The sequence below is a fragment of the Pseudomonas sp. NFACC16-2 genome (assembly GCF_900119205.1).
GTDB lineage: Bacteria > Pseudomonadota > Gammaproteobacteria > Pseudomonadales > Pseudomonadaceae > Aquipseudomonas > Aquipseudomonas fluorescens_Q.
On the sequence record NZ_FPIX01000013.1, the window covers coordinates 1 to 57,139 of the forward strand.

55 protein-coding genes (1 of these 55 cut by a window edge) are annotated in these 57,139 nt (G+C 60.2%); 30 read left to right on the forward strand and 25 right to left on the reverse strand.

Features of this window, described 5'->3' with window-relative positions:
* Positions 1–337: IS4 family transposase (locus BT116_RS13210; protein WP_305883631.1), on the forward strand; the 337-nt coding region annotated here is incomplete at its 5' end.
* Positions 338–429: 92 nt separating this feature from the next.
* Here the strand turns inward: BT116_RS13210 and cyoE are convergent.
* The 7 genes from cyoE to hmpA all read right to left on the reverse strand — a co-directional run bounded on the left by cyoE (position 430) and on the right by hmpA (position 8,051).
* Positions 430–1,317: a heme o synthase gene (gene cyoE / locus BT116_RS13215; RefSeq protein WP_003178131.1), complete on the reverse strand. Its 888-nt coding sequence runs from the start codon at positions 1,315–1,317 to the stop codon at positions 430–432.
* 11 nt (positions 1,318–1,328) lie between these two features.
* On the reverse strand, positions 1,329–1,664 hold the full coding sequence (gene cyoD, locus BT116_RS13220; protein WP_014340102.1) for a cytochrome o ubiquinol oxidase subunit IV: 336 nt from the start codon (positions 1,662–1,664) through the stop codon (positions 1,329–1,331).
* The gene (locus tag BT116_RS13225) at positions 1,665–2,291 is read right to left on the reverse strand and encodes a cytochrome o ubiquinol oxidase subunit III (RefSeq protein ID WP_003205395.1); all 627 of its coding nucleotides are present in this window, start codon (positions 2,289–2,291) and stop codon (positions 1,665–1,667) included. It abuts the gene before it with no gap.
* 3 nt (positions 2,292–2,294) lie between these two features.
* Positions 2,295–4,325, reverse strand: coding sequence for a cytochrome o ubiquinol oxidase subunit I (cyoB, locus tag BT116_RS13230; RefSeq protein WP_057451772.1), 2,031 nt, complete (start codon positions 4,323–4,325; stop codon positions 2,295–2,297).
* Between the two features lie 3 nt (positions 4,326–4,328).
* Positions 4,329–5,276 (reverse strand): ubiquinol oxidase subunit II, encoded by a 948-nt coding sequence (gene cyoA / locus BT116_RS13235; protein WP_003205397.1) that lies wholly within the window; start codon positions 5,274–5,276, stop codon positions 4,329–4,331.
* Positions 5,277–6,050: 774 nt separating this feature from the next.
* A complete protein-coding gene (locus tag BT116_RS13245) occupies positions 6,051–6,560 on the reverse strand; it encodes a disulfide bond formation protein B (RefSeq protein WP_033062546.1) in 510 nt (169 codons plus the stop codon).
* 309 nt (positions 6,561–6,869) lie between these two features.
* On the reverse strand, positions 6,870–8,051 hold the full coding sequence (gene hmpA, locus BT116_RS13250; RefSeq protein ID WP_072344302.1) for an NO-inducible flavohemoprotein: 1,182 nt from the start codon (positions 8,049–8,051) through the stop codon (positions 6,870–6,872).
* A gap of 152 nt (positions 8,052–8,203) precedes the next feature.
* Between hmpA and norR the strand changes: the two genes are divergently transcribed.
* The 5 genes from norR to BT116_RS13275 all read left to right on the forward strand — a co-directional run bounded on the left by norR (position 8,204) and on the right by BT116_RS13275 (position 13,351).
* Positions 8,204–9,760 carry a nitric oxide reductase transcriptional regulator NorR gene (gene norR, locus BT116_RS13255; protein ID WP_072344306.1) on the forward strand — a complete coding sequence of 519 codons (1,557 nt, stop codon included), beginning with the start codon at positions 8,204–8,206 and terminating at the stop codon, positions 9,758–9,760.
* A gap of 344 nt (positions 9,761–10,104) precedes the next feature.
* On the forward strand, positions 10,105–11,007 hold the full coding sequence (locus BT116_RS13260) for a chemotaxis protein CheV (protein ID WP_072344308.1): 903 nt from the start codon (positions 10,105–10,107) through the stop codon (positions 11,005–11,007).
* A 101-nt stretch (positions 11,008–11,108) separates the two neighbouring features.
* Complete coding sequence (locus BT116_RS13265; RefSeq protein WP_072344311.1) at positions 11,109–11,435, forward strand: hypothetical protein; 327 nt, start codon at positions 11,109–11,111, stop codon at positions 11,433–11,435.
* 79 nt (positions 11,436–11,514) lie between these two features.
* The gene (locus BT116_RS13270) at positions 11,515–12,264 is read left to right on the forward strand and encodes a YkgJ family cysteine cluster protein (RefSeq protein WP_072344313.1); all 750 of its coding nucleotides are present in this window, start codon (positions 11,515–11,517) and stop codon (positions 12,262–12,264) included.
* Positions 12,265–12,379: 115 nt separating this feature from the next.
* Positions 12,380–13,351: a 2-hydroxyacid dehydrogenase gene (locus tag BT116_RS13275; RefSeq protein WP_072344316.1), complete on the forward strand. Its 972-nt coding sequence runs from the start codon at positions 12,380–12,382 to the stop codon at positions 13,349–13,351.
* A gap of 204 nt (positions 13,352–13,555) precedes the next feature.
* Here BT116_RS13275 and BT116_RS13280 read toward each other — a convergent pair whose 3' ends face one another.
* Positions 13,556–14,458, reverse strand: coding sequence for a DMT family transporter (locus BT116_RS13280; protein ID WP_072344318.1), 903 nt, complete (start codon positions 14,456–14,458; stop codon positions 13,556–13,558).
* Positions 14,459–14,594: 136 nt separating this feature from the next.
* On the opposite strand from BT116_RS13280, the gene BT116_RS13285 reads away from it, so the two are divergent.
* Entirely contained in the window at positions 14,595–15,470 is an 876-nt protein-coding gene (locus tag BT116_RS13285) for a helix-turn-helix domain-containing protein (protein WP_072344320.1), read from the forward strand.
* 136 nt (positions 15,471–15,606) lie between these two features.
* Here the strand turns inward: BT116_RS13285 and BT116_RS13290 are convergent, their stop codons facing one another.
* On the reverse strand, positions 15,607–16,017 hold the full coding sequence (locus BT116_RS13290; protein ID WP_072344323.1) for an HPF/RaiA family ribosome-associated protein: 411 nt from the start codon (positions 16,015–16,017) through the stop codon (positions 15,607–15,609).
* Positions 16,018–16,525: 508 nt separating this feature from the next.
* Between BT116_RS13290 and BT116_RS13295 the strand changes: the two genes are divergently transcribed.
* Positions 16,526–16,843 carry a DUF3509 domain-containing protein gene (locus tag BT116_RS13295; RefSeq protein WP_072344325.1) on the forward strand — a complete coding sequence of 106 codons (318 nt, stop codon included), beginning with the start codon at positions 16,526–16,528 and terminating at the stop codon, positions 16,841–16,843.
* On the opposite strand, the gene BT116_RS13300 is transcribed toward BT116_RS13295, so the two are convergent.
* Positions 16,840–17,340 (reverse strand): phosphate-starvation-inducible protein PsiE, encoded by a 501-nt coding sequence (locus BT116_RS13300; protein ID WP_072344327.1) that lies wholly within the window; start codon positions 17,338–17,340, stop codon positions 16,840–16,842. The genes BT116_RS13295 and BT116_RS13300 overlap by 4 nt on opposite strands.
* Before the next feature lie 307 nt (positions 17,341–17,647).
* Between BT116_RS13300 and BT116_RS13305 the strand changes: the two genes are divergently transcribed.
* Positions 17,648–17,908 carry a YebG family protein gene (locus tag BT116_RS13305; protein WP_063324447.1) on the forward strand — a complete coding sequence of 87 codons (261 nt, stop codon included), beginning with the start codon at positions 17,648–17,650 and terminating at the stop codon, positions 17,906–17,908.
* A gap of 74 nt (positions 17,909–17,982) precedes the next feature.
* Here the strand turns inward: BT116_RS13305 and BT116_RS13310 are convergent, their stop codons facing one another.
* Entirely contained in the window at positions 17,983–19,374 is a 1,392-nt protein-coding gene (locus BT116_RS13310) for an aminotransferase-like domain-containing protein (RefSeq protein WP_058543599.1), read from the reverse strand.
* A 342-nt stretch (positions 19,375–19,716) separates the two neighbouring features.
* On the opposite strand from BT116_RS13310, the gene BT116_RS13315 reads away from it, so the two are divergent.
* The 5 genes from BT116_RS13315 to glyA all read left to right on the forward strand — a co-directional run bounded on the left by BT116_RS13315 (position 19,717) and on the right by glyA (position 25,150).
* Positions 19,717–20,922, forward strand: coding sequence for a benzoate/H(+) symporter BenE family transporter (locus BT116_RS13315; protein ID WP_072344330.1), 1,206 nt, complete (start codon positions 19,717–19,719; stop codon positions 20,920–20,922).
* On the forward strand, positions 20,919–22,091 hold the full coding sequence (locus BT116_RS13320; RefSeq protein ID WP_072344332.1) for an NAD(P)/FAD-dependent oxidoreductase: 1,173 nt from the start codon (positions 20,919–20,921) through the stop codon (positions 22,089–22,091). The genes BT116_RS13315 and BT116_RS13320 overlap by 4 nt, the downstream gene beginning before the upstream one ends.
* A 30-nt stretch (positions 22,092–22,121) precedes the next feature.
* Positions 22,122–22,553 carry a Rid family detoxifying hydrolase gene (locus tag BT116_RS13325; RefSeq protein WP_083569140.1) on the forward strand — a complete coding sequence of 144 codons (432 nt, stop codon included), beginning with the start codon at positions 22,122–22,124 and terminating at the stop codon, positions 22,551–22,553.
* A 93-nt stretch (positions 22,554–22,646) separates the two neighbouring features.
* Positions 22,647–23,900: a threonine synthase gene (thrC, locus tag BT116_RS13330; protein WP_072344335.1), complete on the forward strand. Its 1,254-nt coding sequence runs from the start codon at positions 22,647–22,649 to the stop codon at positions 23,898–23,900.
* 11 nt (positions 23,901–23,911) lie between these two features.
* Positions 23,912–25,150 (forward strand): serine hydroxymethyltransferase, encoded by a 1,239-nt coding sequence (glyA, locus tag BT116_RS13335; protein WP_072344336.1) that lies wholly within the window; start codon positions 23,912–23,914, stop codon positions 25,148–25,150.
* A 260-nt stretch (positions 25,151–25,410) separates the two neighbouring features.
* Here the strand turns inward: glyA and BT116_RS13340 are convergent, their stop codons facing one another.
* Positions 25,411–26,430, reverse strand: coding sequence for a Glu/Leu/Phe/Val dehydrogenase family protein (locus BT116_RS13340; protein ID WP_018604214.1), 1,020 nt, complete (start codon positions 26,428–26,430; stop codon positions 25,411–25,413).
* Between the two features lie 187 nt (positions 26,431–26,617).
* Between BT116_RS13340 and BT116_RS13345 the strand changes: the two genes are divergently transcribed.
* Positions 26,618–27,421 (forward strand): SirB1 family protein, encoded by an 804-nt coding sequence (locus BT116_RS13345; protein WP_063324442.1) that lies wholly within the window; start codon positions 26,618–26,620, stop codon positions 27,419–27,421.
* 162 nt (positions 27,422–27,583) lie between these two features.
* Here BT116_RS13345 and maiA read toward each other — a convergent pair whose 3' ends face one another.
* From maiA to hmgA, 3 genes are read right to left on the reverse strand one after another with little or no spacing between them, the layout of a single operon-like run.
* On the reverse strand, positions 27,584–28,219 hold the full coding sequence (gene maiA, locus BT116_RS13350) for a maleylacetoacetate isomerase (RefSeq protein WP_063324441.1): 636 nt from the start codon (positions 28,217–28,219) through the stop codon (positions 27,584–27,586).
* 10 nt (positions 28,220–28,229) lie between these two features.
* Positions 28,230–29,534: a fumarylacetoacetase gene (fahA, locus tag BT116_RS13355; RefSeq protein ID WP_072344339.1), complete on the reverse strand. Its 1,305-nt coding sequence runs from the start codon at positions 29,532–29,534 to the stop codon at positions 28,230–28,232.
* Positions 29,535–29,537: 3 nt separating this feature from the next.
* Positions 29,538–30,842: a homogentisate 1,2-dioxygenase gene (gene hmgA, locus BT116_RS13360; RefSeq protein WP_072344341.1), complete on the reverse strand. Its 1,305-nt coding sequence runs from the start codon at positions 30,840–30,842 to the stop codon at positions 29,538–29,540.
* Positions 30,843–30,993: 151 nt separating this feature from the next.
* On the opposite strand from hmgA, the gene BT116_RS13365 reads away from it, so the two are divergent.
* A complete protein-coding gene (locus BT116_RS13365) occupies positions 30,994–31,815 on the forward strand; it encodes an IclR family transcriptional regulator (RefSeq protein WP_072344344.1) in 822 nt (273 codons plus the stop codon).
* On the opposite strand, the gene BT116_RS13370 is transcribed toward BT116_RS13365, so the two are convergent.
* The 4 genes from BT116_RS13370 to BT116_RS13385 form a co-directional block, all read right to left on the reverse strand.
* A complete protein-coding gene (locus BT116_RS13370) occupies positions 31,780–32,481 on the reverse strand; it encodes a hypothetical protein (protein ID WP_072344345.1) in 702 nt (233 codons plus the stop codon). The two genes, BT116_RS13365 and BT116_RS13370, sit on opposite strands and share 36 nt — an antisense overlap.
* Positions 32,482–32,612: 131 nt before the next feature.
* A complete protein-coding gene (locus BT116_RS13375) occupies positions 32,613–35,165 on the reverse strand; it encodes a helix-turn-helix transcriptional regulator (RefSeq protein ID WP_072344347.1) in 2,553 nt (850 codons plus the stop codon).
* A 302-nt stretch (positions 35,166–35,467) separates the two neighbouring features.
* Entirely contained in the window at positions 35,468–36,835 is a 1,368-nt protein-coding gene (locus BT116_RS13380; RefSeq protein WP_072344351.1) for a DUF1329 domain-containing protein, read from the reverse strand.
* Between the two features lie 22 nt (positions 36,836–36,857).
* A complete protein-coding gene (locus BT116_RS13385) occupies positions 36,858–38,651 on the reverse strand; it encodes a DUF1302 domain-containing protein (protein ID WP_072344353.1) in 1,794 nt (597 codons plus the stop codon).
* Between the two features lie 630 nt (positions 38,652–39,281).
* Between BT116_RS13385 and BT116_RS13390 the strand changes: the two genes are divergently transcribed.
* The 3 genes from BT116_RS13390 (at position 39,282) to BT116_RS13400 (ending at position 43,402) form a co-directional block, all read left to right on the forward strand.
* Positions 39,282–42,023, forward strand: coding sequence for an S-type pyocin domain-containing protein (locus tag BT116_RS13390; RefSeq protein ID WP_072344356.1), 2,742 nt, complete (start codon positions 39,282–39,284; stop codon positions 42,021–42,023).
* Entirely contained in the window at positions 42,020–42,271 is a 252-nt protein-coding gene (locus tag BT116_RS13395) for a bacteriocin immunity protein (protein ID WP_092156413.1), read from the forward strand. The genes BT116_RS13390 and BT116_RS13395 overlap by 4 nt, the downstream gene beginning before the upstream one ends.
* A 363-nt stretch (positions 42,272–42,634) precedes the next feature.
* Positions 42,635–43,402, forward strand: coding sequence for an N-acetylmuramoyl-L-alanine amidase (locus BT116_RS13400; RefSeq protein WP_072344358.1), 768 nt, complete (start codon positions 42,635–42,637; stop codon positions 43,400–43,402).
* A 42-nt stretch (positions 43,403–43,444) separates the two neighbouring features.
* On the opposite strand, the gene BT116_RS13405 is transcribed toward BT116_RS13400, so the two are convergent.
* From BT116_RS13405 to BT116_RS13420, 4 genes are all read right to left on the reverse strand, one after another.
* Entirely contained in the window at positions 43,445–44,356 is a 912-nt protein-coding gene (locus BT116_RS13405; RefSeq protein WP_072344360.1) for an SDR family oxidoreductase, read from the reverse strand.
* A gap of 194 nt (positions 44,357–44,550) precedes the next feature.
* The gene (locus tag BT116_RS13410; RefSeq protein ID WP_072344362.1) at positions 44,551–45,453 is read right to left on the reverse strand and encodes an alpha/beta fold hydrolase; all 903 of its coding nucleotides are present in this window, start codon (positions 45,451–45,453) and stop codon (positions 44,551–44,553) included.
* Complete coding sequence (locus tag BT116_RS13415) at positions 45,453–46,235, reverse strand: class II aldolase/adducin family protein (protein ID WP_072344364.1); 783 nt, start codon at positions 46,233–46,235, stop codon at positions 45,453–45,455. Before BT116_RS13415 ends, BT116_RS13410 begins: the two co-directional genes overlap by 1 nt.
* Before the next feature lie 136 nt (positions 46,236–46,371).
* The gene (locus BT116_RS13420) at positions 46,372–46,827 is read right to left on the reverse strand and encodes a flavodoxin (protein ID WP_072344366.1); all 456 of its coding nucleotides are present in this window, start codon (positions 46,825–46,827) and stop codon (positions 46,372–46,374) included.
* A gap of 153 nt (positions 46,828–46,980) precedes the next feature.
* Here BT116_RS13420 and BT116_RS13425 point away from each other — a divergent pair, with 153 nt between their 5' ends.
* Both BT116_RS13425 and BT116_RS13430 read left to right on the forward strand, forming a co-directional pair.
* Positions 46,981–47,454 (forward strand): PAS domain-containing protein, encoded by a 474-nt coding sequence (locus BT116_RS13425; protein WP_072344369.1) that lies wholly within the window; start codon positions 46,981–46,983, stop codon positions 47,452–47,454.
* A gap of 54 nt (positions 47,455–47,508) precedes the next feature.
* Positions 47,509–48,114 carry a hypothetical protein gene (locus BT116_RS13430; protein WP_072344372.1) on the forward strand — a complete coding sequence of 202 codons (606 nt, stop codon included), beginning with the start codon at positions 47,509–47,511 and terminating at the stop codon, positions 48,112–48,114.
* A 143-nt stretch (positions 48,115–48,257) separates the two neighbouring features.
* On the opposite strand, the gene BT116_RS13435 is transcribed toward BT116_RS13430, so the two are convergent.
* On the reverse strand, positions 48,258–49,217 hold the full coding sequence (locus tag BT116_RS13435) for a MerR family transcriptional regulator (protein WP_072344375.1): 960 nt from the start codon (positions 49,215–49,217) through the stop codon (positions 48,258–48,260).
* 220 nt (positions 49,218–49,437) lie between these two features.
* Between BT116_RS13435 and BT116_RS13440 the strand changes: the two genes are divergently transcribed.
* The 7 genes from BT116_RS13440 to BT116_RS13470 all read left to right on the forward strand — a co-directional run bounded on the left by BT116_RS13440 (position 49,438) and on the right by BT116_RS13470 (position 54,076).
* Complete coding sequence (locus BT116_RS13440; RefSeq protein ID WP_072344378.1) at positions 49,438–50,007, forward strand: antibiotic biosynthesis monooxygenase; 570 nt, start codon at positions 49,438–49,440, stop codon at positions 50,005–50,007.
* A 115-nt stretch (positions 50,008–50,122) separates the two neighbouring features.
* Positions 50,123–50,833 (forward strand): dihydromonapterin reductase, encoded by a 711-nt coding sequence (gene folM, locus BT116_RS13445; RefSeq protein WP_072344381.1) that lies wholly within the window; start codon positions 50,123–50,125, stop codon positions 50,831–50,833.
* A gap of 20 nt (positions 50,834–50,853) precedes the next feature.
* Positions 50,854–51,414, forward strand: a complete 561-nt coding sequence (folE, locus tag BT116_RS13450; protein ID WP_014340148.1) for a GTP cyclohydrolase I FolE — start codon at positions 50,854–50,856, stop codon at positions 51,412–51,414.
* Complete coding sequence (gene folX / locus BT116_RS13455) at positions 51,415–51,795, forward strand: dihydroneopterin triphosphate 2'-epimerase (protein ID WP_063324422.1); 381 nt, start codon at positions 51,415–51,417, stop codon at positions 51,793–51,795.
* 99 nt (positions 51,796–51,894) lie between these two features.
* Positions 51,895–52,191, forward strand: coding sequence for a DUF1244 domain-containing protein (locus tag BT116_RS13460; protein WP_063324421.1), 297 nt, complete (start codon positions 51,895–51,897; stop codon positions 52,189–52,191).
* Positions 52,184–52,522 (forward strand): HopJ type III effector protein, encoded by a 339-nt coding sequence (locus tag BT116_RS13465; protein ID WP_072344384.1) that lies wholly within the window; start codon positions 52,184–52,186, stop codon positions 52,520–52,522. Before BT116_RS13460 ends, BT116_RS13465 begins: the two co-directional genes overlap by 8 nt.
* 303 nt (positions 52,523–52,825) lie before the next feature.
* Positions 52,826–54,076, forward strand: a complete 1,251-nt coding sequence (locus BT116_RS13470) for a 2-aminoadipate transaminase (RefSeq protein ID WP_072344387.1) — start codon at positions 52,826–52,828, stop codon at positions 54,074–54,076.
* Between the two features lie 175 nt (positions 54,077–54,251).
* On the opposite strand, the gene trxB is transcribed toward BT116_RS13470, so the two are convergent.
* A complete protein-coding gene (gene trxB, locus BT116_RS13475; protein ID WP_030139882.1) occupies positions 54,252–55,214 on the reverse strand; it encodes a thioredoxin-disulfide reductase in 963 nt (320 codons plus the stop codon).
* 310 nt (positions 55,215–55,524) lie between these two features.
* Between trxB and cysZ the strand changes: the two genes are divergently transcribed.
* Together cysZ and BT116_RS13485 are read left to right on the forward strand one after the other, a co-directional pair.
* Positions 55,525–56,280, forward strand: coding sequence for a sulfate transporter CysZ (cysZ, locus tag BT116_RS13480; RefSeq protein ID WP_063324418.1), 756 nt, complete (start codon positions 55,525–55,527; stop codon positions 56,278–56,280).
* A gap of 40 nt (positions 56,281–56,320) precedes the next feature.
* Positions 56,321–57,139, forward strand: the 5' portion of a protein-coding gene (locus tag BT116_RS13485; protein WP_072344390.1) for a glycosyltransferase family 4 protein. 381 nt of this gene lie beyond the right edge of the window; the window shows 819 of its 1,200 coding nt (coding positions 1–819); the start codon lies at positions 56,321–56,323; the stop codon falls past the right edge of the window.

A 57,139-nucleotide genomic window follows, 5' to 3' on the forward strand; every position in this document is an offset into this window, starting at 1 on the left:
GTTACCCTGCATTGGTTTGTACTTGATTACCACATGGCGCGTGCTTTACGGCCTGATGCTGGGACGTGCTTGTCCGGATTTAAGCTGCGAGATGGTGTTTGAGGCTTCGGAATGGAAAGCGGCCTATGTTGTGGTCAAACGGTGCCAACCGCCCTCTGTACCACCTTCTTTGGGCGAGATGGTTTTACTGGTCACAAGCCTGGGAGGCTACTTAGGGCGCAAAAATGACGGGCCTCCTGGCCCTAAGGCCATGTGGATAGGGATGCAACGAATACGCGAGTTTGTTATCGCGTTAGAAGCCCAGCGTGCGCTCATCGAGAGTTGTGTAGAACGATGAGCGCAGAGCGTGGGAACGATCCTCCAGGCAACGCCCATGAAAAAGCCCCGCGCTTCTCTCGAAGGCGGGGCTTTTCGTGCAGCTTCTGAAGCTTAAGGCGCGTACGTCAGCAGCAGCTCACTCGGCACTTTGAAGTCCAGGGACATCATGACGCTCAGGGCGGTGATGGTGAAGATCGAGAACACGAACAGCTTGCGTGCCCAGACCGTGTCATCCACCGCCTTGTAGCCGGTCCAGGCCATGTACAGCCAGTACATGCCCATGGCGGCGGCGACGGCGAGGTAGCTCATGCCGGCGTAACCGCTGAAAGTCAGCATCAAGGTCGCCACGAGGAAGGCCAGGATGTAGAGCAGGATGTGCTTCTTGGCCACGCGGATGCCGCGCTTGACCGGCAACACCGGAATCGAGGCCGCCAGGTAGTCGTTGAAGCGGAAGATCGCGATGGCGTAGGAATGCGGCATCTGCCATAGGCTGAACATCACCAGCAGCGTCAGCGCCGCCATGTCGAAGCTGTTGCTCACCGCGACGTAGCCGATCACCGGCGGCATCGCCCCCGACAGGCTGCCCACCAGCGTGCCGTGCACCGACTTGCGCTTGAGGTACAGGCTGTAGAGGCCGACGTAGATGACAAAACCGATCACCGCGAACAACGCCGCCAACGGATTGGCCACCCAGTACAACAGCGCCACACCGGCCACGCCCAGCACCGTGGCGAATGCCAGGGCCAGTTGCACCGGGATCAGGCCCTGGACCAGCGCGCGGTTCTTGGTGCGCTCCATCTTGATGTCGATGTCGCGGTCGATGCAGTTGTTGAACACGCAACCGGACGCCACCACCAGGGAAGTGCCGATCATCGCCGCCAGGAAGATGGCCAGATCGACATGCCCTTTCGAGGCCAGGAAAAACCCGCCTGCCACAGAAAGCACGTTACCGAAAATGATCCCCGGCTTGGTGATTTGGATAAAGTGCTTCAGGGACATCCGGACTTTCCTCAGTGCGCCATCATGTTGGTGTGGATGCTGAACATGATCCACAACGACAGGCCAACCAGCAGGACAATCACGATCGCGGCAAAGACAAATGCGACCACGTTGTTACGTTGGGCGGCGGAGCGGTCCAGGTGCAGGAAGTACACCAGATGCACCAATACCTGGACCACGGCGAAGATCAGGATGATCCACAGGGTCAGGCTCTTGGGCAGCGACGGGTACATCACCAGGCCGAACGGAATGACGGTCAGGATCACCGACAGGATGAAACCGATGGCGTAGGACTTGACGCTGCCGTGGCCGGCGTCGTGACCATCATGGGAATGTGCGTTAGCCATTTACAGGGTCCCCATCAGATAAACAACGGTGAATACGCAGATCCACACCACGTCCAGGAAGTGCCAGAACAGGCTCAGGCAGCTCAGGCGCGTCTTGTTGGTGGCGGTCAGGCCGTTTTTCTGGACCTGGTACATCATGATCGCCATCCAGATCAGGCCGCTGGTCACGTGCAGGCCGTGGGTGCCGACCAGGGTGAAGAACCCGGACAGGAAACCGCTGCGGTTAGGGCCGTAGCCCTCGGAGATCAACATGTGGAACTCGTTGATCTCCATGCCGATGAAGCCGGCACCGAACAGGAAGGTCATGGCCAGCCAGCCCAGTACCTGGGTTTTCTTGCCCTTGAACAACGCCAGCATGGCGAAGCCGTAGGTGATCGAGCTGAACAGCAGCAGCGCGGTTTCGCCCAGTACGTACGGCAGTTCGAAGATGTCGTGGCCCGATGGGCCACCGGCGACGTTGTTAACCAGCACCGCGTACGCTGCGAAGATCGACGCAAACAGAATGCAGTCGGTCATCAGGTAGAGCCAGAAACCGAATACGGTCATCTCGCCCGAGTCGTGGTGATGGTCATCGTGCCCATGGTCATGACCATGGGCGTGTCCAACAGTGGTCACTAAGTTCGACATGGTTTAAGCCTGTTCCAACGAGGTTTCAACACGGGTGGCGGTGGCTGGGACTTTCCCGGCCGCTACCAGACGTTTGTGCTGCTCGGCTTCGATGCGCTCGATGACATCCACCGGCACCATGTAGCCCTGATCGTCACGGGCAGCATGGATAGCGAAATACACCACGGTGCCGACCAGGCTGGCGATGGCCAGCCACCAGATGTGCCAGATCATCGCGAAACCGAACACGGTCAGCAGCGCGCCCATGACCACACCGGTAGCCGTGTTGTTGGGCATGTGGATCGGCTCGTACTTGGCCGGGACCGGGTACGCGGTGCCGTTTTCCTTGGCTTCGGTGAACGGGTCGATGACGTCTGCTTTTGGCAGCACGGCGAAGTTGTAGAACGGCGGTGGCGAAGAGGTCGACCATTCCAGGGTATGGGCATTCCACGGGTCGCCGTGTTCGCACATGTTCTCTGGCTTGTTGCGATCGCGCACGCTGACATACAACTGGATCAGCTGGCAGGCGATACCAACAGCGATCATCACCGCACCGAACATGGCGACGTACAGGTACGGCACCCACTCAGGGTTGGTGGTGGTGTTCAGGCGACGGGTCATGCCCATGAAGCCCAGTACATAGAGCGGCATGAACGCGACGAAGAAGCCGGTGATCCAGAACCAGAACGCTGCCTTGCCCCAGCCTTCGTGCAGCTTGAAACCGAACGCTTTCGGGAAGTAGAAGGCGAAGCCGGCGATATAACCGAACACCGCACCGCCGATGATCACGTTGTGGAAGTGCGCGATCACGAACAGGCTGTTGTGCAGCACGAAGTCAGCACCCGGGATGGCCAGCAATACGCCGGTCATGCCGCCGATGGCGAAGGTCACCATGAAGCCCAGGGTCCACATCACGTGGCTGGTGAAACGCAGACGACCCTGATAGATGGTGAACAGCCAGTTGAACAGCTTCACCCCCGTCGGGATCGAAATCAGCATCGTCGCCAGGCCGAAGAAGGCGTTGACGCTGGCCCCCGAACCCATGGTGAAGAAGTGGTGCAGCCAGACCATGAAGCCCAGTACCGAGATCGCGCCGCTGGCGTAGATCATCGAGTGGTGGCCGAACAGTTTCTTGCCGGAGAAGGTCGAGATGACTTCGGAGAAAATCCCGAACGCCGGCAGGATCAGGATGTACACCTCAGGGTGACCCCAGGCCCAGAACAGGTTGACGTACATCATCGGATTGCCACCAAGCTCATTGGTGAAAATGTGGAAATCCATGTAGCGGTCAAGCGTCAGCAAAGCCAGGGTAGCGGTGAGGATCGGGAAGGAAGCGACGATCAGCACGTTGGCCCAGGTGCAGGTCCAGGTGAAGATCGGCATGTCCATCAGCTTCATGCCCGGGGTACGCATTTTCACCACGGTGGCCAGGAAGTTGACCCCCGTCAGCGTCGTCCCCAACCCGGACAGCTGTAGCGCCCAGATGTAGTAATCCATCCCCACGCCCGGGCTGTATTGCAGGCCCGACAGCGGCGGATAGGCCACCCAACCGGTCTTGGCGAACTCACCAACGCCCAGGGACAGGTTGATCAGCACCACGCCGGATACCAGCAGCCAGAAGCTCAAGGAGTTCAGGAACGGGAAGGCCACGTCACGGGCGCCGATCTGCAGTGGCACTGCAAGGTTCATCAGGCCGGTGAAGAAGGGCATCGCCATGAAGATGATCATGATCACACCGTGGGCGGTGAAGATCTGGTCATAGTGTTCAGGCGGCAGGTAGCCAGGCGAACCCTCGGTGGCCATGGCCAGCTGGGTACGCATCATGATGGCGTCGGCAAAACCACGCAGCAGCATGACCATGGCGACGATGATGTACATCACGCCGATTTTCTTGTGGTCGACCGAAGTCAGCCACTCGGTCCACAGGTAGGTCCACTTCTTGAAATAAGTGATGCCTGCAAACAATGCCAGACCACCGAGCGCGATGATGGCGAGGGTCACCATGACAATCGGCTCGTGGAACGGGATCGCTTCCCAACTTAATTTACCAAACATCGTTTACTCCTCTGCCCCGGCAGCTGAATGCGAGCTCATGTCCATCCCTTCCATGTTGTGAGCCACTTCCTTCTCGTTCTTCTCGTGGTGCATCGGCTTGCCCGGATTCATCCCTTCATACTTGTCGATGATGGTCTGGAACAGGTTCGGCGTGACCGACGAGTAGAGTTCGACTGGGTTGTTCTGGCTCGGCTTGGAAAGGGCTTCGTATTCAGCTTTTTCAAGCTGTTTAGGTGCCTTCTTCACATCGTTGACCCAGGCGTCGAAATCTTCCTGGGTCGTGGCGATTGCTTTGAACTTCATGCCGGTAAAGCCCGCGCCGCTGTAGTTGGCGGAGATACCGTCGAGTTCGGCGTTCTGGTTGGCGATCAAGTGCAGCTTGGTCTGCATGCCCGCCATCGCGTAGATCTGGCCGCCCAGGCCCGGGATGAAGAACGAGTTCATCACGGTGTCGGAAGTGACCTTGAAATTGATCGGCGTGTGGGCCGGGAACACGATCTTGTTGACCGTGGCGATGCCTTGTTCCGGGTAGATGAACAGCCACTTCCAGTCCATGGAGACCACTTCAATGGTGATCGGCTTGACGTCGGAATCCAGCGGACGATACGGGTCCAGGGCGTGGGTCGACTTGTAGGTGACGTAACCCAGGGCAATGATGATCAGTACCGGAATGGTCCACACCGCCACTTCGATCTTGGTCGAATGCGACCACTTCGGCGTGTAGGTGGCATTGGTATTGGTTGCGCGGTACTTCCAGGCAAACAGGAAGGTCATGACGATGACCGGCACAACGACCAGCAACATCAGCAGCGTAGCGGTGATGATCAGGTTTCGTTCATCCAGGCCGACCTGGCCCTTGGGATCGAGCAAGGTCATGTTGCAGCCTCCCAGCAGCAACGTGCCGAGCAGCGGCAACAAGCCTAGTAATCGGGGGTACCTGTTTTTACTCATCTCACGACCTCTAAAGCAGCTTGCGCAATGCAGTTGGGTTTTGATCGCCAACACTTCACCCTGCCAAGGGTTGGCATTTCTTGGATTGAATAAGGGCTGCCCATCGAACGTCAGCGGCTGTTCGACACATCCTGGGCCAGCAGTGAGTTCTTATTCGTTGGTCAAAAGGCCTAGTTCAAGCCCAATTCCATTTGGTGCGGGTAGTTGGAGGCACCGACACCTGGGGTCGCATGGGGCGCTGGCGCCCTTCGACCACTCTCATGCTCAAGCCTGAGCCGGGTCGGAAAATCGGTGCGGGCGATTGTAGTGAGGTGACGCGCTGTAGACCATGTCTCATCCCGAAATAATTTTTATCCGATCCGGCAACAATCTCTTGCCGATATTGCAACGGGCCAGCATGTTATCGAAATTAATTCTCAACAAGAACCCCAAAAAACGTAGGTCTACTACGCCCGATTTAGACAGCTCGAGAGGGTCTTCAAGAGGTTTTTTGCCCGGCAAGCGCCCAGTTTTCGGGGCCTACGGTGCCTGACGCGCCGCTGTTAAAAATGCCTGCTGCAGGCGATACGCCAGTTGCGAAACCAGACATTTTTTTGTTACAGGAAAGCGTGCTTTATCTCCCTCGCAAAGGCTGAGCGCCGCAAGATATGTGACAACGTGTCGCACATTGCCGCAGGTCATTCTTGCCTCGGATCAAGGACGCTCCGGCTTGAGCGTGAAACGTAAAACGCCCCGGCTCTCCAGGAGAGAACCGGGGCGTTTCATCGAAGCGTTTCAGCGAAGCGGCTTGCGATTACGTGACACCAGCAACGGCACCAGCACCACCGTCAACACGAAGGCCACCAATGCCCACTGTGCCAGGGACAGCCCCAGGATCGGTGGGTAGGGGGTGGAGCAAAAGCCGTCGACCTGGAACCCCAACGGAAAGATCTTCGCCAACGGCAGGTCATCGACAATCGGTTGCAACACGTCGATGCCGCAACTGACCGCCGGGAAGAACTGGGTGTACACGTGATGCCCTGCCACACCGGCACCGGCCAGGGCGCTGAGCACCACCAGGCCTTCGAAGATCGTCAGGCTGCGGCGGGTGCGCATGGCGGCACCGATGAAGGCGAAGATGGCGATCAGCAACAGCGCATAGCGTTGCAAGATACACAGCGGGCACGGCGCCTCACCGAGGGCTACCTGCATATACAGCGCACCGCCAATCAGCGCCAGGCAGATCAGCCCCAGCAGCACCAGATAGCGCCGCTCACGGCCTAAGCGCATCATTTCCTCACTCATTGCGTTTCCCTTTGTCTGCATGGATCGACGCGCGGCACGGCAACATTCCGGCGCGCGGTCGGATGCCCGAAGTCTACACGCAGACCATGACAGTGAACGAGCAGCGGGCGTCGACATTGAAGGGGAATAGACCGCAAGAAGGTTAAGTGCGGATTAATTCTGGCAGTTGGACAAGGATGGACCTGCCGTCGCCATCGCGAGCAGGCTTGCTCGCGAAAGCGATGGGTCAGCTTGCATCAATGTTGGATGTGCCGCCGTCTTCACGAGCAAGCCCGCTCGCACAAGGGATCTGTGGCGGGCGTGGAGACCTTATTCCAGCGCTGCCGCCGGGCCGAAGAATTCGTAACGGCTCTGCTGCTCCGGCACGCCCAAGGCCTTGAGGTGACGCTTGATGGCGCCCATGAAGCCCTTCGGCCCGAGGAAATAAGCGTCCACGTCACGTTGCTGCGGCAGCCATTGCGCCAGTTGCTCCTGGCTCAGCAGCCCCACCTTGTCGGCCGCCGGGCTCAAGCCGTCGTCTTCGTCGTAGCAGTAGAAGCGCTTGAGCTGCGGATGCCGCTTGGCCAGGTCGTCGATCCAGTCGCGGAAGGCATGGGCACGGCCGTTGCGCGCGCAATGAATGAAATGCACCGGCCGCTCGGTTTGCAGCGCCGCCTGCAACATGGCCAGGGTCGGGGTGATGCCGACGCCGCCACTGATCAGTACCAGCGGTTTGTCGCTGGCAGTCAGGTAGAAATCCCCGGACGGCGGGAACAACTGGATGCGGCTGCCGACGTCGAAATGATGATGCAGGTGGCTGGACACCCGCCCGCCCGGCTCGCGCTTGACGCTGATACGGTATTGACCATTGTCCGCCAGGGCTGACAATGAGTAGTTGCGGCGTACTTCCTCGCCATCGAGCATGAGCTTCATGCCGATGTACTGGCCCGGCTCGGCCACCAGGATCGGGCCCTTGTCCGCCGGTTCAAAGTAAAACGAAGTGATCTCCGAGCTTTCCTGCACCTTGGCCGTCAGGATGAATTCACGCTCGCCACGCCAGCCGCCCGGCGCCTCGGCCTTCTTGTCGTACATGCCAGCTTCGGCGCCGATCAAGATATCGGCCAACTGGTTGTAGGCTGCGCCCCACGCCGCAATCACTTCGGGTGTGGCGATCTCCGCGCCCAGCACTTCGGCGATTGCTCGCAGCAGGCACGAACCGACAATCGGGTAATGTTCCGGCAGGATCTGCAGGGCAACGTGCTTGTTGACGATCTTCGCCACCAGGTCGCCCAATTGATCGAGTTGGTCAATGTGCCGCGCATACATCAACACCCCGTTGGCCAAGGCCCGCGGTTGATCGCCACTGGCCTGGTGAGCCTGGTTGAACAACGGGCGTACCTGCGGGTATTCGGACAGCATCATGCGATAGAAGTGAGTGATCAGCGCCTCACCACCACTTTCAAGCAACGGAACGGTGGAGCGAATGATGGCGCGTTCTTCTCGACTGAGCATAAGGTGACTCCTGGCGTATGACCGATAACAGTTAGGTAAGCCTTATCAGTTTCCATGCCATTAATTTTTTTATTTAATATCAGCAAGTTACACATGGAGTAGTCATATCGACACGGTTCGCCTTATAGTCGTTAAGACTACATGGAGTCATTATGACCGCAACCGCCCTGCTGACCTCCCTGCTGCCACTGGTGGCCGATCTGTCCCGCGAACTGCCTGAAGGCGAACGTTATCGGCGCCTGCTCGGCACCTTGCGAACCCTGCTGCCCTGCGATGCGGCGGCGTTGTTGCGCCTGGACGGCGACTGCCTGGTGCCGCTGGCCGTGGATGGCCTGAGCACCGATACGCTGGGCCGGCGATTCCGGGTCAGCGAACACCCGCGCTTCGAAGCACTGCTGGCCAACCCACAGCCCACCCGATTCGCCGCCGACAGCGGCCTGCCCGATCCCTATGACGGACTGGTCGAGGGGCTCGCCGAGCATCTGGAGGTTCACGACTGCATGGGCTGCCCGCTGTTCGTCGACGAGCGGCCCTGGGGCCTGCTGACCCTGGATTCGCTGGATCCGGAGCGCTTCGAGCCCATCGACCTGAGTGCCCTGCAAGCCTTCGCCAGCCTCGCCGCCGCCACGGTCAGCGCCGCCGAGCGCATCGAGCGCCTGGCCCTGAAGGCCGAGGACGAGCACCGCCGCGCTGAGGTCTATCGCCAGGCCAGCGGCCAGCAACCTCGCGACTTGGTCGGCCAGAGCAAGGCTCACAAACGCCTGGTGGAAGAGATCGCGCTGGTGGGCAGCAGCGACCTGACGGTATTGATCACCGGCGAAACCGGCGTGGGCAAGGAACTGGTCGCCCAGGCCATCCATGCCGCGTCAAAACGTGCCGAGCAGCCACTCATCAGTCTCAATTGCGCCGCCCTGCCCGATACCCTGGTGGAAAGTGAACTCTTCGGCCATGTACGAGGCGCCTTCACCGGGGCCACGAACGACCGGCGCGGCAAGTTCGAACTGGCCGACGGCGGCACCTTGTTTCTCGACGAAGTGGGCGAGTTGTCCCTGGCCGTCCAGGCCAAGTTGTTGCGGGTGCTGCAAAGCGGCCAACTGCAACGCCTGGGCTCGGACAAGGAACACCGGGTCGATGTGCGCCTGATCGCGGCCACCAATCGCGACTTGGCCGAAGAAGTGCGCAACGGCCGTTATCGGGCCGACTTCTACCATCGCTTGAGTGTGTACCCGCTGCAGGTGCCGGCGCTGCGCGATCGCGGACGTGACGTGCTGCTGCTCAGCGGTTTTTTCCTGGAGCACAACCGTTCGCGCATGGGCCTGGGCAGCCTGCGCCTGACCGGCGACGCCCAGGCCGCGCTGCTGGCCTACGACTGGCCAGGCAATGTGCGCGAACTGGAGCACCTGATCGGCCGCAGCGCCTTGAAGGCCTTGGGCCGGTGCACGACGCGCCCGAAAATCCTCAGCCTCAGCGCCCAGGACCTGGATTTGCCCCAGGCGCCTGAGGACAACCCCACGCCTTCGTCCATCAGCCCGGCGCCGACCGCGCAGGACGTAACGGGGGACTTGCGCGAAGCGGTGGACGAGTTCCAGCGCACGCTGATCGCTGCCTGCCTGGAGCGTCACCAACACAACTGGGCCAGCGCCGCCCGGGAGCTCGGGCTGGACCGGGCGAACCTGGGGCGGATGGCCCGGCGGTTGGGACTGAAATAATCCCGTCTGTTGCTGCCGACCGCTGTTGTGGCGAGGGGATTTATCCCCGCTGGGTTGCGAAGCAGCCCTGAAACCTCTCGCCTCGGAGTGCCAGACTAAATGCGTTTAACCTTTCTGAGGGGGTTGCTACGCAACCCAGCGGGGATAAATCCCCTCGCCACAAATAAATCCCCTTGCCAGAGATAAATCCATTCACCACAAGGTGTACTCACAGGTCATTGACTTGAAATTGACTGTCGGCGGCTTTCGCCCTAAAGCCTGCCCCCGACAAGTCGATAACCCAATATCAAAAGCTGTTTTGGTGAGCGGTATGCTCGCCCCACCTTTTTCCACAGAAGGTTTTTATGTCTTCCAACAAAGCCCGCGCAGATTCACTTTCGCTTCTGCTGTTTACCTTGCGCAGCGGCAAGCTGATGGCAATCAACCTGCTCAAGGTCAGCGAAATCATTCCCTGCCCACCATTGACCAAGCTGCCGGAGTCGCATCCGCACGTCAAAGGCATCGCCACCCTGCGCGGGACATCGTTGTCGGTGATCGACCTGAGCCGCGCCATTGGCGAGCGACCGCTGGAAGACCCGGATGGTGGCTGCCTGATCGTCACTGACGTCAGCCGCTCCAAACAGGGTTTGCATGTGCAGGCCGTGAGCAAGATCGTGCATTGCCTGACCACCGATATCAAACCACCGCCCTACGGCTCCGGCGGTGTGCGTTCGTTCATCACCGGCGTGACCTCGGTGGACGGCACGCTGGTGCAGGTGCTGGACATCGAAAAGGTCATCCACGGCATCGCGCCAGCGCAGATCGAAACCGCGCCGACCGAACTGAGCATGGAAGACGCCGAGGTGCTGGGCAACGCACGGATCCTGGTGGTCGATGACAGCCAGGTCGCGCTGCAGCAATCGGTGCACACCCTGCGCAACCTGGGCCTGCAATGCCACACGGCCCGCAGCGCCAAGGAAGCCATCGAGTGCCTGCTGGACCTGCAAGGCACCGAGCAACAGATCAACCTGATCGTCTCCGACATCGAAATGTCGGAAATGGACGGCTACGCCCTCACCCGCACCCTGCGCGAAACCCCGGACTTCGCCCACCTCTACGTGTTGCTGCACACCTCGCTGGACAGCGCCATGAACAGCGAAAAAGCCCGGCTGGCGGGTGCCAACGGCGTGCTCACCAAGTTCTCTTCACCGGAACTGACCAAGTGCCTGATCACGGCGGCCAAGGCCGTTGCCGAGCAAGGTCACTGAGTCATCTCGGTTGCTCGCTTCTGTGTTCCAGCGCGGGAGCGATCACCGTCTGACAACCTCAGGCATACTCTTGTCCTGGCTTCCCGGAACAAGGCTCCCTGATGAAAATCCGTCTGTTGATTCTCCTTGGTCTCACCGTCCTGGCCTCCCAGGCTCATGCCTCCAGCCCGGACGCCTGGGCCACCCACGATAAAGCCGTGCTGGCCAGTTGCATCAAGGCCAGCAGCTTGAAGAGCGCTGAGCCGGTGGGTAGCGCCGCGCAATTCGACGACCGGGTCGGCTACACCGCGCTATTGCTGCAAGGCCAATATCCGCAGGAACACATGAAAGGGGCGATCGGCACCGAGTTGTGCCTCTACCGCAAAAAAACCAAAACCGCCTACGTGACCGAGTGGGACTCGATCCACCCTGCCGCTACCGACCGGTGAGTGGCGCATAACTTGCTTCGCACGGTCCATCACGGCGTTTTTCTGTCGCCGTCCCCAGCCTCCTGCGACCGGGCGCTCAATGAACACAACGTTTTCCTGTGTAGGGTGCGGCAAATGCTGCACCGATCACCACGTCCCCCTGACCCTCGACGAGGCCCGGATGTGGGCGGACGACGGCGGCCAGGTGATTGTCCTGGTGGAAGCCTTCCTGCCCAATGGCCTCGGCCTGCCGGCAGGGCAACGCGAGCATGCCGAGCGCCGCTCGGCGGTGGTCCGTAGCGGCACGAGCGACGCGCTGGTGGCGATCACGTTCGCCGCTTATAACGTGGGTCGTTGCCATAATCTGGACGACGAAAACCTGTGCCGCATCTATGAGCGCAGACCCTTGGTGTGCCGCATCTATCCCATGGAAATCAACCCACACATCCCGCTCAATCCCGCCGCCAAGGATTGCCCACCGGAGTCGTGGGAAACGGGGCCGCAGTTGATACTTGGCGGTGAATTGGTGGACCAGGAACTGGCCCGGTTGATCGAGCGTTCACGCCAGGCCGATCGTGAGGAAATCGCGATCAAGGAACGCATCTGCATGTCCCTGGGTATCCACACGACGGCGTTGAAGGGCGACGGATTCACGGCCTACCTGCCGAACATGGCTGCGTTTGCCGCTGCCATCGATCAAGCCCGCTCTCAGCCGTTGGACCAAGCGGCTGGCGAGTGGCAGTTCCACCTGTCCGGCGAGGACGTGGCCAACCAGGTCTCGACCAGCGGCGCGCGGGTGGTCACTGAAGCACCGGTCACCTACGCGTTCATTTCCCTGCGAGCCGCCTGAGTCTGTAAAGATCCCCCAGAGGACTGGCGGCGCTGCGATTACACCCTCCCCTCTCGCCTAACCCGCGCCAGGAATGTTAGCGTGCTTGGTATTCCCTGCAGATGAGCCTTGCACGATGAAAAAAACCGTACTTGCCTTCAGCCGTATCACGCCCCCCATGATCGAACGCCTGCGCCAGGACTTCGACGTGATCGTCCCCACGCCGTCGAACGGCGACATCAACGCACAGTTCAACGAAGCCCTGCCCCACGCCCACGGGCTGATCGGGGTCGGTCGCAAACTCGGCCGCGAGCAATTGCAGGGCGCCACGAACCTGCAAGTGGTCTCCAGCATATCGGTGGGCTACGACAACTATGACCTGGCCTACTTCAATGAACGCGGGATCATGCTCACCAACACCCCCGACGTACTCACCGAAAGTACCGCCGACCTGGCCTTCGCCCTGCTGATGAGCAGCGCCCGGCGCGTGGCCGAACTGGACGCCTGGACCAAGGCTGGCCAATGGCAGGCGACAGTCGGCCCGCAACTGTTCGGCAGCGATGTACATGGCAAGACCCTGGGTATCGTCGGCATGGGCAATATCGGCGCGGCCATTGCCCGGCGTGGCCGACTTGGATTCAACATGCCAATCCTCTACAGCGGCAACAGCCGCAAGACTGAACTGGAAAACCAACTGGGCGCACAATTTCGCGAATTGGATCAGTTGCTGGCCGAAGCGGACTTCGTCTGTCTCGTCGTGCCATTGAGCGAAAAGACCCGCCACCTGATCGGTCAGCGTGAACTGGGCCTGATGAAACCGAACGCCATCCTGGTCAACATTTCCCGGGGCCCTGTGGTAGATGAACCAGCGTTGATCGAAGCGTTGCAGAACAACCGCATCCGCGGTGCCGGGCTGGATGTCTACGAGAAAGAACCGCTGGCCGAATCACCGCTGTTCCAGCTGAAAAACGCCGTGACCTTGCCCCACATTGGCTCGGCGACTCACGAAACCCGTGAGGCCATGGCCAATCTGGCTGTGGATAACTTGCGCAGTGCCTTGTTGGGCGAGCGACCGCAGAACCTGGTCAACCCGCAGGTCTGGAAATAAACTTTCCGCAAAAGCCCCCCCGGGGAAACACCGTGGCGAGGGGATTTATCCCCGTTGGGCTGCGCAGCAGCCCTGATCCGGCTGATGTGGTCGACCTGACTCACCGAGCTGTCAGGGTTTGGGGCTGCTCCGCAGCCCAGCGGGGATAAATCCCCTCGCCACAGCAAGCTCCCTCGCCACGGAGTTATCGCCAGGCGTTCTGTCTCAGCGGGCACCCAGCGCGACATTCGTCGCCACCGGCCGCGGCTTGCGGAACACCAGCACGTTCCCCAGCATCACCAGCACCAACCCGACCAGCGCCGGTGCGGTCCACTGATACCCTTCGGCAAACGCCGAGACATTCAACGCCACCACCGGAAACAGCACCGTGCAGTACGCCGCTCGCTCCGGCCCCATGCGTCCCACCAGCGTCAGATAGGCCGTAAAGCCAATCACCGAACCTGGGATCACCAAGTACAACAGCGAGCCGATGTAGCGTGTGCTCCATTCCATGTCGAACGGGATGCCTTTGAACGCACACCACACCGCCAGCATCGCCGCGCCATAGGCCATGCCCCAGGCGTTGGTGGTCAACGGCTTGAGGCCCGCCTTCTGTTGCAGGCTCGACAGCATGTTGCCTGCCGAGAAACACAAGGTGCCCAGCAACGCCAGCGCCAAGCCAAGCAAGGTTTGCGGGCTTGCGCTATGGCCGGCCAGTTCCGGCCAGAAGAGCAGCGCCAGTCCCAGCAGCCCCAGGGCGCCCCCCAACAGCACGTTACGGGCAATCCGCTGACCGAAGAACACGCGGGCATTGAGGGCGTTCCAGAGCGTGGCGGTGGAAAACACCACAGCGACCAACCCGCTGGGAATCCACTGGCTGGCAGTCAGGAAGCACATGAAATTAATGCAGAACAGACACAGGCCCTGGGCAACGCAAATCAAATGACCGCGTCGATTCATCACCTGCAAGCGCCGGCTGAGCAAAAGCATCGCAAACAGGATCAGGGCCGCAAGGCCGAAGCGATAGACAATCGACACGGGAATGGCGACGACGCCCAACTGCAATTTCAGGGCAATCCAGGTGGTGCCCCAGATGAGCACGGTAAGCAGGTACAACGAGAGGTTCATGGTGACGGCTCCTGACAATGACGCTCAGTGTCCCGCTGCCATTGACCCGGCGCTTGCGTAAACTTGCGGTTTTGTCGGCTGACAGGCTGGCACGGATCGGCCGACGGAGTAGGATGCAAGCGTTGGAGAACCGATCATGTCCACACTGCAAACCCTACAAGTCTTTCAAGCCCTCAACAGCTCGCCCAATGCTCGCCTGGAGCACAGCGCCGAGCTCGGGGACGGCATGGCGGCCGCTTTGTGGAGCAACCACCACGACGCCCGGGACTACGAGGCGCCAACGCACCATACGCTGTCGTGCTACATCGCTGGCGGCACCGGTACGTTTCGCCGCGAGCGGCCCGACACCACGGGGGCACCGGACAAACTCTGCATCCTGCCGGCCGGGCATGAATCAGCCTGGATCATCAACGGCGACATTCGCCTCGCCCACCTGTATTTCAGTGCTGAACAATTTGCCCTTGGTTGCGTCACACTGCTGGACCGCGAGCCCCGGCAGGTGCAACTGCACGAAGAAACCTTCCTCGACGACCCGCGACAGGCACAGCGTTTTCGCCAGTTGATCGCGCTGAACTGGGACGAACCCGGTGAACGCCTGCTGACCACCAGCCTGGCCCATGACTTGCTCAATCACCTGCTGCTCAGCCAGGTGGGCCAACGCCAGGGACTTCGCCTCAAAGGCGGCCTGGCCGCTCATCAGCGGCGGTTGCTGGTGGATTACGTCGACAGCCACTTGGCCGAGGCCATCAGCCTCGGCCAATTGGCGGCGTTGTGTGCGTTGTCCGAATACCACTTCGCGCGGATGTTCCGCGAAAGCTTCGGGCTGCCTCCTCATCAATATGTGCTGGCCAGACGCTTGACCTGCGCGCGGCATTTGCTGCGCACCACCTCACAACCACTGGGCGAGGTGGCGCTGGCTTGCGGATTTGCCAGCGCCAGCCACTTCACCAATCGTTTTCGCCAAGCCTTGGGCGCGACGCCTGGGGAGTATCGGCAGGCGTTCTTGCGCTAGCGCCGGCTATTGCCATCGCGAGCAGGCTCGCTCCCACAGGAGAGCGTGATCAATGCAGACGCGCAAACCAAACCAATAAAACAAAACAGGCCTGCGATTGCAGGCCTGTTTTTCAGTAAGTGAAGTGAACGAGGTTTCAGCCGTGAAGCGCGGCGCGTTCGTTTTCCAGGAATTCCTCTTCCAGCATCGCATCGGCCAAGGCTACGGATTCACCCGGCTTCTCTACGACGGCGCGCTTGCCGCGCAGTTTGCCGAACAAATGCTCCAGGGCATTTTCAAGTTTGGTGGCCGCCCCTTCGATCGCCAGTTCCAGCGATTCGGCCTTGTGTGTCACGGAAATCGGCTGATGGCCCTTCGGCCGTGCTTCAAGCTGGCAACGCAGGTCATGGGGACCCGGCTTGTCGCCGTTCTCGTCCCGCAAATGAACCTCGACCCGTGTCAGGTCCTCTTCATAACGTTCGAGCGTGCTTTCGATGGTTGTACGTACCCACTCCTCCAGTCGGATGCTGCTTTGAATATGGTTATCGCTATTGACTTGGATTTGCATAGTTCATCCCTTATTTCAGCTAGCTCGCCGGGGGCCGTCGACGTTGATGCAACGGCCCCTTGAATACAGAGTCGGGCTGGCGGAAGAACAATTCAACCCCTAAAAAAAGATAAATATTCATACGCAAATAAAGCCAGACAACAGGCAAAAGCGCTGTTAATGTCGGGAGTTGCCCCTGCCCTGCCTACCCACCGTAAATCGCCTTCCCACCTGCACCGTCAACGAACATCCGCGCGTTATTGCCCCGAAACGGGCAGCGACCACAGCCGCATTCCAGAGCGTTCGGCGCCCAGGCTCCGTGATCATTGTCCGACGGTTTTTCCGGCATGCCACTTGCTAACACCCTGTAGGAGCTGCCGCAGGCTGCGATCTTTTGATCCGCAGACCTGCCCAGCCCCGGAAATCTGGAGATGTACACGATCATGGAATGGCCGGTGGTCCGGTGTTGCGAACTAATCCCGATCATGGCCGGTCAACAACTGCACGTTCAATCAGGCGGTGACGCATCATGGACAACCCTTTTCAGATCATTACCGACGCCTTTGCGCCGCATTATCAAATAAACCTGAGCATTCAGGGCCTGGACGGCAGCATCATGCTGACCCTGTCCAAGAGCGGGCGCATCGTCGCCAAACGCATGATCAGCGCCCTGCAGCGCAACGACCCGGAGCGCCTCAAGCGCCTGGTACAAAGCATCCAGTTCGGCATCGCCATTGAGCAGGGCCACAGCGCCGTGGCCATCCTCGAAGCCATGACCGGCGGTGACAGCATCAAGCTGCCACCACCGCACACACAGGGACCGGCGCCCTCTGCCGCCGGGATCTAGATTTCTCCTTTTTCCACCTCGGCATGCTCGCTGGGACCCGCGCCGACCTTGCGGTGCGGGTGCTCGATCTTCACCGAGGGGAACTGCGACGAAGCGTAGCGCACCACCAGGATCGAAAACGCCAGCAGCAGAATGCCACCACACAAGTAGATGATCCCCAGGTCTGGCGGGCTGTGATGGGAAACGTTGGAAATCAGCAGCCGCGTCAGCGCCGTGATCGCCACGTAGATCAGAAACCGCACCGGCATGTGGTTGGTCTTGAAGTAGATCCCGACCATCGCCCCCAATTCCAGGTAGATGAACAGCAGCAGGATGTCATCGATCTTGATGTGTCCTGCTTCGATCATCTGCAAGAATTCCATCACCGCCGCCCACGCGGTCACCGCACCAATGGCGAACAGGGCCAGGTAATGGAAGGTCTCGACGAACAGGTTCCCCAGGGACTCGGCCAGTTGATGGACGTTCTGGCGCAGGGTCTCGGCCCAGTTGATTTTCACGATGTAGTTTCCTTAGGTCGGCTCGACCGGATGATGCGGGTTGGACGTGACGGTTGTTCTGCATGCAGAAAAAAGGCCAGCGCCTCAGAGTGAGATAGCGATAGGCCGGTATCCGGCACTTTTGTGACATTCATTCGGACTTATCGCCAACAAGTTCCGCTCCTTACACAAGCTTTGCCCTCACATGCCGAAACCGGTCTACATTAAAAAGCCACTATCCAAAGCAACAGGATTCGCTTATCCTTTTGCCTGTATATAAATACAGTAGTCACAAAGACAACTAATGTGAAGGCATGTGAGGTGGTGAATGGCCGTCGAAGTGGTATACCGCAGCAGCCGAGATCTGGAGCGCTTGTTCATGGATAAAGCCGAAGCTGACCGTCATGACAAAATGCTGGAACTCGCCGAATTGCTGGCAGAAGTGTTGCAAAAAGCCGTTCCATCGCTGAGCGAGCAACAGGTCGAGGAAGCCGGGATCTACATGGCGAAGAATCGTGATGTGTTCGCCAAGGCGTTCAAGAGCCAGCCGGACGCCTTGTCCGAACTGCTCAATCCGTCGAACGAATAACTGAAAAGGTCGCAGCCTTCGGCAGCTCCCACATGGACTACACCGTGCGGGAGCTGCCGAAGGCTGCGATCTTTCTAGTAATAACGGCGCGGATCCGAATCGATCAGGCTCGCCAGCTTGGTCAGGGCGAAACGCAGTTCGTCCTGGCTGGTGGGGGACATCAACACCAGCCGTACACAGCGAGTGGTCCCTGAGCGCTCAGCCTGGAACTGGGTGCCGCTGAGCACCAATACGCCGTTGGCCCGGGCGAGCATGGTGAACTCATCGCTGGTCCATGGCTCCGGCAGCGTCAACCAGACGTGATAGGAATAGGGCTGGGTCTTGAGCTCGAAGTTGGCAAAGATTTCCCGGGCGATCGCTTGTCGCCCCGCCGCCTCGTTGCGCTGGATGCGAATCAGTTTCTTGTCCAGTCCTTCGGTAATCACATTGCTGGCCAACTGCGCGGTCAATGGCGACGGCATCCAGACGCTGCTGCGCACCATCGAGGTCAGGCGCGACAGCAGTTTCGGCGGGCTGTAGATATAACCGACGCGAAGCGCCGGCATGACCGATTTGGACAGGCTGGTCAGGTACACCGAACGGTCCGGCGCAAAGGCCGACAGTGGCTTGATCGACGGATCGGTGGCCAGGAAGCCATAGATATCATCGTCCAGGATGATGAAGTCGAATTCCTCGGCAAGCGCGGCGATCTGGGCCCGACGCTTCTGCGACATGATCGCCGCCGTCGGATTCTGGCAGGTCGCCACGCAGACCAGCATCGCCGGCTTCTCTCGCAGGCACAGTTCGCGCAACGCTTCGGGAATGATGCCTTCGTCATCCATTGGCACGCCACGCAAGCGACGCTCAAGACCGTGGGCCAGGGAAATGATGCCCGGGTAGCAAAGCGCTTCGCAGAGCACCAGGTCACCGGCGTTGGTCAGGGCGCTCATCGCCACCATCAAGCCATGCTGGGCCCCTGCCGTAATCACCACTTGCTGCCATTGTGCGTCGGGCAATGAATGACGCAACCATTGCGCCCCCGCCTCGCGATGCGCCGGGTGACCGCCATCCGGCGCGTAATCCAGTGCGCGAGCGAAATCGGTGCTCTTGGCCATGCCCACCAGGGCGCCACGCAACCAATACTCCAGGGTTTCGCTGTAGGGTTTGATGATCGAAAGATCGAGCAGTTCGGATTGCCCCAGGTTCAGTGGCGCGGCGGCACTGTTGCTGGCTGGCAGCTCCAGCTGCTTCTGGTTGAGCACGTAGGTGCCACGCCCCACCTCCCCCTGCACCAACCGACGCCGATGGGCCTCGCTATAGGCTCGACTGATGGTGCCCGGCGTGACATTCAAGGTGGTGGCCAGCTCCCGCAAGGTCGGCAGGCGATCGCCCTCGTTCAGCACGCCGTTGTTGATATCGCGCGCCAACGCATCGGCAATCGACAAATACATCGGTTGGCTGAACTCGCTTAGCTGGGGAACCCACATGAATGATCACTGCCCATCGTAGAAATGATGAATATCCGAGCATATCACATGGAGGTTAGGCAACTAATAATTCGACACAATCGACACATTGAATCGATTGATACGATTATTGAATCGTTTTTCGATGCGATGTGAAGAAAATTTTATTAGGAATAATATTATTTAAAATCAAATAGTTAATTAATAAAAGTCGCAAAAACAGCCCGTCATGGCAGAAAAATATCTCGTAACAATCCCGCCCCCTATTGAATCAACTCAATTCATTCAAATACACTGATCCCGAATCGAAGCAATCGACTCAATCATTCACTGCGCGCTCCTGTCGCGCCAAGTCGAGACATCATGGACACATTCAGAAAGGATCTATCTCTGTCGGCGATCATCGCGGGCTTCATCGCCGTGATCATTTCCTACGCAGGCCCACTCATCATCGTGTTCCAGGCAGCCAAGGAAGCGCACCTGCCCAATGACGTGGTGTCTTCATGGATCTGGGCCATTTCCATTGGCAGCGGGATTACCGGCCTGTTCCTGAGCTGGCGCCTGCGTGTTCCGGTCATTACCGCGTGGTCGACACCGGGCGCAGCGTTACTGGTGTCGATGCTGCCCACCGTGACCCTGCCCCAGGCCATCGGTGCCTATGTGGTGGCGTCGGTGATCATCGCGCTGGTCGGCCTGTCCGGTGCGTTCGACAAACTGATGAGCCGCCTGCCCAAGGCCATTGCCGCCGCCATGCTCGCCGGGATCCTGTTCCGCTTCGGCGCCGAGCTGTTCACGTCGATCAAACTGCAGCCGGCGCTGGTGTTGGCGATGATCGCGGCGTACCTGATCTTCAAGCGCTTTTCGCCACGCTACGCGATCCTGTCGGTGCTGATCGTCGGTTGCGCGGTGGCCGCCTCGTTCGGTGAACTCAACAGCACCTCGATCACCATCGCCGTGGCCCAACCGGTCTTCATCGCCCCTGAATGGAACTGGCATGCAATTATCAACATCGGCCTGCCACTGGCGCTGGTGACCTTGACCGGCCAGTACGTGCCAGGCATGGCAGTGTTGCGCACCTCGGGCTACAACACGCCAGCACGCTCGATCATTTCGGTCACCGCGATTGGCTCGATCCTGATGGCCCCGTTCGGTTCCCACGGTTTGAACCTGGCGGCCATTACCGCAGCGATCTGCACCGGCCGCGAAGCCCACGAAGACCGCGACAAACGCTACATGGCCGGGATCGCCTGCGGGGTGTTTTACATTCTGATGGGGACCTTTGGCGCCACCCTGGCCTCGGTGTTCTCCGCACTGCCGAAAGAATTGATCGCCTCCCTCGCCGGTCTCGCCTTGTTTGGCGCGATCAGTGCCGGGCTGACCGGCGCGATGGCTGACGAGAAACAACGCGAAGCGGCACTGATCACCTTCCTGGTAACGGCTTCGGGCATGAGTTTCCTCGGCCTGGCCGCCGCGTTCTGGGGCTTGATCTTCGGCCTCGTGGCGCACTTCGTGCTGACCTACACCCGCGAACGCAAAGCCGCCGTCATTGCCGAGGGCAGCCGACCATGACCACTCGTTACGACTTCATTGTGGTGGGTGGCGGCATCGCTGGCGTGTCTGCCGCTTATGAATTGGCAGCCCATGGCAGCGTCTGCCTGCTCGAACAGGAACAGCAACTGGCCTATCACACCACGGGGCGTTCAGCCGCGATCTCGATGGAAAGCTACGGCAACCAACAGATCCGCTCACTGACCTGCGCATCCCGGCGCTTTTTCGAGAACCCGCCCGAGGGCCTGGCCGAGCATCCGCTATGGTCGCCCCGGGGCGCGCTGATCGTGGCCCAGGCGGCACGGGTGGACAAACTCAAAGCGCGTTTCAGCGCCGTCCTGGGGCAAGTGCCCACGGCCGAGCTGCTCGACGACAAGCAAGTGCAGGAGCTGGTCCCCTACCTCGCCGAAGGCGCCTGGAGCGCCGGGATCTACGAGCCCAGCGCCTTCGATCTGGATGTGCATGGCATCCACGGCGCCTACCTCGGTGGGCTGCGGGCCCGCGGTGGCGTGATCAAGCGCGAGGCCGAAGTGCTGCGTGGCGAATATCGCGACGGGCACTGGCGCTTGCACACCCAGGACGGCCAGCAATTGCAAGCAGCCATTGTGGTCAACGCCGCCGGTGCCTGGGCCGATGAATTCGCCGAGCGCTGCGGCGTGCCCAAGGTCGGTGTCCGACCATTGCGGCGCACCGTACTGGCGGTCGATCCACAGTGCGACGTGCACCACACACCCTACCTGGGCACAGTCGACGAGGACATTTTCATCAAGCCTGAAGCCGGGCGGCTGATCGTCTCCCCCTGCGATGAAAGCCCTTCGTTGCCCTGCGACGCACTGCCGGAAGAGCTTGACCTGGCCATCACCATGGATCGTCTGCAAAACACCACGCGCCTGCGTCCGCGCTCGATCATCAACAAATGGGCGGGCCTGCGAACCTTCGTCGCCGACCGCTCGCCGGTGCTCGGCCAGGACCCACAGCAAGAGCGTTTTATCTGGCTCGCCGCCCTCGGTGGCTACGGCATCCAGGCTGCGCCCGCCATTGCACGCCTGTGCAGCCATGCGGCGCTGGGCATCGCCATGCCGGACGACCTGGCGGCGCTGCAGCTCAACTATCAGCATTTTTCCCCGGCCCGTTGCCGCGACGATGAATTTTCCAGCCAGGCCGTCAAGCAGGTTGCCGATTTGCACTAACCCCCATCCCACTTAACAAGGAACGTCACGATGCAAACCACCGCTCAAATCCAGCCCGCCGCCAAACCCTTCCTGGGCGAAGAGAACGTCATTTTCACCGACAAGGCGCCATTGCCGCTGGGTACCTATTCCCAGGGCATCAAGGTCAGCCACGGGCAGACCATCTACCTGTCGGCACAGACCCCGGTCTCGGCGCTGAACAACGAAGTGCTGGCCAAGGATTTCGAAGGCCAACTGCGCCAGACCCTCGACAACCTGGCGCAAATGGCCGAAGCGGCCGGTGGCACCCTGGCGAACGTGGTCAAGGTCACGGCGTTCATCACTGACTTGAGTGAGTTCCCGACCCTCAACCGCGTCATGGAAGAGTACTTCACCAAGCCCTACCCGGCCCGCACCACCGCGGGCGCCAGTGCACTGGCACGCAACACCCTGGTTGCCATCGACGCCATCATGGTGATCTGAAACACCTTCTGTCAGCGGAGTGCCCGTCGGTCTGGTGAGCTGGACCGACGTTGGCAAGGAAAGCACCAGCACAGCGTACTTTCAGAGGGTGACATGAAAAATTCGTACAGAGAGTATGTATTGCAGTGCCTGGTTTGCGATCGAAGCTACCAGCCCCATGAGGTCAGCTATTACTGCCCTCATTGCAAAGTCGATGGTGCCCTGGACGCGCTTTACGATTACCCGGCACTCAAGCGCGAATGGTCCCGGGACAGCCTGGCCCATGACCACGCCCGTGGCATGTGGCGCTATGACCGCTTGATGCCGTTGAGCTCGACGCAGTTCATTCCACCGTTACTGGTGGGCAACACGCCGCTGTACTCGCGCCCGGAATTGCTCGGCAAGGGCGCCCGGATCAAAGTCTTCGTAAAAGACGAATCGCGGCAACCGACCGGGTCGTTGAAGGATCGCGCCAGCGCCCTGGCGGTGGCCCACGCCATGCAATCCGGTGCCCGCACCGTGGCAGTGGCCAGCACCGGCAATGCCGCTTCGGCATTGGCCGGGATGAGCGCCAGCCTGGGCTTGCACAACGTCATTTACCTGCCCAAGAGCGCGCCCCGCGAAAAACTCGCGCAGATGCAGGGCTACGGCGCCGAGATCGTGCTGGTCGACGGGCAATATGACGAAGCCTTCGAACAATGCCTCAACGCCTGCCAAGAGCACGGCTGGTACAACCGCACCACCGGGATCAACTCGTACATGAGCGAAGGCAAGAAAACCGTCGCCTTCGAGATGTGCGAACAACTCAACTGGCAAGTGCCGGACCTGGTGTTCGTGCCCGTCGGCAACGGCTGCATCCTGGGCTCGGTCTACAAAGGCTTTTTCGACTTGCTGCAATTGGGCTGGATCGAACGCATCCCACGCCTGATCGGCGTGCAGGCCGAGCACAGCAACTTCATGTACCGCGCCTGGCGCAACGACCGCTCGATGCAGCAAACCGAGCGCCGCCCCCCCACCAGCCTGGCCAGCAGCATCAATGTGGCGCTGCCGCGCGATCGCCTCAAGGCCATGCGTGCGGTCACCGCCAGCGGCGGTGAGTTCATCTGTGTCAGCGATCCGAGCATTGTCGCCGCCGCCTCGAGATTGGCCGCCAGCACCGGCGTGTTTCCAGAAGCCGGCGCCGCCAGTGCCTTCGCCGGTCTGCTCAAGTACGCCGAAACACACCCCGACACACCGCAAACCGCCGTGATCCTGATCACCGGCAGCGGCTTGAAAGACACCTCAATTTTTCTATCCGACTCGACCAAAAGCCAGCCACGGGTGTTGCCGCATCACGTGACCGCGCCGCTGGCCGAGGCGCTTATCTAGGGAATCGCACCATGAGCCTGCAAAATTTCGACCCCACCCTTGCCCGCCTGATCGACCGCGAGCGCAACCGCCAGGAAACCCATCTGGAGCTGATCGCTTCGGAAAACTATGTCAGCGAGGAAGTGCTCCAGGCCCAGGGTTCCGTGCTCACCAACAAATACGCCGAAGGCTATCCGGGCAGGCGTTACTACGGCGGCTGCAAGGTCGTCGATGAAATCGAGAACCTGGCCATCGAACGCGCTCGCAAGTTGTTCAACTGCGAATACGTCAACGTGCAGCCGCACTCCGGCTCCCAAGCCAACCAGGCGGTTTTCCTGGCGGTACTTGAACCCCGCGATACCATCTTGGGCATGTCCCTGGCCCATGGCGGCCACCTGACCCACGGCGCCTCGGTGAATTTTTCCGGCAAGATCTACCGGGCATTTTCCTATGGCCTGGACACGGAAACCGAAACCCTCGACTACGAAGAAATGGAAGCCCTGGCCAGGGAACACCGGCCGAAGATGATCATCGCCGGGGCCTCAGCCTATTCGCGGACCATCGACTTCCAGCGCTTTCGCAAGATCTGCGATGAAATCGGTGCCTACCTGATGGTGGACATGGCGCACTACGCCGGCTTGATCGCCGCGGGCGTCTATCCGTCGCCGGTTGGCATCGCCGACTTCATCACCTCCACCACCCACAAGACCCTGCGCGGCCCGCGCGGCGGCCTGATTCTGGCCAAGGCGCAATATGGTGCCCTGCTCGACAAGACGATTTTCCCGGTGTACCAGGGCGGCCCGCTGATGCACGTCATCGCCGCCAAGGCCGTGGCGTTCAACGAAGCCTTGGGCGACGGGTTCAAGCATTACCAGCAGCGGGTGATCGACAACGCCCGCGTCATGGCCGACGTCCTGACCCGACGCGGCTTGCGGGTGGTGTCCGGTGGTACCGATTGCCACATGTTCCTGCTCGATCTGCGCTCGATGAACATCACCGGCAAAGACGCCGAAGCGTTGCTGGAAAGCGCCCATATCACCTTGAACAAAAACGCGATCCCCAACGATCCGCAGAAACCGGCCATCACCAGCGGCATTCGCATCGGCACGCCGGCGCTGACCACCCGTGGCTTTGGTGAAGCGGAATGTGCCGAAGTCGCGAACTTGATCGCCGACCTGCTGGAACAGCCGGACAACGCAGCACGCCTGGACAACACCCGGCGTCGAGTGATGCATTTGTGCGAATGCTTTCCGGTGTATCTGTTGAGGTAAGCCAACACCCGTCGGTTAAGCGCAATGCAATAGAGGCGAGCACAAACCGTGGCGAGGGAGCTTGCTCGCGCTGGGCTGCGAAGCGGCCCCATTGGATCACCGCGACCGTTCAGGCAGACCGGGTCAGCCGGTTTTACGACGGCTGCGCCGCCGAGCGGGAGCAAGCTCCCTCGCCACAGGGGTGGTGTTTTGTTTGGCGGGAATAGTCAGTCTGTGAGCACCAGAAAAACCTGTGAGAGCTCGCTCCCACAATTGGCCTTTCAGCGGTACAACAAACGCTCCGCCAGCTCATCGGCCACTCGCGCCGGTGAGCGCTTCTCCGCCTGGGCGTGGGCAAAGACCTCCGTGAGCCGGGCACCGATCTTCGACAAATGCGCGGTGATCGTCGACAGCTCTTCACCGCGATGTTTCAGGGCGACGTAGATCAGGCCACCCGAGTTGATCACATAGTCCGGCGCATAGAGGATCCCACGTCTTTCCAACTGGTCGGCCACTTGCAGGTTGCTCAACTGGTTATGGGCCGAGCCGGCAACGGCCGAGCAGCGCAGTTGTGCCACGCTTTGGCTGTTGAGCACCCCACCCAGCCCGCAAGGAGCAAGGATGTCGCAGGGCGTGCTGAGCAGCGCGTCGTTGGCGATCGGATGGGCGCCCAGTTGCTCCATCGCCAATTGCACCTTGCCTGGGTCAATGTCGCTGACCAGCAGCTCGGCACCTGCGGCGTGCAGTTGCTCGGCCAGGGCATAACCGACGTTGCCCAGGCCCTGGATCGCCACCCGCAGGCTTTCGAGGTTATCGCTGCCCAGGCGGGCCATGGCGGTGGCACGAATACCGGCAAAAACCCCCATTGCCGCGTGGGGCGCAGGGTCTCCCGAGGCGGTGGTGCTGGTGACATGGCGAGTCTGCTGGGCGATGCAATCCATGTCGGCCACCGACGTGCCGCTGTCGATGGCCGTGATATAGCGACCGTCCAACTGCTCGATACAACGACCAAAGGCTTCGAACAACGCTGCCCGACTCTCGACATGGGCGGGGCGCATGATCACCGCCACCCCGCCACCCACGGGCAAGCCGGCCAGCGCCGCCTTGTAACTCATGCCTTGGGCCAGGCGTACTGCATCGACCACGGCACTTTCGTCGTCGGGGTAGGCAAGATAACGACAGCCCCCCAGGGCGGGCCCCGGACGACTGCAATGAATGGCAATCACCGCCTTCAACCCGGTTGCCGGGTCTACGCTTAGGTGCAGCGATTCAAGGCGGGAGCTTTGCATGAGAGCAAACATCGAAAGGCTCCCGAATCACTTTTGTTTGTTTCGCCAGTATAGGCGCGCAGTCGAAATTTGCTGGAGCACGCAGGAATAAGTCGCCACGGTGCTCAGTCTTTTTCGGCATAACCTGTCATAGCCTCTGTCCGAGACTGGACGAAAATCCACGGCAGGGCTAAAACGGGAGCGTAGCCCGGAGAGTTCGATGAAACCGCGCCAAGCCTTTTTTGATTGTCTGCACCGCTCCCCACCGGCGCTGTTCGAAGCGGCGCTGTGGATCGCTGCCGAACATGATCGCGAGGTCGACGTACCGGCCTTGCTGAAGGATTTCAAGGAGCTGCAACAGCGGGTCAGCCATGGCCTGCCGATGCTGCCTGTCAGCGAACTGGGCCAGCCCTTGCTGCGACGGCTCAATGACTTGGGCTTCGCCCAGGACGACTTCACGCCTCTGCGACCACGAGCAGCGTTGCTGGACAAAGTCCTGGCACGCAAACGCGGGCAGCCCCTGGCTCTCGGGCTGATTGCCCTGGAACTGGCCCGAGGCCTGGAAATTCCGATGGTCGGTGTCAATTTCCCCGGGCATTTCCTGTTGAAGGTACCCGGCGCTGATCACCTGCTCGATCCGTGCGGCGGTCGCCGGTTGTACCCCAATGACTGTCGGGAACTGCTACAGCGCCAATACGGCGCGAACATGCAGCTCAAGGCTGAACACCTGGTCAATGCCGAGCCGATGCAGATGCTGCAGCGCCTGTCGCGCAACCTGCGTCAACTGCATCTGGCGAACGACGATTACATCGCCGCCTTGATCGACGCCGAACGGGTACTGGAACTGGGCAACGCCAGCGCCGCCGACTACCTGGCCCGCGCCAGCCTGTACCAGCGACTCGATTGCCCCAACGCCGAACGCTTCGACCTGGAGCACGCCCTGATGCTCAGCGACGATCCGATCCAGCGAATCCGACTGACGGAGCGGCTGGGGCATCTGCCGCCGAATTCGGTGGTGCATTGAACCGGTGGACTTAGGCCCTATGACGGCCCCCTGTGGCGAGGGAGCTTGCTCCCGCTCGGTTGCGCAGCAACCGCCAAAAAGCTTGGGGACGCTTCGCGTCCCAGCGGGAGCAAGCTCCCTCGCCACAGGGGATCACCTGGTTTTCAGAACTGTGTGAAGCCCTCAGGGGGTATCCGGCTGATTCGCCGGGTGCGCCTGTTGGAACGCTGGATGCCCAGCCGCCAATGCCGCGACCCGACGAATCCGTGGATACGCCTGCAAAGACACATTGAACCGCTCAGCCGCGTACAACTGCGGGATCAGGTACACATCCGCCAACCCCGGCGCGGCACCGAAGCAATAGCCGTCGTCACCCATCAACTGCTCCACGGCCGCCAATCCCTGGCTGATCCAATGCCCGATCCACTCCGTCACCTGCGTTTCATCGTGGCCCCATTGTCGCAATTTGTTGAGCACGCTGACGTTGTGCAAGGGGTGAATATCGCAACCGATCAGCGCGGCGACGCCACGCTCATGGGCGCGCACCGTCAGGTCGGCGCTGAGCAGCGGCACCTGTGGATAACGTTCCTCCAGGTATTCGATGATGGCGGGCGATTGCACCAGCAGCGCGCCCTCATCGGTACGCAACGCCGGTACCCGGCCCTGGGGGTTGATCGCCAGATAGGCCGGCTGGCGATGCTCGCCCCCAGGCGCAGCGATCAAGTTGACGGGCAAGGCCTGGTAATCCAGCCCCTTGAGCGCCAACGCAATGCGCACCCGATAGGACGAGGTGGAGCGGTAGTAGGTGTAGAGTTCCATGCCCTGCCCCTCAACGCGCCGGCAGGATCTTGCCCCGGCACTCGCCGAAGCCGATGGACGCAAAACCCTCGCGGCGGCAACGGGCCCGCAAGATGATTTCGTCACCGTCCTCGAGGAATCGGCGCACTTCGCCAGACGCCAGTTCGATCGGTTTTTTACCGCCTTCGGTGATTTCCAGCAGACTGCCGAATTGATGGTTTTCAGGGCCCGACAAGGTGCCCGAGCCAAACAGGTCGCCGGCCTGCAACTGGCAACCGTTGACGCTGTGATGCGCGACCATTTGCGCCACGGTCCAGTACATGTACTGGGTGTTGCTCAGGGTCAGGCGCTGGGCCGGCAGGTTTTGCTCGCCCATGGCCTCGGTCAGCAACAGGACTTCCAGTTCGATGTCGAAGGCACCACCGGCCTGGTCACGCTTGTCCAGCAGATACGGCAGCGGTTGCGGATCGCCTTGCGGGCGTGCCGGTTGCGGACGACGGAACGGTTCCAGGGCTTCAGCCGTCACCACCCATGGCGAAATACTGGTCAGGAAACTCTTCGACAGAAACGGCCCCAGAGGCTGGTATTCCCAGGCCTGGATATCCCGGGCCGACCAATCGTTGAGCAGGCAGAACCCGCCAATGTGCTCGGCGGCATCGCCGATGGGGATCGGTTCGCCCAGGGCATTGCCCTTGCCGATCCAGATGCCCAGCTCCAGCTCATAGTCCAGCCGCGCACACGGGCCGAACGTCGGCTCGGTCTGGCCGGCCGGCAGGGTCTGGCCCTTGGGGCGGCGCACGTCGGTGCCGGACGGGCGGATGGTCGAGGCGCGACCGTGGTAACCGATGGGGACGTATTTGTAGTTGGGCAGCAACGGATTGTCGGGGCGGAACAGCTTGCCGACATTCTGCGCATGCTCGATACCGACGTAGAAGTCGGTGTAGTCGTTGATCCTGGCCGGCAGGTGCATCTGGCAGTCGGCCGCGAGGAGCAGCAGTTTCGCGCCCTGGGCTTGGACCTCGCCCCGCAGGGGGCTATCCTCGCGCAGCAGTTCCAGCAGTCGCTCACGCAGGGCAACCCGGGCGCCTCGGCCAAGGTCGAAAAACCCATTCAACTGGCCGTCGGCCATGGCTTCGACAGCTTGGCGTGCCGCGCCGTCAAACAAGCCCGCGTGCAGCGCCGCCTGCAGATCGAAAATCCGCTCGCCAATCGCCACGCCGCCGCGCAGGGCACCGCCATCGACACTGAAGATACCCAATGGCAGGTTCTGCAACGGGAAGTCCGCATGGCCGTTGGCACAGGCGACCCAGCTACGGGCAGGGGAAAGTTGAGTCATGGGTTATCTCCGGGTCGGGTCGAACGTGACAGGCAGCGAGGCCCAACATGCATCGTAGTCGGTTTGCAGTTGCGGGCAGTCCAGGGCGAAACGGCTTGGACGCAGCACCTGGCTGGTCTCGAACATGAACGCCATGGTGTTGTCGATTTTCACCGGCTGCAGTTCAGCGTTAATCGCCTTGGTACAGGTCTCGCCGTCCGGGCCATGAGCACTCATGCAGCTGTGCAAGGACGCGCCACCCGGCAGGAAACCTTCGGCCTTGGCATCGTAGGCACCCTGGATCAGGCCCATGAATTCGTTCATCAGGTTGCGGTGGAACCATGGTGGACGGAAGGTGTTCTCTGCCACCATCCAGCGTGGCGGGAAAATCACGAAATCGAGGTTGGCCAGGCCGTGGACACTGGTGGGCGAGGTCAACACGGTGAAAATCGACGGGTCCGGGTGATCGAAGCTGACCGTGCCGATGGTGTTGAAGCGGCGCAGATCATATTTATACGGCACGTTGTTGCCGTGCCAGGCCACCACGTCGAGGGGCGAATGATCCAGCTCGCAACCCCATAACTCACCGAGGAATTTCTGCACCAGCGAGGTGGGTTGCGCGAGGTTCTCGTAATGGGCGACCGGTGTCAGGAAGTCCCGTGGGTTCGCCAGGCCGTTGCTGCCGATGGGCCCCAGGTCCGGCAGGCGCAGCGGCGCGCCATGGTTTTCGGCGAGGTAGCCACGGGCCTGGGGGTCGAGCAGTTCAATGCGAAATTTCAGGCCCCGGGGCAGCACGACGATTTCCAGCGGTGCCAGCTCCAGCACACCCAACTCGGTGGTGATCCGCAGCCGTCCCAGTTGCGGCACGATCAACCATTCACCGTCGGCATTGAAAAATACCCGCTCCATGGAACGGTTGGCCCGGTACTGATAAAGGCTGACGCCGGCCGGTTTGTCCGCACCGGCATTAGCCGCCATGCACACCAGCCCGTCGATGAAATCGGTGGGCTCGGCGGGGATCTCCAGCGGGTTCCAACGCAGGCGATTGGGCGTGACCTCGCCCAACGGGCCACCCGCCAGTTGCCGTTCGAGCTTGGTGAAGGCCGGGTGATTGGCCGACGGTCGGATGCGATACATCCAGGTACGCCGCGCTTCGCTGCGAGCCATGGTGAACGCCGTACCGGAGAACAACTCGGCATAGAGACCGTATGGGACTTTCTGCGGCGAGTTCTGGCCGACGGGCAAGGCACCGGGCAAGGCTTCGCTGGCAAATTCGTTGCCCAAGCCTGATTGATAAGCCAGGTCCGACGCTGGGGAATCGAGGTTCATGGAGCCTCCAGGAATGCGGCCCGTCACTCAACGAAGTGGTTGAGGCGCACCGGGTTATTTTTATCGTAATTCAATTACGCATAACGTAATTTGCTCGACAGCGACCGTCAAGCTATAAAGACGCCCATTCGCCTCTGGACCCAGCGCCTCCATGGAAACCCCGCTCACCAACGGTAAACAGAAAGTCCGCTCGGCCGAAGTCGGCACCGACATCCTCAAGGCCCTGGCCGAACTGTCGCCCTCCACGTCGCTGTCGCGGCTGGCCGAACACGTGCAAATGCCGGCGAGCAAGGTTCATCGGTATCTGCAAGCCTTGATCGCCAGCGGGTTTGCCGAGCAGAACGCCGCCACCAACCACTACGGCCTGGGCCGCGAGGCCTTGCGCGTAGGCCTGGCAGCGCTCAACGGCATGGACGTGCTGCAAGTGGCCGCCCTGCCCCTGGCCGAATTGCGCGACGACTTGAACGAAACCTGCTTCCTGGCGGTGTGGGGCAACCATGGCGCGACCGTGGTGCGCATCGAGCCCGCCGTGCGGGCCGTGACCGTGGTAACGCAACTGGGCTCGGTATTGCCACTGCTCAGTTCGTCCACGGGGCTGGTATTCAGCGCTTATCTGCCGGAGCGCGAGACCATCGGCTTGCGCGAACAGGAAGTACAAGGCACCGAGCACCACGCCCTCGCCGACGACCGCGCTTATGCCGTGTTGTGCGAGCAGATCCGTAGCCGCGGCCTGCACCATGTGCATGGCTTGCTGATGCCGGGGGTGGATGCCTTGTCCGCCCCGGTATTCAATGCTGTCGGCCAAGTGACGGCGGTCATGACCATCGTTGGCCCGACCTCGCTGTTCCATGCCGACGAGCACGGCCCGGCGGCGCAACGCCTGCTGGCAGCGACCCAGGCCGTGAGTTGGCGAATGGGCTATGAAGCGAGTTCGGAATCAGCCCAGGAAATCCGGGACAATCTTGATCATTAGATCATTAAGGTGAGCGGGGGCCAGTCGCGGATGGAGATGACGGTCATCCCCACTGAAGGGCACCATGTAAATAGCTTGGTGATCGCCTTTGGAGTGGTAGGGAATCTCATTATTGTCGAAATGGCCCAGTAGATAGTCGATCAGCGGTTCAGAAGAAGACACCACGCGCTCACCAGCGCCATGGGTTACAAAACCGGTGACGTAGACTTTATCCAGATCGACCCCGGGCAAGTGCAGTTTCAATGCACCATGAACATCCTCAACGGACAAAGGCTTGATGGAACGCCAGGATAAATCCATTGCAGGTTTTTCAGTCAGTTGGGTGACGATATCCGAAACGATTTTTTCGAACGCGATCAAATCCAGCGCCCTGACACGGTCTTCAACGGCAAAAGAATAACGCTTGTTGAACACGTTACTGACGCCTTGTTTGTAGTTGGGCACCTGCTGCTTTTCAACCCAGGCCAATGCTTCATCGAACAGGGTTTCGGATGAGCCAACTTCGGGCTTCGGAAAGTCTGCCAATGTATTCAGATAATTGCTGAAAGGATTGACACCCAGCGCTTCCAAATAGCGCCCCAACAACACCTGCACGACAAAATCCACACGGGTATTCTTCAGTGCAAGCAGTTTTTCAGAGTAAGAAGAAAACAACTTGGTATTCATAAGACATCCTTGTCATGTCATGGACCGAACTTCCTGTTCGATCCGCAGGCTTAGTTATACATCAGACAAACCCCATACTGTAAAAAGACAAATGTAAGCGTGCGTAAAGACTTCCCGGAGTTGTTTTCAATCTACCCCATCACCCCCATGACTTTAGCCTTCGCGACTGCTTGAGTACGCCGCTGCACCCCCAACTTGCTATGTATGCGACGCGCATGGGTTTTTACCGTGTGCAACGATATGAACAGTTGCTCGGCAATTTGTTGATTGGAATGACCTTGTGCAATCAATTGCAGAACTTCAAGCTCTCGGTGACTGAGCAACGTATCTTCGGCGCCAGCCGTTGGTGGTTCGCTGGGCTCTGCCGATTGCGTCCAATGGCCCAGCTCGGGCTGGCGCAAGCGCAGCTCGCACAAGGCTTGCTGGGCCCGCCAGCACGTGACTCGCTTGAGCCCTTCTTGCAGGAGTGTCCGGGCCTGGGAGCGGTCGCCGGACAACCAGACAACCTCCGTCAACACCAGGTGCAGTTCGGTCTCCAGGCTGTGCATTTCACTCTGCTGTGCCCGGGTGATCATGGCTTGCAGGCACGCCTGCGGCTCCTGTGCCCGTTGCAGGTAGACCTCGGCCAGCACCAGCAGGTATTCAAGTCGCGCAATCAATTCCAGCGTCGCGGGAGGTGCGTGCTTGGCCTGCGGCCCACGAAAGTGGCGCAAGACGCGGGTCAAGGCTTCATGGGCCAATTCCGCCCGCCCCTGTTGCAACCAGAACTGACAGCTGGTTTGCAATAACACGCCACGGTAAACGGTGTCGGGGATGTGCCGCTGCTGCATGATCCGCTCGGCATCGCGCAGTTGCATGAAGGCCTCGCCGTAGTCGCCCTGGTTGGCAGCCAGGCAGGCCTTGCCGAGAAATCCGTAGAGCACCTGTTTGTCCAGGCTGTGCAGGCCTGTTTCCAGACCTGCTTGAAACTGCTCGGCGGCGCGCTCTTCAAACCCCATGCGCAATGCCAGGCGCCCGCGCCGCAGAGCAATACGCCCCAACAACGGGGAAAAGTCCTGGCCTGGTTTATCCAGCAGCACCTGGACAGCGGCCAGCAGATGATCGGCCCGATGAGGCGCGCCACGTTGCTCCAGGACTTGGGCGTGGTCCAGTTCCAGCAACCCTTCGAACACCAGCGAACCCTGCGCACGCGCCAGGCACAGCGCCTGGCGGTTGATCCGATGCGCGGAGGCCAGTTCGCCTTCAAGCAGCGCCTGCTGCGTCAGCCCACCCAGGCACAGCAACCGTTGGGCCCAGGCCTCGGGGTCCAGGCTGGCCTGGGCCTGGAGAAAGTGCTCGCGCGCCTGTTCGCCATCGCCCGAGAGGTGCAGCAACCAGCCTTGCAAGACCTGCCACCTGGCCAGCAGCTGTCGCTGCCGGCAGGCCGAAGGCTGCGGCATGAACCTGGCCAACTGCTCAATGCATGTCGACGCCTGGTCGAAGCGTCCGGCGAACAACAGCGCAGCGGTGACCAACCCCACCGATTGCGGCGTACAGAGGCTCAGCGCTTCACCTTGTTGATCGTGCAGGCCCAGCAACAGCACCACGTTGCGACGCTGCAAGACGTGCTCGAAGCTCAAATGCTGCAAGAAACTCACGGCCGTCTCGAACTCCTCAGCCAACATGGCTTGCTCGAACGCCATTTGCCAGTCCTGCTCGGCAGCAAACCACTGGCAGGCCCGTCGATGCCAGGAACGCCCCTGCGGCCAGGGCTCTTCACGTACCAGCCGGGCCAGCGCCGGAAAAATCTGCAACCAGTCCGACGTCTGCTCCCATGGTTCGATGAAACATCCCAGGTCCAGCAACAGGGGTAGGCATTGCACGCCCACGGTGTCGCCGAACAGGTGCTCGCATAGCCGGGCATTGAAGCGCGGTAGATGCGCCAGCACATGCCAGGCCTGCGCCAGGTCTGGAGTCAGCGCGCTGAACAGTTCGTACTCCAGATAGTCGACCAAGGTCCCCGGCCGTCCGGGCGTTGCATGTTTGCGCGCCCAATCGCAACGTTCCAGCAGCGTGATGCGCACCCCGGCACACCAGCCGCCACTACGTTGAATCACCTCGCGGGCAGTGCGGGCAGCCTGGGGGCCGGGCAGATGACGCAGCAATGGCAGGACATCGTCCGGGGTGAAGAACAGCGCCTGCGCATCGAACTCGTGCAGTTCGTCATCGAGCAACAGTCGCGGCCAGTTGCATTGGGGACGGCGGCGGCTATTGAGCCACAGGTGCAACGCTGGACTGCTGGTGTTCAACAGACGGTCGAGCAACTGGTCCAGTTCGGGATTCGGCACCCGGCAGTAGTCATCCAGGAACAACCACGTGGGTGTCTGCAAACGCGCCAGGTGGGCCAGCAGTCCCGCTTCATCAAGCATCGGCAACCCGAGGGCCTGGGCCAGGCGCTCGCACAGTTGCACCGCGCTCAACGCCGCGCCTCCCAATGGCAACCAATGCAACCGACACCCGGCGGGAGCCTGCAGGAAGCACTCGGCGAACAACGCACTCTTGCCACTGCCCGCTGGCGCGCACAGCAGTTTTACCCGCGCTTCGGACGTCAGCAAAGACTCACTCAGGGACCGCCGCGGCACGTGCGTCGAGGACAGGCGAGGCAACAATCCTGGACGGTCCGGACACGGGGTCATGGCGGTCATGTGGGTGATCCTGTTTATTGTTATTTCACCACCCTAGTCCTGTGTCGCCGACCTTTGGAGAAGTATTCAGCGCGCTGATTGGCGCCCATAAAGAAACGACCGGCAGGAGCGCTGCCGGTCGTTCATGATCATTTCAAGTCAGACACAGTTTGTGGCGAGGGGATTTATCCCCGCTGGGCTGCGAAGCAGCCCCAAAGCAGCTGCTTAATCAATCTGACCCACCGAGGTAGCGGTTTTTAGGACTGCTTCGCAGCCCAACGGGGATAAATCCCCTCGACAGTCATCTTTCCAGCCCTCAGTGCTTAGCGAACCCCGGTCGAACGCAGCGCTGCCGGTGTGTAGTCGGCGGCCCGGGCTTCGAAGCCATACTCGTAGCTGTGTTTCTCTTCGTTCTTCATGCCCAGCGCGATGTAGCGGCCAGCAATGATGTCGTAGAGCGCCTCGAGGGTGTAGCCCGGGTTCTGATGGTCATAGTAGAACTGGGCATGACCTTCGGCCACCCGCCACAACTGGCCGCGACCGTCGTAGTGATCCACCAGCGCTGCCTGCCAGCTGTCTTCGTCGAAGTACATGTGGCGCTTGGCATAGATGTGCCGCTCGCTCGGCTTGACCGTGCCGACCACTTCCCAGACCCGGTGCAATTCATAGCGAGTCAGGTCCTGATTGATATGGCCGGCCTTGATCACGTCGTCGTACTTGAGGCTGGGCGAGTCGAGCTTGTAGCTGTTGTAGGGGATGTACATTTCCTTTTTGCCGACCAGCTTCCAGTCGTAGCGATCCGGCGCACCGGAAAACAGGTCGAAGTTGTCGGAGGTGCGCAACCCGTCGGCGGCGGTGCCCGGGCCGTCGTAAGCCACTTGCGGGGCACGACGCACCCGGCGCTGGCCGGCGTTGTAGATCCAGGCCAGGCGCGGCTCCTTCACTTGGTCGAGGGTTTCATGCACCAGCAGTACGTTACCGGCCAGACGTGCCGGGGCAGTGACCTCCTGCTTGAAATAGGTCAGCACGTTGCTGGCCTTTTCCGGGTCGGCGTCCTTGATCAGAAACGGTACGGCGATCTCTTCTTCGAAGCGGATCGGCGTGAAGCTGCCATTGGTCTGCGGCGTCACCTGGGTAATGACCCGCCGCAGGTTGCCGCCGTGATAGCGGGTGACGTGGTTCCACAGCACTTCCACGCCGTTCTTGGGAATCGGGAACGCGTAGTACCGGTTGCCTGTGAAGTTGGCCAGGCCGTTGCCGTCGTTGATCGAGTTCACGTTGAGGGCGCTGCGCTTGGCCGACTCGTAGATTTCCGGCGGCAGGCCCACGCTGCGATGGGTCGGATAGACCGGGATCTTGTAGGTTTCCGGGTAGCGCTTGAACATCGCGACCTGGCCTTCGGACAGCTTGTCCTTGTACTTGTCCACGGTCGCGGCGGTGATGGTGAACAGCGGTTTTTCATTGGCGAACGGGTCGGCCAGAAAGCCCTTGCTGTCCACGGCACCGGCGTTTTTCGGAATGCCGCCGGTCCAGGCCGGAATCGAGCCATCGGCATTGCCGGCTTTTTCCGCGCCCAACGGCGTCAGGCTGTTACCCAGTTTATTCGCTTCATCCGGCGAGACCGCCGCCATCACGTTCGCGGCCAGCAGGCTCAGGGCCAGGGCACCGCATTGCAGGATCATCTTGCGCATTGGGTTTTCCTTGTCAGCCAGATCAGAAGTTCACGCCGAAGCTCAACGCGAGGAAGTCGCGGTCTTCGAGAACGTTGTAATCGCCGCCAAAAAAGTCGGTGTAGCTCAGGCTGGCGGTGTAGGTGTTACGGTAGTCGGCATCGACACCGACGCTGATGGCCTTGGCGCCTTCGTTGAACAGACCGTTGGGGCCATAGCCGGCCACGTCGTGGGACCAGGACATGTTGGGCTTGAAGTTCACCCCGCCGATCACGTTGGAGTAATCGAGGATCGCCCGGGCGCGATAGCCCCATGACGTCGAGGTGACGAAACCATCGGTGTCGCCCTGGAAGCCGTATTGGCCATAGACCGAGTCACGGCCATAACGCAGCTTGTCCTTGGACTCCAGGCCACCGACATGCACGACCGCCGCTTCGCCAACCAGCGTCAGGCGATCAGCCCCCAACACCTGATCGAAGAAGTGCGTCAGGGTGCTCTGGACCTGGGTCACTTCCTTGCGCCGGTAACCGGTGTTGTCGGCACCCGGCGCGGTCGCGATGGGCGATACCGCACCACCGGCAATCGGGTTGAGCAGCGCCAGGGTCAGGTCGTTGGTATTGACCTGCACCGGCGCGTTGGGACGGTAGCTGATTTCCCCGGTCCAGGCGGTGCCGGTGGGCAGCGTGGTGGAGAAACTGGCGCCGTACAGGCGGATGTCTTCCGGGTATTCAAGGTAGTACCCACCACGGCCCAGCATCACGCTTTGCGCCAGACCCGCACCGCTGCCAGGGGCCAGGCCGTTGGCGATCGTGACCATTCCCGGCAACGCCGCCAGCGTCGAAAGGCCCGCCGTGGTGGTCCCGACAGTAGGCGTACGGCTGTGGTAATTCATGAAGTACAGGCCGTACTCGGTATCATCGCCGAGCCAGCGCAACGCCGTGCCCCACTGGCCGGAGTCGCGGGCGTCGCGGTCGCCGCCACGGGGAATGATCACCCCTTCGCTGGACACCTGGATCTCCTGGCCGAATGCCCGGGTCAAGGGCACGAACGGCGCAATCGCCGGGCTGCCCACCGTGTAGCCACTGGTGCAACCATCGGCCACCACGTCGTTGCCGAAGAACGTGCCGCAGTTATCCACCACGGTCTGGTCCCACTCCAACTGATAGAAGCCTTCGATGGTGAGCTTGTCGGTCAGGCCCTGGGATGCGAACAGCATGTTCACGGGGATCAGGCCTTCCTTGATCTCCGCACCAGGACGACGGAACGCGGACACGTCCACCGGGTTGATGCTGTTGATCGAGTTGCCGATGAAGGTACTTTCCCCCCAACTGACCACCTGCTTGCCGGCGCGCACGGTGCCCGGCAAATCGGCGATGGAATAGTTGTGATAGACGAAGGCATCGAGAATCTGCGCCCCCGAGGACTTGGCGCCTTCCTTGCGATTGCTGTCGCTGATGTCCTTGAACTCGCGGCCTTCATCCTTGAGCTCGAAGTCATACCAGTACTTGCCGCGCACGAACACGCCGGTATCGCCGTACTTGAGTTCGAGGTCGTGCAGGCCTTTGAAGATTTTGGAAAAGGTCTCGCCCTTCTTGAAATTCAGCCGCCCATCATCACCGGTGGACGATTGGCCCCGACCGCCGTTGACCGTGCCAACCAGGTCCTTGTCGGCATCGCGCATGCCCCAGCTTGCGCCCACGGACAACGACGAATCGAACTGACCCTCGATCTCGCCAATGTTGAATGAAACGGCCTGCGCCTGGGCACAGCAACCCAAGGCCACCGCGACGGCCAGCGCCTGCGGCTTGAAGATGGCGCGCATTGTTATTGTTGTCATGCGTCTTCCCCGGTGAGTGACAGAGGCTTCACCCTACTGCCGCACGCCAGGGGCGATAAGCGCACCAAGGAGGTATTCGCGCTGTACCTAAAAAGGATTACAGCCCATGCGGCGCAGGCCTTTGCGCCGTGCATGGATGGACTGGATGATGGGTCATCAGCGCCGCGCATACCCATGCCCAGCCTTCGACTGTTACGCGCCCTGCAACGGTGCATGTCTGAATCCGGGCTGTTTCCCGCGGGGCTCGATGCCTATGCTGGCCGGGCTTTCAGGGCAACGGGCCTGCAAGCACAAGCCTCATGGCATCCCTCATGCCTGGCACACCGTCTTCGGATGGATTGGCGTATCGGTCCATCATCCCGTGTTTACCGACGTTGGTTTGTAGCTCCTTTGCAACGTCACGCTTAGGCCGCCGCTTTTTGCAGCGGCCTTTTTTATGTGCGCCTATTTCCGAGTTAAAACTTCTTGTTTCCTACGTTGTTGTCGAAAAGGCTCACCTGCCTGTTTTAAGAGAACGAACTTATAGTTTCCTTGGTCGCCCAGGATGGGTGACTACGCAAATAGCCATGAACGACTGCACGTATTGAATCACGGCATGGCTATTCAGATTCGATTCGAAAGGAACTCGATATGCAGCAAGAAAAAAATCTACTTGTAAATAGAGGTATACCTCGCACGCCTTCGTCACCTGACGGGTTTGGGTTTAACGCAAGGCGCGTGTCAGGCCCAGACCACTCTGATCGTGCATACGATGCCGTTGATTATGCTCTTGATTGGCTAGATGAAAGCAACACTTCTACCGAAGAGCTCTTCAAAGAAAATGTCAGGAATATCACTCATATAACCAACGCCGAACTCGCCAAAACAAGAGCAGCCGTTGCTGCGGTGGTCCCTCGTGGAACCGATGCGGCCGAAATTGAATTACGAACACTCAAGCTACAACTGTTCAAAGCGAGAAAAGATCATCAAGAACACATAGCGATAGCCAATCTTTATTATGGTCATGATCCACTGACTCACAAAACTCAAGACGCTCGTTATAAGGGGTTCGAGCTCATTGGCCGTCGTGGAGGTGAAAGGGCTTACTACAACGCAATTTCCAAGTGGAATGTTTCTTATGCTGCGGCGTACGAGGCAAAATTCCTGGCTGAGCAGATCAAGCTATTGGATGCTCGCTTAACCGCACACAACAAAGCCATTGCCCAGGCAAACGCAAAAGCAGCCGCGGAGGCTCGGGCAAAGGCTCAAGCTGAAGCCAAACGCGTGGCTCAGGAACAGGCGCGCAAGGCCGCCGAAGCCGAGGCTAAACGCGCGGCTGAAGAACAAGCACGGATTGCACGGATTGCCGCAACAGTAGCTGCTAAACAAGCCCACGATGCCGCCATGGCCTTATGGGAGGCCGAAAGGTGGGCCGCTGCTGAAGAACTGGAGGCGGAGGAAGCGAGGCGTCAGGCAGAAGTCAAAAAGGCACGTCAACCAGCCCGGGCTACCCGTACATTTCCAGTATCGGGCTCCGCCGCAGCCGCCGGCCCAGTATTTACAATCGCAGGTGGGACCTTCGCCCCCAACCGGGTGACCGCCTCGGGCATCACGGATGAGTTACGCACCGCGGTTTCGGCGATCCTAAAAACAGTTACCGCAACGGCATTACCCACTGTTGCATGGTTTGCGTCACTGATTGACCCGTCGGAGCTGGGCAACGAAGAACGCTACGCCCTGAGTGTTCCGCTGTCAGAACTAGCTCCAGCCAACACCGATGATTTGCTGGCAGTCGCAACATCGAAGGGAGAGGTCAATCTCCCGGTGGTGCTGGGTTCCATGACCACCGACGACGAGATGATGTTCGTCGTCGCGAGTGCCGACGGAACATCGGTGCCCTCCAGCGTGCCGGTCAGGCTTGCAACACTCGACCCTCACAGCAACGTCTACAAATCCTACAGTCCAGATGGCTCATCCACCTTGATGACCTGGACGCCTATCGTAAAAGAGACGGATGCATCCACGACACTGCCATCGATCGTGCCGAAGATCGACCTCTATGAGGGCGGAACCCCCTGGGCCATAACCAGAGGGGTCGATAAGGATCCGGAGCTGGAGGATTACGATTTTGGTAGTGGGTTCGTCACGGTGTTCCCGGTTGAGTCGGGTATTCCGCCCATCTATACCGTCTTTAACAACTCTTCTGAATGGGCTTCCACGGAAGAGGCACGCAAGGCAGCCGAAGCCGAGATCCTAGGCGTAGCCCAGGCACAAGCACTGGAACAAGTCCTGGCGGGCCGCGCCTATCCTATACCGGGCGCGGCGGCCGCAGCCGGTCCGGTGTTCACGCTTGTCGGCAGTAGCCTGGCCATAAGTTCGGAAGCGACCTTGGCCATCCAGGCCGCGCTACGAGCCGCAGTCGCCATGGCTGTCGAATCGCTTACCGCAGTGGCAGCGCCGACCTTGGCGGGTTTTGCGGCGCTGCTCTATTCACCCAAGCTGGCAAACGGTGAATTACCCGAGCGATATGCGTTCAGCACGCCACTCTCAGAGCTCGCACCGACACAACACCACGATTTGCACGCCATCGCGGCGGCCGGCGGGACCGTTGAATTACCTGTACGCCTCACGTCCCAAGCGACGGCGGATGGTCAGTCAGAAATCCTCGTGATCAACACTGACGGTGTAACCCACCCGTCGAAAGTCCGGGTGCTACCGGTTACCTACAACGCACAACAGAACCTCTACACCGCTACGACCGAAGAAAACCCACCCAGAACCTTGACGTGGACCCCGGTCGTTCAACCCGTAAACAGTTCCACTGCACTTCCAGCCGAGCCACCCGCCCCGCCTGCTTACACAGGCGCATCGGTAACGCCCGTGGTGGGGAGAATTGATCCATTCCCTGAGATAACCCAAAACAGTTTCGATGATTATGTTTTCGTTTTCCCCATCGACTCGGGCCTGCCGCCCCTGTACGTCATATTCAGGAATCGACGGGAAGACCCTGGGGTTGCGCTGGGCAGTGGTACTCCCGTTTCAGGGATATGGTTAGATGTATCAGAAGGTCAAGGGGCACCTATTCCGTTCCAGATTGCCGATCAATTGAGGGGGAAGGAGTTCAGAAACTTCAAGAAGTTTCGAGAAGCTTTTTGGAAGGCAGTAGCTAATGATCCAGATCTTGCCCGACAGTTTGATCCGGGCAGCCTAGCTCATATGAAAAAAGGGTACGGAGCTTTTGTTAAAAAAACAGACCGCGTTGGCGCTCGGATTAAATACGAGTTGCACCACAAAAAATACATATCTCTAGGTGGAGAGGTTTATAATTTTGACAACATCAGTGTAATGACACCCAAGCGACACATTCAAACGCATCAGGAGAATCACAAGTGAAATCACTGATAACAGAAATGACCGAACTCGAATTTCTTGCCTTTGTCAAAAAGATATATAACGCAGACTATGATACTGAAGAAACTCATACTCTCGCAGTTCTCGAATTTGAGAGAATTTCGGAACATCCCTCTGGATCAGATTTGCTGTACTACCCTGACATAGGAAAGAGTGGGCCTGAAGCTGTAGTAAAAGAAATAAAGGAATGGCGAGCCGCCAACGGAAAACCGGGATTCAAGCAAACCTGAGGCTGTATAAATCGACGCCCTTTTGTTGCTGAAAAATGCGGGCAGCATGAGGTTTTCTTGAATCATCGTGGCGAGGGAGCTTGCTCCCGCTGGCTGCGTAGCGGCCCCTTTTGTGTGCGCTTCGCACTCAAGCGGGAGCAAGCTCCCTCGCCACGGAATCATTTCATCTGCGTAAGCATCAAGTATTCAGAGGACTCTTTGGCTTATCACTCCATTACATCCACCACATTCAATTCCCAAACACCCAAATGCCTATTCCTACGGCAATGTAAGAACCCCACTACAAACGCATAATAAATCCACTGATAGGCTGAAAGTCAGTCGCAGCATTCTGCTTCGATTTTAAATCTCAGTGAGTTCTTTATGATGCCAATCAATTACAACCGTTATCGATCAAAGAATGGTTATAACAGTCGAATCCGCTTTCTGGTCTTTCACTACACCGCCGCGAACTTCTCCTCTTCCGTCAACGCACTGACCGGCGCCTCGGTCAGCGCCCATTACCTGATTCCGGACTTCTCCGACCCGAGTTACTTGAAAGCAGGTTTCAACGAGCCGCAGATTTTCAACCTGGTGGACGAAAGCCAACGTGCCTGGCACGCGGGGGTGAGCAGTTGGGGTGGTCGAAATAGTCTGAACGACACTTCGATTGGCGTTGAAATCGTCAATCTCGCCACGGATAACCAGGGGCAGTTCACCTTCCCGCCTTATTCGCCCCAGCAGATCGAGGCGATCGAATTCCTGGCGTTGAACATACTCAAGCGTTATCCGGACATCAGCCCGGTCAATGTGGTGGGGCATTCGGACATTGCGGCCGGCAGGAAAAGTGACCCAGGCCCGATGTTCCCCTGGCAGGCGTTACACGCCAAAGGCATCGGCGCGTGGTTTGACGGACCCACGCAAAAGGCCTATGTGCAGGCCTACCAATGCAACGGTTTGCCGACCCGCGAGCAACTGCTCGGGCTATTCAAGAAGTACGGATATGACACATCGGCCGCCACGACGAGCGCGGGCTTTCAACGTCTGGTGCGCGCTTTCCAGTTGCACTTTCGTCCGGCGAAACATGACGGCGTGATGGATATCGAGACCGCTGCCAACCTGGCAGCGCTGGTGAAGAAATACATTCCCTGACCGGCGTTGCCGTCGCTGACGGCAACCGGTCGAGGCGGCGAGTCAAACAGCGTAGCGTTGCAAGTTCGCCATCATTTCTTTCAAGGCTTCCAGATTGTCGTTCGGGTGCACCGCATGCTCGAAGTCGCAGATCTGCTGCCAATGGGCGGCGACGTCTTCGGGCGAAAACCCTTTGCGCGGATCAAAGCCCGCCCCCAGGCTGCGCTCCCAGCGCACCTTGCCCATCCAGCCGCCGCCCACTTCGAACAGGCCGGAGGTTTCCTGGCAGGTTTCACTGGCCAGGTACACCACCAGCGGGCTGACGAGTTCCGGTTTGAGTTGCTCGAATACCTGCGGCGGGATCAGGCCTTCGGTCATGCGGGTGCCGCCGGTGGGGGCGATGGCGTTGACCAGGATATTGTTCTTGCGACCCTCGATGGCCAGGGTGCGGGTCAGGCCATACAGGCCGAGCTTGGCCATGCCGTAGTTGGATTGGCCGAAGTTGCCGTAGATGCCGGACGTGGACGCGGTAAAGATCACCCGCCCATAATTCTGTTCACGCAGGTGCGGCCATGCGGCGCGGGTGACTTTGTAGGCGCCTTCGACATGGACGCGGTAGACCAGGTCCCAATCGGCGTCGTCCATTTTGTGAAAGGTCTTGTCCCGCAGAATCCCGGCGTTGTTGACCACCACATCAACCCGGCCGAACGCGTCGAGGGCATTTTGTACCAGCTTGTCGCCATCGGTCACCGAGTCGTGGTTGGCCTCGGCGATGCCGCCCGCCTCGCGGATTTCGGCGACCACCCGGTCTGCTGCCGAGGCATTGGCCCCTTCCCCTTGAGCCGAGCCGCCAAGGTCGTTGACCAGCACTTTCGCGCCTTGCCTGGCGAACAGCAGCGCATGGGCGCGGCCCAGGCCCCCGCCGGCTCCCGTGACGATCACGACTTTATCTTCGAAGCGCACAGACTCACTCATGGCAGAACCCCAGCAGGCGGACAGGACAATGGGCACGAGTGTCCGGCACAAGTCGACCGGTCACAATCAACACGGTTGCAAGTGAATGGTGGGCGATAAGGTGGGGGGATGATGCGGGCCCAGGCCACAGCGGTATATTTTCCTGCTGGCAGAGGCACCGCTATCGCGAGCAGGCTCGCTCCCACAAGGTATCGTCATGAACAGGCCATTTGCCTGTGCGGCGCGGCGATGGCTTCGCGAAACGCCAGGTAATGCTTGAGCACCTGCACCGGCGCCTCGGTGTGCGGGTAATGACCAATGTCGGGCAACAACACTGTGTCCGGGCTCGGGATCAGGGCCTCGTAGCGCGCCACCATGTGTTCACCGGAAATCGGGTCGACCGCGCCGTCAATCACCCGCAACGGCACGTCGCCGCGCTGCATCGCCTGCACCCAGCGATCCCGCTGCACACGGCGTTCGGGAATATAGGCAATGAGCTTGTGCATGATCCGCGGACCACGATGGGCTTCTACCAGACTCCAGAAATCATCCAGCTCGCTTTCAGTGGGAGCGGTCCTGGGGCCGAAAATCCGCCGAAAGCTGCTGACCAGGCTTTCCCGGGAGAACGCCCGCCCCAGCAGCCACCCCAGGGGGCTGAGCAAGAGTTTCTGGGCCCAGACTAGGCGGTGAGTTTCCGGGAACAGGCCGCCATTGAGAAAGACGCAACTGGCGAGATGGATGCGCGCTTCGTAATGCCGCGCCAGCAGTTCCTGGGCCACGCTATCACCGTAATCGTGGGCCAACACATGCAGCGCGCCCCTCACATTCAGGTGCGCGAGCAGCGCCTGTTGCAGATCGGCTTGCTCCAGCAGGCTGTAGACGTGATCCGTCGGTTTGGCGGAGTCGCCGAAACCGAGCATGTCACACGCGATCACTCGGTAGCGTTGCGCCAACGGTTGCCACAGGTAATGCCAATCCCAACTGGCTGTGGGGAACCCGTGGATCAGCAGCAGCGGCTCGCCCTGCCCGGCCACCCAGTAACGGATGGCATGACCTCGGAACATGAAGATCTGGCTGCGCTGGCGCCAGATACGCAGGGGAATCTGGGCCAGGGGCATCAGCTTCGATACCCGGCGTCTTGTTGATCGAGCTTGCGTAACAACGCCGGCCAGGCCAACGCGCCGCCCATGCCCTGGGCGCTTTTGGTCACCCCCGCGATCATCGCCCGGGCGCCAGCCAGGACCTGCGGCTCGATGGCAATCAGCTCGGCTCCGCCGCTCTGCGCCAGGACCTGGATGTCACAGGCCCGCTGGAAGGTGAACATCATCAGGAAGGTATCGGCGATGGTAGCGCCGCAGGTCAGCAAGCCATGGTTGTGCAGCATCAGGAAGTTGCTCTCGCCCAGGTCCGCCTGCAGGCGAGCCTTTTCTTCGTGATTCAAGGCCACCCCTTCGTAGGCGTGATAGGCCAGGCTCGACAGCACGAACAGCGATTGCTGGCTGATCGGCAGCACCCCCTGTTTCTGGGCCGATACCGCCACGCCAGCAGCGGTGTGGGTGTGCAGCACACAGGCCACATCATGGCGTACCTCATGCACCGCGCTGTGGATGGTGTAGCCGGCCGGGTTGATCTCGTAGGGGCTGTCCATCAATTTGTTGCCGGCCTGATCGACCTTGACCAGGCTCGAGGCGGTGATTTCATGGAACATCATCCCGAACGGGTTGATCAGGAAATCCTCGGTACCGGGAACCTTTGCGGAAATATGGGTGAAGATCAGGTCATCCCAACCGTGCAGCGCAACAAGCCGATAACAGGCGGCAAGATCCACCCGGGTTTGCCATTCGGCCGCACTGACCTGATCTTTGATGCTGAGTGTCGTTTGGACGGGCGCTACGCTCACGGCTCTGACCTCTGGTTTCTTGTTATATGTTTCGATCGAAACGTCGTACGCAAGAAAATCAGTCTAGTCAGCTCTTTCAGAGACGGTAGTTGCGTTAGCAGCCAGCTTACTGGCCGAACGAGTCAGCGCATCCGCTTCAAGGGCGCAACGTTTCAATCAACTCAGCGAGCCAAGGCTCGGCGTCGGTTTCCGGCGTGACGCTCTCGCTGGCATCCAGACGCAGCATCGGCAGCACCTCACGTACGCCCAATTCGACGAACAGCTCGCACATCTGCTCGCCACCGGCGCAGAAGGTATCCCCGTAGCTGGCGTCGCCCAGGCCGATCACCGCGCCAGGCAAACCGCGAAAGAACCCGGGCAACTGGTCGCGGATGACCGAATACAACGGCATCAAATTGTCCGGCAACTCACCCATGCCGGTCGTGGAAGTCACTGCCAGCACGGCCTGCGGTGCGAATGCCTGCACATCCGCCAGGGTCGCACGAGGGTCGTGCCAGGATTCAAAGCCTGCCTCGCGAAGCAGTTTGGCGGCGTGCCGGGCGACTTCTTCGGCGGTGCCATACACTGAGCCGGAAAGAATGGCGACTTTCATCGATCTGATCCTGAACCTGAAAAAAGAGCCAGGATAGTAACAGTTGCACCTGTCAGGCTGCGAATGGCTCTCAACGGCCCTAATGGCCAGTGGACAGCCTATTGATTTCTTTTAGAATGCTGCTTCTACAAGGATGTTCAAAGGGTTCTTCCCATGATCAACGCTCAACTGATGCAACTGGTCATCAATGCTTCGAACGATGGGATTGTCATCGCCGAAAAAGAAGGCGAAGACAATATCCTGATCTACGTGAACCCGGCCTTCGAACGATTGACCGGTTATCACCGCGACGAAATCCTCTATCAGGATTGCCGGTTCCTGCAGTCGGGTGATCGGGACCAGCCCTCGCTGGAGCCCATTCGCAAAGCCTTGAAAGAGGGCGGTACCTGTCGTGAGGTGCTGCGCAACTATCGCAAGGACGGCACGCCGTTCTGGAATGAGTTGTCACTGTCCTCGGTAAAAAACCAGGCTGACGGGCATACCTATTTCGTGGGCGTGCAAAAAGACGTCACGACCCAGGTCAAGGCTCAACAACGCGTCGCCCAGCTGGAAAAGGAGCTGGCCGAAGCGCGGCAGACAATTGCCCGACTCGAAGCGACGGACGGTTCAAACAAAACCACGAATTAATGGTCAGTCACTACAATCACCAGTGAACACGTAAAATATCATTTCGAGCAGATCATGCCGCGCGATGCCCTCCTGACGCAGGATGAACTGGATTTCATCCGGACCATGCAACACAACCCGCAGTTGAACGAGCGGGATGTCACGTCGAGCTTGCTGGTAAACGGTGGGTCGCAGATCCGTGACTTGCTGACACGTCTGGCGGCAAATGAGCAGGTTACGCTGCAAGCCAATTTCGAAAACCAGCAAATGACCTTTCCGCTGCATCTGGTGGAAGACGAATTCCATGCGATGCACCTGCGCTTGGGTGTGCCAAGCATCTACGAGGACGGACCGAAGATTCGCCCATGGCGCCTGGCGCTCGAAGAGCCGGTGGCGCTGGAAAACATCAAGGGTCAGCCGGGACCGCTGTGGGTCCACGAAGTATCCTGCAAGGGCGTATTGCTGGAAAACCGCAGTCGGACCAAACCGCCGAAGCAGTTTGCCTTGTGGTTCAGCCCATCAGGCTACGAGAGAATTTCGCTGCGAGGCAGCTTCGAACGGGAAACCGATCGCGGCCTGTTTGCCTACCACCTGAGCCAGAATGACCAGGACGAGACCGAGCGCCTGCGCCAGTACATCCTGCAGCAACATCGCCTGACCCATCCGACCATGCACCTCTAGTATCCTGTTTCGCCAATACGTTTCTTTTTTACGAGTGGCTGTTGTCGTCAGGCAAGACGCCGCGACGAGTCATAGCCCGACGCAGCATGACGGCAACAGACGCCGTCAAAAAGGAACAGAACTTGCGATACAGAACACTCCATTCAGGTATCCAGGTTGCCTGCCAGAAATTGACGCAGGCGCTGGCGCATCACTGTCCCCTCATTCCCCAGGCAACCGACCGGCGATCCAACCAGGCTCTCCTGCGCCAGATCGGATGCATCACCGGCCAGCATCAAAGGACAATCCAGGCTCATTGCCAATTTGCCCAGGCGCTTGGGCAAGTCTGGAGCCGGCGCATGATTGGAAACCAGCACCAATGCCACAGGCTGGATCTTCTGGCACACCAGGGTCAGTTCCTCGAACGGCAGGCCGATCGACAACAGCCTGACGCCCACTTCCGCCTTGGACAGGAAAAGCCCCGTGACCAGCAACTCCAGTTCATGGCAATGATCGGCAATCGCGCAGGCCAGGACACGCGGCGACGTACCTTCGCGCTTGAATAAAAGCCGCTGGATGATGCGCGAACGCAGGAAACCATCAAGAAACACCCATTCGCTGGTTTTCCCAAACGTCTGCTGGCGTTGCAACAGCTGCCGCCAAAGCGGCATCAGGATGTCCTGGAAGACGATCGGCACGGTATAGGTGGAAAAGACCTGCCCGTAGACACGATCCAGCTCCACATCGTCAAAGTTGCTAACCGCGTCCGCCACCTGTTGTTGCCAGTGGGCATGATCGGCCCTGACCAGATCGGATGAAATCCGCGGGGAGACCGGTTGCACCGACTCGGTCTTCGCCAGGATCCTTCCCACTTTGCTGACGGCCACCCCACGCTCGATCCAAGCCAGGATGCTGCGCACTTTTTCAATATCGCCCAACGAGTACAGGCGATGCCCGCTTTCGGTGCGGGTGGGTTGGATCAAACCGTAGCGCCGCTCCCAGGCACGCAGGGTCACGGGGTTAACGCCGGTCATGCGCGCGACTTCGCGAATGGGAAACAGCTCTTCCCGTTTCAGGGCGCCTGATGCCTGGAAAACGAAGCCATCCTCTATGATTACACTCATTTTGGCAGACAATTCCGGCTGGGAAATTGGATCCTAGTTTACCCCTCCCAGGACATGTCATGACAAGGACAAACGTACTCGATGTGCGTTTTTGTTGTTTTACGCACAATCAGGAATAATCCTTGCCTGTTTTTTGGCGACCAGACGCTACCCACCACCCCGGGGCGTCCCCTGCGAACCTCCTACCCGGAGTGCCGCGCCTGTCTTACGGAGATACATAATGTCTACCTCCCCCGTCACCCTGATGGTTGCCCGCCGCGTCGCCCATGGACGCTATCAGGATCTGATCGCCTGGTTGCGCGAAGGCGAACAACTGGCAACCGATTTTCCCGGCTACCTGGGCTCAGGCGTGCTCGCGCCACCGCCCCAGGACGATGAATTCCAGATCATCTTCCGTTTTGCCGACGAGCAGACACTGCACGCCTGGGAACACTCTGCCTCCCGCACGGCCTGGCTGGGACGGGGCAGCGATCTGTTTGCCCATCCCTCCGAATACCGCGTGCGTGGCATCGATGGCTGGTTCGGCGCGGCCGGTCAGCGGCCGCCACGCTGGAAACAGGCCGTGGCCATCTGGCTGGCGTTTTTTCCCGTCTCGCTGTTGTTCAATTTCCTGTTGGGGCCGCTGCTGGGCGAACTGGGCCTGTTGAGTCGCGTATTCATCAGTACGCTGATCCTCACGCCACTGATGGTCTACCTGTTTATCCCGATGTCGACCCATCTGCTGGCGAACTGGCTCAACGGCGCGCCACAGCGGGCGTTGCCGGCCAAGCCTTTCACACAGAATCAGTGATTTAATCGGGGATGCCGCCTTCGCGAGCATGTCGGATCGACGCTGTCACAGATTCGCCTGTCGCAATCTTGCGTCGCTGTTATAGTTTGGCTCTTGCCGTGAACCGAGCCGTCCTATGTCCAGCGCCACCGCTCCGATCCTGATCACTGGCGCAGCCCAGCGCGTCGGCCTGCATTGTGCCCGGCGATTACTGGAAGACGGGCAACCGGTGATCGCGACCTACCGGACCGAACGTCCAGGCGTGCAAACGTTGCGGGACCTGGGCGCGGTCATGCTGTTTGCCGACTTCTCCAGCGAAGCGGGGATCCTGGCCTTTATCGAGCAACTCAAGCAGCACACCGACCGGCTGCGGGCCATCGTGCACAACGCCTCGGCCTGGCTGGCCGAGGGCCCGGGCTGCGAAGCCGCGGCCTTCAACGCCATGTTCGGCGTGCACATGCTGGCGCCTTACCTGATCAACCTGCACGGCGCCGAGCTACTGCAGCGTTCAACCCCAGCGGATATCGTGCACATCAGCGATGACGTGACCCGCAAGGGCAGCGCCCGGCATATCGCCTATTGCGCCACCAAGGCCGGCCTGGAAAGCTTGACCCTGTCGTTCGCGGCCAAGTTCGCCCCGGCGATCAAGGTCAACGGCATCGCCCCGGCCCTGCTACTGTTCAACCCCGAAGACGACGCGGCTTACCGCGCCAAGGCCCTGGCCAAGTCCGCGCTGGGCATCGAACCCGGCAGCGAAGTGATCTACCAGAGCCTGCGTTATCTGCTGGACAACCCTTATGTCACCGGCACGACCCTGACCGTCAACGGCGGGCGGCACGTCAAATAGCCTTGTTTCGAGGATGCACCATGACGCTATCCCTGCCCCAGAACTACCGCGAGATCCTCATCGGCCTGGGGGAAAACCCCGAGCGCGAGGGTCTGCTCGATACCCCGGTCCGTGCCGCCAAGGCCATGCAGTACCTTTGCCATGGTTATGAACAAAGCGTCGAGCAGATCGTCAACGGCGCGCTGTTCGCCTCTGACAGCGATGAAATGGTGATCGTCGCCGACATCGAACTCTATTCACTCTGCGAACATCACCTGTTGCCCTTCATCGGCAAGGCCCATGTGGCTTATATTCCTACGGGCAAGGTCCTGGGGCTGTCGAAGATCGCCCGATTGGTGGACATGTTCGCCCGCCGCCTGCAAATCCAGGAGAACCTGACCCGGCAAATCGCCGACGCGGTGCAGCAGGTCACCCAAGCCGCTGGCGTGGCGGTGGTGATCGAGGCCCAGCACATGTGCATGATGATGCGCGGTGTCGAAAAACAGAACTCGACCATGAACACCTCGGTGATGCTCGGCGCCTTTCGCGACTCCAGCACCACGCGCCAGGAGTTCCTGCAATTGATTCGACGGAGCAAGTAAATGCCACAACTTCAGCCAGCCATGGCACGCATCAAGGTCAAGGACCTGCGCCTGCGCACCTTCATCGGCATCAACGAAGATGAAATCCTCAACAAGCAGGATGTGTTGATCAACCTGACCATCCTCTACGCCGCCCAGGAAGCAGTACGCGATAACGACATCGACCACGCGCTGAACTACCGCACCATCACCAAGGCGATCATCGCCCACGTGGAAGGCAACCGCTTCGCCCTGCTCGAACGCCTGACCCAGGAATTGCTCGACCTAGTCATGACCAACGAGTCGGTGCAATACGCAGAAGTCGAAGTCGACAAGCCCCACGCCTTGCGATTTGCCGAGTCGGTGTCGATTACGCTTGCGGCAAGTCGGGCGACTTCGTAGCAGCTGCAAGCCTCAAGCGGTAAGCTTCAAGCCTGACCACCGCAAATCCAAACTCGCAGCTTGAAGCTCGCCCCTTGAAGCTGCCTCGCAGAGATCCCCATGAACGACCAACAACGCCTCGAACTCGAAGCCGCCGCTTTCCGTCGGCTGGTTGCCCACCTGGACAGCCGCAAGGATGTGCAGAACATCGATCTGATGAACCTTGCCGGCTTCTGCCGCAACTGCCTGTCCAAGTGGTACAAGGCCGCCGCCGATGAACGCCAGATCGAGGTCAGCCTCGATGACGCCCGCGAAGTGGTCTACGGCATGCCGTACGCCGAGTGGAAAGCCCAATACCAGAAAGAAGCCAGCGCCGAACAACAAGCGGCGTTCGCCAAAGGAAAACCCGATGCCTGATCTCAATACCCTGCGCACCCGTCTCAAAAGCGGCGAACATGCCTTCGCCGACACCCTGGCCTTTATCGCCGCCGGTTACGACTACCAGCCCCAGGCCTTCAACAACGGTGGCGTGCAAAACGCCGCGGGGCAGAACGAAGGATCCTGCAAGACGCTGGGCCTGGCGCTGCTTGAGGGCTTGAGCGATGAAGAAGCGCTGCTGGCGTTTGGCGAACATTACCGTTCGGTGCTGGCCACGCCTGACGGCAACGATCACGGTAATATCCGCGCGCTGATGGCCCATGGGTTGGCCGGGGTGAAGTTCGAGGCGCCGCCGCTGCAACGGCGCTGATCGCCCCTACCTGTATGGTGAGGCCCGCTTTTGTGGCGAGGGGATTTATCCCCGCTGGGCTGCGTAGCAGCCCTAAGACCAGCCGCCTCGGTGTGTCAGACTGATTGGGTAACTGCTTTGGGGCTGCTGCGCAGCCCAACGGGGATAAATCCCCTCGCCACAAGGGCTCCATTCATCCTTATTGAAGAACACCTCACCACATCCCGACTTTTAAGATTGACCCGGCAACTTTATTTCGTTTGCCGGGCCCCTCTGCTCGCGGCTTAGATAACGGAAATTTCTCCATCATCCGGGCCGTCATCCATGAGCAGCGAAACCATCAGCCAATCGATCTCCATCGTGCATCCCGTCAGCCTCAGCCACGGCAAGAACGCCGAGGTATGGGACACCGACGGTAAACGCTACATCGATTTCGTCGGCGGCATCGGTGTGTTGAACCTCGGCCATTGCCATCCGCGCATCGTCGAGGCGATCCGTGAACAGGCCACCCGGCTGACCCATTACGCATTCAATGCCGCACCCCATACGCCGTACATTGAATTGATGGAACGGCTGGCGGCGTTTGTCCCGGTGGATTATCCGGTCAGCGGCATGCTCACCAACAGCGGCGCCGAGGCAGCGGAGAACGCCTTGAAGATCGTACGCGGCGCCACGGGCCGTACCGCCGTGATTGCGTTTGATGGCGCCTTTCACGGCCGCACCCTGGCGACCCTCAACCTCAACGGCAAGGTCGCGCCTTACAAGCAGAAAGTCGGCGTATTGCCCGGGCCGGTGTATCACCTGCCGTACCCCAGCAAGGACAACGGCGTCACTCGCGAAGAAGCCTTGAAGGCCATGGAGCGGCTGTTCAGCGTCGAAATCGACGTGAATGACGTGGCCTGTTTCATTGTCGAACCGGTGCAGGGCGAAGCCGGCTTCCTGGCGATGGACGTGCCCTTCGCCCAGGCCCTGCGGCAGTTCTGCGATGACAAGGGCATTGTGCTGATCGTCGATGAGATCCAGTCCGGCTTCGGCCGCACCGGCCAGCGCTTTGCCTTCTCACGGCTCGGCATCGAGCCTGACTTGGTCCTGCTCGGTAAAAGCATTGCCGGCGGCGTGCCCTTGGGCGCGGTGGTGGGACGCAAGGCGCTACTGGACAACCTGCCCAAGGGCGGCCTGGGCGGCACCTACTCGGGCAACCCCATCGCCTGCGCCGCCGCCCTGGCGACCCTGGACGAAATGACCGACGCCAACCTGCATGCCTGGGGCGCGCAACAGGAGGAGGCAATCGTCAGCCGCTACCAATCCTGGCGCAACCGTGGGCTGACGCCCTACCTGGGCCGCCTGACCGGCGTCGGCGCGATGCGCGGCATCGAGCTGAGCCACGCCGACGGCACCCCGGCCTCGGCACAACTGACGCAACTGCTGGCCCTGGCGCGGGAATCGGGCTTGTTGCTGATGCCCAGTGGCAAGTCGCGACACATCGTGCGGCTGCTGGCGCCATTGACGACCGAGCCGAACGTGTTGGAGGAAGGCTTGGATATTCTGGAGGCGTGCCTGGCGAAGCTGGTCTAGACATCCCCACTCACCCTGTGGGAGCCGAGCTTGCTCGCGATGACGGCGGCACATTCAAAAATGATTGCACATGACCCACCGCGATCGCGAGCAAGCTCAGCCCCCACAGGAGACCACTGATAAACATCCCCCCATTAAAAAACCGGCCGAAGCCGGTTTTTTAATGCCTGATGGATCAGAACGAAGCGTTCTGCAAGCCATCCAGGTAGCGCTCGGTGTCCAGGGCTGCCATGCAACCGGCACCGGCCGAGGTAATCGCCTGGCGGTAGACGTGGTCGGCCACGTCGCCGGCCGCGAAGATACCTTCGACGCTGGTGGCGGTGGCGTTGCCGTCGCGGCCGCCCTTGACCACCAGGTAGCCGTCCTTGAGTTCCAGCTGGCCTTCGAACAGCGAGGTGTTCGGGGTATGGCCGATGGCGATGAAGACGCCGTCAACCTTGATCTCGTCGAAGCTGCCGTCGTTGTTCTTCAGGCGGGCACCGGTCACGCCCATGTTGTCACCCAGCACTTCGTCCAGGGTCGCGTTGAGCTTGAGGATGATCTTGCCTTCGGCGACGCGGGCATTGAGCTTGTCGATCAGGATCTTCTCGGCGCGGAAAGTCTCGCGACGGTGGATCAGGGTGACCGTGCTGGCGATGTTGGCCAGGTACAGTGCTTCCTCGACCGCAGTGTTGCCGCCACCGACCACCGCCACAGGCTTGTTGCGGTAGAAGAAACCGTCGCAGGTGGCGCAGGCGGAAACACCTTTGCCCATGAAGGTTTCTTCCGACGGCAGGCCCAGGTAACGAGCGCTGGCACCGGTGGCGATGATCAGGGCATCGCAGGTGTAGGTCGCGCTGTCGCCGGTCAGGGTGTATGGCTTGGCGGCGAAATCCACGGCATTGATGTGGTCGAAAACGATCTCGGTCTCGAAGCGCTCGGCGTGTTCCTTCATGCGCTCCATCAAGGCCGGGCCGGTCAGACCGTGGACGTCGCCCGGCCAGTTGTCGACTTCGGTGGTGGTGGTCAATTGACCGCCGGCCTGCATGCCGGTGATCAGCAGTGGCTTGAGGTTGGCACGGGCCGCATAAACCGCAGCGCTGTAACCGGCAGGGCCGGAACCGAGAATAATCACTCGCGAATGACGCACTTCAGACATGACCTGCTCCTGTTGACCGGACCTTGCGGGCCGGAACGCCGGGTGAGCGGCGTGAATAAAAAGGACCGTTGACGCACTTGGGGAAGGCTTGGGTTCGACAGTCCTGGAAAAGAATGGGTGCAGCGTATCGAGGGAGCGAAGATTAAGGAAATACGGTTTAACAATCCAGCTCATAGGTGAGCTCTATCCCCTGCGGCCCCGTCAATAGGCGCATTCGCTGCAATAAAGGTTGTTACGCGCCATGTCGCCGCTTTCCCGGGCGGGGCAAAGCCGGTAAGGTCGGCGCGTTCACCTTCGCTCGGAGCCACCTATGCCCGCCCCCGTCCTGTCCGGCCCGCAATATTTGCGAGAGGGCCTCAAGCTGGTCTTGAGCCCGGGCCTGCGCTTGTTTGTACTCTTGCCCCTGGCGATAAACCTGGTGCTGTTCGTCGGATTGATTTACCTGGCCGGCCATCAGTTCAGCCTGTGGGTCGATACGCTGATGCCGTCGCTGCCAGACTGGCTCAGTTTCCTCAGCTATGTCCTCTGGCCCCTGTTCGTGGTGCTCGTCGTGCTGATGGTGTTTTTCACCTTCACCATGCTCGCCAACGTCATCGCCGCCCCGTTCAACGGCTTTCTCGCGGAAAAAGTCGAAGTGGTCATCCGTGGCACCGACGACTTCCCGGCCTTCAGCTGGGCCGAGTTGATCGCCATGATCCCGCGGACCCTTGGCCGGGAAGCGCGCAAGCTCGGCTATTTCCTGCCCCGCGCCCTGGGGCTGTTCGTGCTGTCGTTCATCCCCGTGGTCAACCTGGTGGCGGCACCGCTGTGGCTGCTGTTCGGCGTGTGGATGATGGCGATCCAATACATCGACTACCCGGCGGACAACCACAAGCTGGGCTGGAACGAAATGCTCGCCTGGCTGCGGGAAAAGCGCTGGCAGAGCCTGGGCTTTGGCGGCAGCGTGTACCTGGTGTTGCTGATCCCGGTGGTGAACATCCTGATGATGCCGGCAGCGGTGGCCGGCGCGACGTTGTTCTGGGTCCGTGAGCAAGGTGCCGAGACCGCGTTGGCCCGCCAGGGCTGAGCCGGTCATAAATCCATCATCCTGGCGTCACAATGACGACATGGCCCCGGTCGACACTGGGGTCATGACCACACCTCTGCACATTACCCTGATCACCGAAACCTTCCCGCCGGAAATCAATGGCGTGGCCAATACCCTGGGCCGCCTGTACGACGGCCTGCGCGCCCGCGGGCATCAGGTCGAGCTGATACGGCCGCGCCAGGTCGACGACCCACGCCAGGCCAGTGACGAGCAGTTGCTGCTGTGCCGGGGCTGGCCGCTGCCGGGCTATCCGGGTTTGCAGTGGGGCCAGGCGTCGATGCACAAACTGCTCAGACGCTGGAAACGCCATCGTCCGGACGTACTGTACATCGCCACGGAAGGCCCCCTGGGTTTGTCTGCGCTGCGGGCGGCGCGACGCCTGGGCATCTCGGTGGTCAGTGGTTTCCACACCAATTTCCAGCAATACACCCAGCAGTACGGCCTTGGGCTGTTGAGTCGCGTGCTGACCCATTATCTGCGTTGGTTTCATAACCGCTCCAACCTGACCCTGGTCCCCAGCCTCAGTCAGCGCATGGAGCTGGAGCGTCGGCACTTCGAACGCGTGGCGCTCTTGTCTCGCGGCGTGGACAGCCAGCTGTTCCATCCGGCCAAGCGCTGCGCCACCCTGCGCGAAGCCTGGGGCCTGGGCGACGACGACATTGCCGTGCTCCATGTCGGACGCCTGGCACCGGAAAAAAACCTGGGACTGCTCAAACGCAGTTTCGACACGCTGTGCAGCGCTTTTCCGGGGCGTCGGATGAAGCTGGTGGTGATCGGCGACGGCCCGCAGCGCGCCGAGCTGGAGCAGGAATTGCCCGAGGCGATCTTTTGCGGCTCG

Coding starts and splice junctions, on each gene's coding strand:
- BT116_RS13405 (WP_072344360.1), bottom strand. CDS start 44,356: ATGAGTGAGTCTGTGCGCTTCGAAGATAAAGTCGTGATCGTCACGGGA.
- hmgA (WP_072344341.1), bottom strand. CDS start 30,842: ATGAACCTCGATTCCCCAGCGTCGGACCTGGCTTATCAATCAGGCTTG.
- BT116_RS13460 (WP_063324421.1), top strand. CDS start 51,895: ATGAACGACCAACAACGCCTCGAACTCGAAGCCGCCGCTTTCCGTCGG.
- BT116_RS13440 (WP_072344378.1), top strand. CDS start 49,438: ATGTCTACCTCCCCCGTCACCCTGATGGTTGCCCGCCGCGTCGCCCAT.
- fahA (WP_072344339.1), bottom strand. CDS start 29,534: ATGACTCAACTTTCCCCTGCCCGTAGCTGGGTCGCCTGTGCCAACGGC.
- BT116_RS13305 (WP_063324447.1), top strand. CDS start 17,648: ATGGCCGTCGAAGTGGTATACCGCAGCAGCCGAGATCTGGAGCGCTTG.
- BT116_RS13470 (WP_072344387.1), top strand. CDS start 52,826: ATGAGCAGCGAAACCATCAGCCAATCGATCTCCATCGTGCATCCCGTC.
- BT116_RS13385 (WP_072344353.1), bottom strand. CDS start 38,651: ATGACAACAATAACAATGCGCGCCATCTTCAAGCCGCAGGCGCTGGCC.
- BT116_RS13435 (WP_072344375.1), bottom strand. CDS start 49,217: ATGAGTGTAATCATAGAGGATGGCTTCGTTTTCCAGGCATCAGGCGCC.
- BT116_RS13320 (WP_072344332.1), top strand. CDS start 20,919: ATGACCACTCGTTACGACTTCATTGTGGTGGGTGGCGGCATCGCTGGC.
- BT116_RS13295 (WP_072344325.1), top strand. CDS start 16,526: ATGGACAACCCTTTTCAGATCATTACCGACGCCTTTGCGCCGCATTAT.
- BT116_RS13275 (WP_072344316.1), top strand. CDS start 12,380: ATGAAAAAAACCGTACTTGCCTTCAGCCGTATCACGCCCCCCATGATC.
- BT116_RS13260 (WP_072344308.1), top strand. CDS start 10,105: ATGTCTTCCAACAAAGCCCGCGCAGATTCACTTTCGCTTCTGCTGTTT.
- BT116_RS13400 (WP_072344358.1), top strand. CDS start 42,635: ATGATGCCAATCAATTACAACCGTTATCGATCAAAGAATGGTTATAAC.
- BT116_RS13325 (WP_083569140.1), top strand. CDS start 22,122: ATGCAAACCACCGCTCAAATCCAGCCCGCCGCCAAACCCTTCCTGGGC.
- folE (WP_014340148.1), top strand. CDS start 50,854: ATGACGCTATCCCTGCCCCAGAACTACCGCGAGATCCTCATCGGCCTG.
- norR (WP_072344306.1), top strand. CDS start 8,204: ATGACCGCAACCGCCCTGCTGACCTCCCTGCTGCCACTGGTGGCCGAT.
- BT116_RS13270 (WP_072344313.1), top strand. CDS start 11,515: ATGAACACAACGTTTTCCTGTGTAGGGTGCGGCAAATGCTGCACCGAT.
- BT116_RS13340 (WP_018604214.1), bottom strand. CDS start 26,430: ATGTTTGCTCTCATGCAAAGCTCCCGCCTTGAATCGCTGCACCTAAGC.
- BT116_RS13465 (WP_072344384.1), top strand. CDS start 52,184: ATGCCTGATCTCAATACCCTGCGCACCCGTCTCAAAAGCGGCGAACAT.
- trxB (WP_030139882.1), bottom strand. CDS start 55,214: ATGTCTGAAGTGCGTCATTCGCGAGTGATTATTCTCGGTTCCGGCCCT.
- cyoE (WP_003178131.1), bottom strand. CDS start 1,317: ATGTCCCTGAAGCACTTTATCCAAATCACCAAGCCGGGGATCATTTTC.
- BT116_RS13285 (WP_072344320.1), top strand. CDS start 14,595: ATGTCCACACTGCAAACCCTACAAGTCTTTCAAGCCCTCAACAGCTCG.
- BT116_RS13370 (WP_072344345.1), bottom strand. CDS start 32,481: ATGAATACCAAGTTGTTTTCTTCTTACTCTGAAAAACTGCTTGCACTG.
- maiA (WP_063324441.1), bottom strand. CDS start 28,219: ATGGAACTCTACACCTACTACCGCTCCACCTCGTCCTATCGGGTGCGC.
- cysZ (WP_063324418.1), top strand. CDS start 55,525: ATGCCCGCCCCCGTCCTGTCCGGCCCGCAATATTTGCGAGAGGGCCTC.
- cyoD (WP_014340102.1), bottom strand. CDS start 1,664: ATGGCTAACGCACATTCCCATGATGGTCACGACGCCGGCCACGGCAGC.
- BT116_RS13345 (WP_063324442.1), top strand. CDS start 26,618: ATGAAACCGCGCCAAGCCTTTTTTGATTGTCTGCACCGCTCCCCACCG.
- BT116_RS13265 (WP_072344311.1), top strand. CDS start 11,109: ATGAAAATCCGTCTGTTGATTCTCCTTGGTCTCACCGTCCTGGCCTCC.
- folX (WP_063324422.1), top strand. CDS start 51,415: ATGCCACAACTTCAGCCAGCCATGGCACGCATCAAGGTCAAGGACCTG.
- BT116_RS13420 (WP_072344366.1), bottom strand. CDS start 46,827: ATGAAAGTCGCCATTCTTTCCGGCTCAGTGTATGGCACCGCCGAAGAA.
- thrC (WP_072344335.1), top strand. CDS start 22,647: ATGAAAAATTCGTACAGAGAGTATGTATTGCAGTGCCTGGTTTGCGAT.
- hmpA (WP_072344302.1), bottom strand. CDS start 8,051: ATGCTCAGTCGAGAAGAACGCGCCATCATTCGCTCCACCGTTCCGTTG.
- glyA (WP_072344336.1), top strand. CDS start 23,912: ATGAGCCTGCAAAATTTCGACCCCACCCTTGCCCGCCTGATCGACCGC.
- BT116_RS13375 (WP_072344347.1), bottom strand. CDS start 35,165: ATGACCGCCATGACCCCGTGTCCGGACCGTCCAGGATTGTTGCCTCGC.
- BT116_RS13430 (WP_072344372.1), top strand. CDS start 47,509: ATGCCGCGCGATGCCCTCCTGACGCAGGATGAACTGGATTTCATCCGG.
- BT116_RS13380 (WP_072344351.1), bottom strand. CDS start 36,835: ATGCGCAAGATGATCCTGCAATGCGGTGCCCTGGCCCTGAGCCTGCTG.
- folM (WP_072344381.1), top strand. CDS start 50,123: ATGTCCAGCGCCACCGCTCCGATCCTGATCACTGGCGCAGCCCAGCGC.
- BT116_RS13390 (WP_072344356.1), top strand. CDS start 39,282: ATGCAGCAAGAAAAAAATCTACTTGTAAATAGAGGTATACCTCGCACG.
- BT116_RS13425 (WP_072344369.1), top strand. CDS start 46,981: ATGATCAACGCTCAACTGATGCAACTGGTCATCAATGCTTCGAACGAT.
- BT116_RS13365 (WP_072344344.1), top strand. CDS start 30,994: ATGGAAACCCCGCTCACCAACGGTAAACAGAAAGTCCGCTCGGCCGAA.
- BT116_RS13410 (WP_072344362.1), bottom strand. CDS start 45,453: ATGCCCCTGGCCCAGATTCCCCTGCGTATCTGGCGCCAGCGCAGCCAG.
- cyoA (WP_003205397.1), bottom strand. CDS start 5,276: ATGAGTAAAAACAGGTACCCCCGATTACTAGGCTTGTTGCCGCTGCTC.
- BT116_RS13225 (WP_003205395.1), bottom strand. CDS start 2,291: ATGTCGAACTTAGTGACCACTGTTGGACACGCCCATGGTCATGACCAT.
- BT116_RS13310 (WP_058543599.1), bottom strand. CDS start 19,374: ATGTGGGTTCCCCAGCTAAGCGAGTTCAGCCAACCGATGTATTTGTCG.
- BT116_RS13290 (WP_072344323.1), bottom strand. CDS start 16,017: ATGCAAATCCAAGTCAATAGCGATAACCATATTCAAAGCAGCATCCGA.
- BT116_RS13315 (WP_072344330.1), top strand. CDS start 19,717: ATGGACACATTCAGAAAGGATCTATCTCTGTCGGCGATCATCGCGGGC.
- BT116_RS13280 (WP_072344318.1), bottom strand. CDS start 14,458: ATGAACCTCTCGTTGTACCTGCTTACCGTGCTCATCTGGGGCACCACC.
- cyoB (WP_057451772.1), bottom strand. CDS start 4,325: ATGTTTGGTAAATTAAGTTGGGAAGCGATCCCGTTCCACGAGCCGATT.
- BT116_RS13245 (WP_033062546.1), bottom strand. CDS start 6,560: ATGAGTGAGGAAATGATGCGCTTAGGCCGTGAGCGGCGCTATCTGGTG.